Annotated in this window: 61 protein-coding genes and 5 pseudogenes; 53 read left to right on the top strand and 13 right to left on the bottom strand. The window is 69.2% G+C overall.

Annotation, left to right across the window (positions count from 1 at the left end; genetic code table 11):
• The first annotated feature begins 675 nt into the window (after positions 1-675).
• The 13 genes and pseudogenes from ACLJWH_RS38365 (at position 676) to ACLJWH_RS38305 (ending at position 12877) form a co-directional block, all read left to right on the top strand.
• Positions 676-1533 carry an RNA polymerase sigma factor gene (locus tag ACLJWH_RS38365; RefSeq protein ID WP_411146439.1) on the top strand — a complete coding sequence of 286 codons (858 nt, stop codon included), beginning with the start codon at positions 676-678 and terminating at the stop codon, positions 1531-1533.
• A 108-nt stretch (positions 1534-1641) separates the two neighbouring features.
• Positions 1642-1923, top strand: coding sequence for a hypothetical protein (locus ACLJWH_RS38360; RefSeq protein ID WP_411146438.1), 282 nt, complete (start codon positions 1642-1644; stop codon positions 1921-1923).
• A gap of 142 nt (positions 1924-2065) precedes the next feature.
• Entirely contained in the window at positions 2066-3103 is a 1038-nt protein-coding gene (locus ACLJWH_RS38355; RefSeq protein WP_411146437.1) for a conjugal transfer protein, read from the top strand.
• Positions 3100-3420 (top strand): hypothetical protein, encoded by a 321-nt coding sequence (locus tag ACLJWH_RS38350; protein ID WP_411146436.1) that lies wholly within the window; start codon positions 3100-3102, stop codon positions 3418-3420. The genes ACLJWH_RS38355 and ACLJWH_RS38350 overlap by 4 nt, the downstream gene beginning before the upstream one ends.
• Positions 3417-4037: a hypothetical protein gene (locus ACLJWH_RS38345; protein WP_411146435.1), complete on the top strand. Its 621-nt coding sequence runs from the start codon at positions 3417-3419 to the stop codon at positions 4035-4037. Before ACLJWH_RS38350 ends, ACLJWH_RS38345 begins: the two co-directional genes overlap by 4 nt.
• Positions 4037-6562, top strand: a complete 2526-nt coding sequence (locus ACLJWH_RS38340; protein ID WP_411146434.1) for an ATP-binding protein — start codon at positions 4037-4039, stop codon at positions 6560-6562. The genes ACLJWH_RS38345 and ACLJWH_RS38340 overlap by 1 nt, the downstream gene beginning before the upstream one ends.
• Before the next feature lie 59 nt (positions 6563-6621).
• Entirely contained in the window at positions 6622-9039 is a 2418-nt protein-coding gene (locus tag ACLJWH_RS38335; protein WP_411146433.1) for a hypothetical protein, read from the top strand.
• Entirely contained in the window at positions 9036-10007 is a 972-nt protein-coding gene (locus ACLJWH_RS38330; protein ID WP_411146432.1) for an NlpC/P60 family protein, read from the top strand. Before ACLJWH_RS38335 ends, ACLJWH_RS38330 begins: the two co-directional genes overlap by 4 nt.
• 279 nt (positions 10008-10286) lie before the next feature.
• Positions 10287-10772, top strand: a complete 486-nt coding sequence (locus ACLJWH_RS38325; protein ID WP_411146431.1) for a TnsA-like heteromeric transposase endonuclease subunit — start codon at positions 10287-10289, stop codon at positions 10770-10772.
• Between the two features lie 284 nt (positions 10773-11056).
• Positions 11057-11332, top strand: a complete 276-nt coding sequence (locus ACLJWH_RS38320; RefSeq protein WP_411146430.1) for a hypothetical protein — start codon at positions 11057-11059, stop codon at positions 11330-11332.
• 435 nt (positions 11333-11767) lie between these two features.
• Positions 11768-12337 (top strand): annotated as a pseudogene (locus ACLJWH_RS38315) (peptidoglycan-binding protein); the annotation flags it as partial.
• A gap of 47 nt (positions 12338-12384) precedes the next feature.
• Positions 12385-12630 (top strand): hypothetical protein, encoded by a 246-nt coding sequence (locus ACLJWH_RS38310; protein WP_411146429.1) that lies wholly within the window; start codon positions 12385-12387, stop codon positions 12628-12630.
• Positions 12627-12877 (top strand): annotated as a pseudogene (locus ACLJWH_RS38305) (hypothetical protein). Before ACLJWH_RS38310 ends, ACLJWH_RS38305 begins: the two are co-directional and overlap by 4 nt.
• A 63-nt stretch (positions 12878-12940) precedes the next feature.
• Here the strand turns inward: ACLJWH_RS38305 and ACLJWH_RS38300 are convergent.
• Genes ACLJWH_RS38300 through ACLJWH_RS38290 form a run of 3 tightly spaced genes read right to left on the bottom strand, consistent with a single transcriptional unit; the run spans position 12941 to position 14287 of the window.
• The gene (locus tag ACLJWH_RS38300) at positions 12941-13183 is read right to left on the bottom strand and encodes a DUF397 domain-containing protein (protein WP_411146428.1); all 243 of its coding nucleotides are present in this window, start codon (positions 13181-13183) and stop codon (positions 12941-12943) included.
• Entirely contained in the window at positions 13183-13410 is a 228-nt protein-coding gene (locus ACLJWH_RS38295) for a DUF397 domain-containing protein (RefSeq protein ID WP_411146427.1), read from the bottom strand. The genes ACLJWH_RS38300 and ACLJWH_RS38295 overlap by 1 nt, the downstream gene beginning before the upstream one ends.
• Before the next feature lies 1 nt (position 13411).
• Positions 13412-14287, bottom strand: coding sequence for a helix-turn-helix domain-containing protein (locus ACLJWH_RS38290; protein ID WP_411146426.1), 876 nt, complete (start codon positions 14285-14287; stop codon positions 13412-13414).
• A gap of 142 nt (positions 14288-14429) precedes the next feature.
• Between ACLJWH_RS38290 and ACLJWH_RS38285 the strand changes: the two genes are divergently transcribed.
• The 5 genes from ACLJWH_RS38285 (at position 14430) to ACLJWH_RS38265 (ending at position 17221) form a co-directional block, all read left to right on the top strand.
• Positions 14430-14900: a DUF6415 family natural product biosynthesis protein gene (locus ACLJWH_RS38285; RefSeq protein ID WP_411146425.1), complete on the top strand. Its 471-nt coding sequence runs from the start codon at positions 14430-14432 to the stop codon at positions 14898-14900.
• A 4-nt stretch (positions 14901-14904) separates the two neighbouring features.
• Positions 14905-15177 carry a hypothetical protein gene (locus tag ACLJWH_RS38280; protein WP_411146424.1) on the top strand — a complete coding sequence of 91 codons (273 nt, stop codon included), beginning with the start codon at positions 14905-14907 and terminating at the stop codon, positions 15175-15177.
• Positions 15171-15665 (top strand): hypothetical protein, encoded by a 495-nt coding sequence (locus ACLJWH_RS38275; protein WP_411146423.1) that lies wholly within the window; start codon positions 15171-15173, stop codon positions 15663-15665. Before ACLJWH_RS38280 ends, ACLJWH_RS38275 begins: the two co-directional genes overlap by 7 nt.
• 90 nt (positions 15666-15755) lie before the next feature.
• Complete coding sequence (locus ACLJWH_RS38270) at positions 15756-16868, top strand: hypothetical protein (protein WP_411146422.1); 1113 nt, start codon at positions 15756-15758, stop codon at positions 16866-16868.
• Positions 16865-17221, top strand: coding sequence for an ASCH domain-containing protein (locus ACLJWH_RS38265; protein WP_411146421.1), 357 nt, complete (start codon positions 16865-16867; stop codon positions 17219-17221). Before ACLJWH_RS38270 ends, ACLJWH_RS38265 begins: the two co-directional genes overlap by 4 nt.
• Positions 17222-17464: 243 nt before the next feature.
• Here the strand turns inward: ACLJWH_RS38265 and ACLJWH_RS38260 are convergent, their stop codons facing one another.
• Both ACLJWH_RS38260 and ACLJWH_RS38255 read right to left on the bottom strand, forming a co-directional pair.
• Complete coding sequence (locus ACLJWH_RS38260) at positions 17465-17968, bottom strand: transposase (RefSeq protein WP_411146420.1); 504 nt, start codon at positions 17966-17968, stop codon at positions 17465-17467.
• A complete protein-coding gene (locus ACLJWH_RS38255; protein ID WP_411146445.1) occupies positions 17893-18375 on the bottom strand; it encodes a winged helix-turn-helix domain-containing protein in 483 nt (160 codons plus the stop codon). The genes ACLJWH_RS38260 and ACLJWH_RS38255 overlap by 76 nt, the downstream gene beginning before the upstream one ends.
• 258 nt (positions 18376-18633) lie before the next feature.
• Between ACLJWH_RS38255 and ACLJWH_RS38250 the strand changes: the two are divergent.
• A pseudogene (locus ACLJWH_RS38250) lies at positions 18634-19835 on the top strand (IS110 family transposase).
• A gap of 17 nt (positions 19836-19852) precedes the next feature.
• On the opposite strand, the gene ACLJWH_RS38245 reads toward ACLJWH_RS38250, so the two are convergent.
• Positions 19853-20089, bottom strand: a complete 237-nt coding sequence (locus ACLJWH_RS38245) for a hypothetical protein (RefSeq protein ID WP_073945300.1) — start codon at positions 20087-20089, stop codon at positions 19853-19855.
• A 178-nt stretch (positions 20090-20267) separates the two neighbouring features.
• Here ACLJWH_RS38245 and ACLJWH_RS38240 point away from each other — a divergent pair, with 178 nt between their 5' ends.
• From ACLJWH_RS38240 to ACLJWH_RS38230, 3 genes and pseudogenes are all read left to right on the top strand, one after another.
• Positions 20268-21092: a hypothetical protein gene (locus tag ACLJWH_RS38240; protein ID WP_411146419.1), complete on the top strand. Its 825-nt coding sequence runs from the start codon at positions 20268-20270 to the stop codon at positions 21090-21092.
• Positions 21011-21415 carry a hypothetical protein gene (locus ACLJWH_RS38235; RefSeq protein WP_411146418.1) on the top strand — a complete coding sequence of 135 codons (405 nt, stop codon included), beginning with the start codon at positions 21011-21013 and terminating at the stop codon, positions 21413-21415. Before ACLJWH_RS38240 ends, ACLJWH_RS38235 begins: the two co-directional genes overlap by 82 nt.
• A 54-nt stretch (positions 21416-21469) precedes the next feature.
• Positions 21470-21811 (top strand): annotated as a pseudogene (locus ACLJWH_RS38230) (N-acetylmuramoyl-L-alanine amidase); the annotation flags it as partial.
• A 147-nt stretch (positions 21812-21958) separates the two neighbouring features.
• Here ACLJWH_RS38230 and ACLJWH_RS38225 read toward each other — a convergent pair.
• Both ACLJWH_RS38225 and ACLJWH_RS38220 read right to left on the bottom strand, forming a co-directional pair.
• Positions 21959-22600 carry a DUF6461 domain-containing protein gene (locus ACLJWH_RS38225; RefSeq protein ID WP_411146417.1) on the bottom strand — a complete coding sequence of 214 codons (642 nt, stop codon included), beginning with the start codon at positions 22598-22600 and terminating at the stop codon, positions 21959-21961.
• 118 nt (positions 22601-22718) lie between these two features.
• Positions 22719-24344, bottom strand: coding sequence for an ISL3 family transposase (locus tag ACLJWH_RS38220; RefSeq protein WP_411146416.1), 1626 nt, complete (start codon positions 24342-24344; stop codon positions 22719-22721).
• Positions 24345-24459: 115 nt separating this feature from the next.
• Here ACLJWH_RS38220 and ACLJWH_RS38215 point away from each other — a divergent pair.
• The 4 genes and pseudogenes from ACLJWH_RS38215 to ACLJWH_RS38200 form a co-directional block, all read left to right on the top strand.
• Positions 24460-24753 (top strand): annotated as a pseudogene (locus tag ACLJWH_RS38215) (N-acetylmuramoyl-L-alanine amidase); the annotation flags it as partial.
• Positions 24754-24774: 21 nt separating this feature from the next.
• Complete coding sequence (locus tag ACLJWH_RS38210) at positions 24775-25092, top strand: peptidoglycan-binding protein (protein ID WP_411146415.1); 318 nt, start codon at positions 24775-24777, stop codon at positions 25090-25092.
• Between the two features lie 74 nt (positions 25093-25166).
• Positions 25167-25430, top strand: a complete 264-nt coding sequence (locus ACLJWH_RS38205; RefSeq protein ID WP_411146414.1) for a hypothetical protein — start codon at positions 25167-25169, stop codon at positions 25428-25430.
• Positions 25427-25768 carry a hypothetical protein gene (locus ACLJWH_RS38200; protein WP_411146413.1) on the top strand — a complete coding sequence of 114 codons (342 nt, stop codon included), beginning with the start codon at positions 25427-25429 and terminating at the stop codon, positions 25766-25768. The genes ACLJWH_RS38205 and ACLJWH_RS38200 overlap by 4 nt, the downstream gene beginning before the upstream one ends.
• A gap of 129 nt (positions 25769-25897) precedes the next feature.
• Here the strand turns inward: ACLJWH_RS38200 and ACLJWH_RS38195 are convergent, their stop codons facing one another.
• From ACLJWH_RS38195 to ACLJWH_RS38185, 3 genes are read right to left on the bottom strand one after another with little or no spacing between them, the layout of a single operon-like run.
• Positions 25898-26233 carry a hypothetical protein gene (locus tag ACLJWH_RS38195; protein ID WP_411146412.1) on the bottom strand — a complete coding sequence of 112 codons (336 nt, stop codon included), beginning with the start codon at positions 26231-26233 and terminating at the stop codon, positions 25898-25900.
• Complete coding sequence (locus ACLJWH_RS38190; RefSeq protein WP_411146411.1) at positions 26230-26430, bottom strand: hypothetical protein; 201 nt, start codon at positions 26428-26430, stop codon at positions 26230-26232. The genes ACLJWH_RS38195 and ACLJWH_RS38190 overlap by 4 nt, the downstream gene beginning before the upstream one ends.
• Complete coding sequence (locus ACLJWH_RS38185) at positions 26427-26876, bottom strand: ATP-binding protein (protein WP_411146410.1); 450 nt, start codon at positions 26874-26876, stop codon at positions 26427-26429. Before ACLJWH_RS38185 ends, ACLJWH_RS38190 begins: the two co-directional genes overlap by 4 nt.
• 246 nt (positions 26877-27122) lie before the next feature.
• Between ACLJWH_RS38185 and ACLJWH_RS38180 the strand changes: the two genes are divergently transcribed.
• The 26 genes from ACLJWH_RS38180 to ACLJWH_RS38055 all read left to right on the top strand — a co-directional run bounded on the left by ACLJWH_RS38180 (position 27123) and on the right by ACLJWH_RS38055 (position 52039).
• On the top strand, positions 27123-27977 hold the full coding sequence (locus tag ACLJWH_RS38180; RefSeq protein WP_411146409.1) for a helix-turn-helix domain-containing protein: 855 nt from the start codon (positions 27123-27125) through the stop codon (positions 27975-27977).
• On the top strand, positions 27974-28192 hold the full coding sequence (locus ACLJWH_RS38175) for a DUF397 domain-containing protein (RefSeq protein ID WP_411146408.1): 219 nt from the start codon (positions 27974-27976) through the stop codon (positions 28190-28192). The genes ACLJWH_RS38180 and ACLJWH_RS38175 overlap by 4 nt, the downstream gene beginning before the upstream one ends.
• A gap of 829 nt (positions 28193-29021) precedes the next feature.
• Positions 29022-29288 (top strand): putative ATP-grasp-modified RiPP, encoded by a 267-nt coding sequence (gene tgmA / locus ACLJWH_RS38170; protein WP_411146407.1) that lies wholly within the window; start codon positions 29022-29024, stop codon positions 29286-29288.
• Between the two features lies 1 nt (position 29289).
• Entirely contained in the window at positions 29290-30255 is a 966-nt protein-coding gene (gene tgmB, locus ACLJWH_RS38165; protein WP_411146406.1) for an ATP-grasp ribosomal peptide maturase, read from the top strand.
• Entirely contained in the window at positions 30252-31412 is a 1161-nt protein-coding gene (gene tgmC / locus ACLJWH_RS38160; RefSeq protein WP_411146405.1) for an ATP-grasp peptide maturase system methyltransferase, read from the top strand. The genes tgmB and tgmC overlap by 4 nt, the downstream gene beginning before the upstream one ends.
• Positions 31413-31890: 478 nt before the next feature.
• Complete coding sequence (locus tag ACLJWH_RS38155; protein ID WP_411146404.1) at positions 31891-32550, top strand: hypothetical protein; 660 nt, start codon at positions 31891-31893, stop codon at positions 32548-32550.
• Complete coding sequence (locus ACLJWH_RS38150) at positions 32547-33170, top strand: hypothetical protein (protein ID WP_411146403.1); 624 nt, start codon at positions 32547-32549, stop codon at positions 33168-33170. Before ACLJWH_RS38155 ends, ACLJWH_RS38150 begins: the two co-directional genes overlap by 4 nt.
• 97 nt (positions 33171-33267) lie before the next feature.
• Positions 33268-33489, top strand: a complete 222-nt coding sequence (locus ACLJWH_RS38145) for a hypothetical protein (protein WP_411146402.1) — start codon at positions 33268-33270, stop codon at positions 33487-33489.
• A gap of 454 nt (positions 33490-33943) precedes the next feature.
• A protein-coding gene (locus ACLJWH_RS38140) for an IS5 family transposase (RefSeq protein ID WP_411146401.1) occupies positions 33944-34752 on the top strand; the annotation gives its coding sequence in 2 pieces (ribosomal slippage) (positions 33944-34283 and positions 34283-34752; 810 coding nt in all).
• Positions 34753-35034: 282 nt separating this feature from the next.
• A complete protein-coding gene (locus tag ACLJWH_RS38135) occupies positions 35035-35526 on the top strand; it encodes a hypothetical protein (RefSeq protein ID WP_411146400.1) in 492 nt (163 codons plus the stop codon).
• A complete protein-coding gene (locus ACLJWH_RS38130) occupies positions 35523-37748 on the top strand; it encodes an ATP/GTP-binding protein (RefSeq protein WP_411146399.1) in 2226 nt (741 codons plus the stop codon). Before ACLJWH_RS38135 ends, ACLJWH_RS38130 begins: the two co-directional genes overlap by 4 nt.
• Before the next feature lie 23 nt (positions 37749-37771).
• The gene (locus ACLJWH_RS38125; RefSeq protein ID WP_411146398.1) at positions 37772-38749 is read left to right on the top strand and encodes a replication-relaxation family protein; all 978 of its coding nucleotides are present in this window, start codon (positions 37772-37774) and stop codon (positions 38747-38749) included.
• Between the two features lie 17 nt (positions 38750-38766).
• Entirely contained in the window at positions 38767-39384 is a 618-nt protein-coding gene (locus ACLJWH_RS38120) for a hypothetical protein (protein ID WP_411146397.1), read from the top strand.
• Positions 39385-39493: 109 nt separating this feature from the next.
• Positions 39494-40375: a hypothetical protein gene (locus tag ACLJWH_RS38115; RefSeq protein ID WP_411146396.1), complete on the top strand. Its 882-nt coding sequence runs from the start codon at positions 39494-39496 to the stop codon at positions 40373-40375.
• Positions 40376-40633: 258 nt separating this feature from the next.
• On the top strand, positions 40634-41224 hold the full coding sequence (locus ACLJWH_RS38110; protein ID WP_411146395.1) for a hypothetical protein: 591 nt from the start codon (positions 40634-40636) through the stop codon (positions 41222-41224).
• Entirely contained in the window at positions 41218-42090 is an 873-nt protein-coding gene (locus tag ACLJWH_RS38105) for an ATP/GTP-binding protein (RefSeq protein ID WP_411146394.1), read from the top strand. The genes ACLJWH_RS38110 and ACLJWH_RS38105 overlap by 7 nt, the downstream gene beginning before the upstream one ends.
• A 36-nt stretch (positions 42091-42126) precedes the next feature.
• On the top strand, positions 42127-42819 hold the full coding sequence (locus ACLJWH_RS38100) for an SAF domain-containing protein (RefSeq protein ID WP_411146393.1): 693 nt from the start codon (positions 42127-42129) through the stop codon (positions 42817-42819).
• 3 nt (positions 42820-42822) lie between these two features.
• Positions 42823-43698, top strand: a complete 876-nt coding sequence (locus ACLJWH_RS38095; RefSeq protein WP_411146392.1) for a hypothetical protein — start codon at positions 42823-42825, stop codon at positions 43696-43698.
• A 205-nt stretch (positions 43699-43903) separates the two neighbouring features.
• The gene (locus tag ACLJWH_RS38090) at positions 43904-45241 is read left to right on the top strand and encodes a CpaF family protein (RefSeq protein ID WP_411146391.1); all 1338 of its coding nucleotides are present in this window, start codon (positions 43904-43906) and stop codon (positions 45239-45241) included.
• Positions 45238-46161 carry a type II secretion system F family protein gene (locus ACLJWH_RS38085; protein ID WP_411146390.1) on the top strand — a complete coding sequence of 308 codons (924 nt, stop codon included), beginning with the start codon at positions 45238-45240 and terminating at the stop codon, positions 46159-46161. Before ACLJWH_RS38090 ends, ACLJWH_RS38085 begins: the two co-directional genes overlap by 4 nt.
• A gap of 5 nt (positions 46162-46166) precedes the next feature.
• Complete coding sequence (locus ACLJWH_RS38080; protein WP_411146389.1) at positions 46167-47057, top strand: hypothetical protein; 891 nt, start codon at positions 46167-46169, stop codon at positions 47055-47057.
• Positions 47058-47109: 52 nt separating this feature from the next.
• Positions 47110-47322: a hypothetical protein gene (locus ACLJWH_RS38075; protein ID WP_411146388.1), complete on the top strand. Its 213-nt coding sequence runs from the start codon at positions 47110-47112 to the stop codon at positions 47320-47322.
• 46 nt (positions 47323-47368) lie between these two features.
• A complete protein-coding gene (locus ACLJWH_RS38070; protein WP_411146387.1) occupies positions 47369-47740 on the top strand; it encodes a TadE family protein in 372 nt (123 codons plus the stop codon).
• Positions 47740-48189 carry a hypothetical protein gene (locus ACLJWH_RS38065; protein ID WP_411146444.1) on the top strand — a complete coding sequence of 150 codons (450 nt, stop codon included), beginning with the start codon at positions 47740-47742 and terminating at the stop codon, positions 48187-48189. The genes ACLJWH_RS38070 and ACLJWH_RS38065 overlap by 1 nt, the downstream gene beginning before the upstream one ends.
• A gap of 2 nt (positions 48190-48191) precedes the next feature.
• Positions 48192-48650: a pilus assembly protein TadG-related protein gene (locus ACLJWH_RS38060; protein ID WP_411146386.1), complete on the top strand. Its 459-nt coding sequence runs from the start codon at positions 48192-48194 to the stop codon at positions 48648-48650.
• 5 nt (positions 48651-48655) lie between these two features.
• Entirely contained in the window at positions 48656-52039 is a 3384-nt protein-coding gene (locus ACLJWH_RS38055; RefSeq protein ID WP_411146385.1) for a BTAD domain-containing putative transcriptional regulator, read from the top strand.
• Between the two features lie 45 nt (positions 52040-52084).
• Here the strand turns inward: ACLJWH_RS38055 and ACLJWH_RS38050 are convergent, their stop codons facing one another.
• Positions 52085-53338, bottom strand: coding sequence for an IS110 family transposase (locus ACLJWH_RS38050; protein ID WP_411146384.1), 1254 nt, complete (start codon positions 53336-53338; stop codon positions 52085-52087).
• A gap of 406 nt (positions 53339-53744) precedes the next feature.
• Between ACLJWH_RS38050 and ACLJWH_RS38045 the strand changes: the two genes are divergently transcribed.
• Positions 53745-54473, top strand: coding sequence for a prepilin peptidase (locus ACLJWH_RS38045; protein WP_411146383.1), 729 nt, complete (start codon positions 53745-53747; stop codon positions 54471-54473).
• A gap of 2 nt (positions 54474-54475) precedes the next feature.
• Here the strand turns inward: ACLJWH_RS38045 and ACLJWH_RS38040 are convergent.
• Positions 54476-54854: hypothetical protein (locus ACLJWH_RS38040; RefSeq protein ID WP_411146382.1), on the bottom strand; the 379-nt coding region annotated here is incomplete at its 5' end.

Raw genomic sequence — 54854 nt, 5'->3', positions numbered from 1 at the left:
GCCGTCGGCCACCGGCCTCGGGTCACCGGCCATGAGTCTCCCTGGCAGAACAGCCCGCTGCCGCGATGGCCGAGAGGACCTCCGGCCATCAGGGCATACCGGCGATGGCGTCGACCTGCTCACCTTCACAAGCAACCACACGGCGCACACCGCACCCGGCACCGGTGTGGACAGCACCACTGCTGCTGGGGCGTCACAGTGGCCGATCGGTCGGCTTCGGTCATGGGATCGGACCGGCCATGGCTGACGACACACGCTGGAACATCGGCCACGGCGCCGAGAACAAGGTGCACGGGCGTACCGACGGTGGGGTAGACAACGCCTGACAAGGCTGGCCGGACCGAGCTCTGGCCGAGCGCAGCGGACGCCACGCAGCCCGGGCCTCCGCGTCGACGGCAGCGCGGTCTGCAGTCCGAACGGCACCGGCCAATTCGGCGGGCCGGCCAGAAGCCGCAACCGCCCGGGAAACGTTCCCCGTCCAACTGTGCAGCCACGGATCGCCCTGGTTTCACCAACCGCCCTCCAAAAAGCCCCGCAGGCGGATACCCGTGCCCGGCGGTGCGGATACCCCGCTGGATACCCCAATTGACCTGCTCTTTCCCCCCCTTTGGGGCAAGCAGTTTGGTAAGAGGTGCTGAGCAGAGTTCACGGCAGTCGATCCGAAAGGAGCCTGCCGTGGATGCCACACAGCCGACGTTGGTCACACGTCTGAATACCGAGTGGGAGTGGCTGTGCACCGACCGCGGCAGCGCAGACCGCGTGCGTTCTTGGATGCTCGGTGCCGGTGTGCTGGACGAGGACCAGGCCCCCGCTGATCTGGGTGAGCTGTGCACTCTTCTGAGGAAGGGCGCCAAGCACGACGAACCGGGATTCATCGACGCCTGGATGGGTGTCCTGCTGTGCCGGGTGAGTGCCGGCGACGGGCGGGATGCAGAACTGGCCGCCCGCGTGCTGGTCCAGGCGATGCTCCCGCTCGCCTGTCGCATGCTGCGCGGCTGTGTGCGCAGCGGCGAGGACATCGAGGACGTGGCGCAGGTGGTGATCGCCTCCCTGTGGGAGGTGGTGCGCACCTACCCGATTGCGCGGCGGCCCCGGAGGGTCGCGGCGGGCCTGCGGCTGGAGTTGTGGCACCGGGTTTCGCGTGAGCTCAAGCGGGAGCTGGCGCTCTCTGAGCATCTGGATGAGACGTGGGCGGCGGCGCTTCCGGGGGGCGTCGAGCCTGAGGACGCTGTCGAGTCGGTGCTGCTCGCGCAGGCCGCCGAGGATTCCGGCCTTCAGGCAGCAGCGAGTGCGGTGGAGGAGCTGGAGGGGGCCCGCGGCGAAATGGTCGCGCTCCTGGTGTGGGCGCTGAAGTGCGAGGTCCTCACGACGGAGGCGGCGTCCGGAATCTGCGACCACTACCGCGAGGGCGCGCCGCAGGATGCCGCGGCGGCGTCGGCGTGGGGGGTGAGCCCGGTGGCGCTGCGTCGGCGGCGGAGCCGTGCTGTGGCGCGACTGCGGCAGGCCGCGCCGCAGTGGGTCGAGGCGGCGTGAAGGCAGTCAGAGGTTTTCGGTCGCTGTGTCACATCAGGGCCGACCCCGCTCCCTTCTCTGTGTGTGCGGGGGGGGATTCCGCGCACCGACACAGCGGAGGGAGCCGACGTGAGCGAGGGGCTGGGACATGAAGGAGACGCGGTGGAGCTAAAGGCGGAGGAGTTGCGGCTGGTGGCGATTCGCCGACGGGCGACGCAGCTGGCGGTCGCGTTGGTGACGGAGCCGTTCTCGGCCGACACCCACGAGCAGCTGCGATCGTACGTGGAGCAGGACGCCGATGAAGCGCAGGTGCTCGTGCGGGAGGTGCTGGCGCTTCCGCCGGCGCGGCTGCGCGAGCGGATCGCCGAGCCGATCCGGTCCAAGACCGTGCACGGCGAGGTGACGGTGTGAAGGCGGCCTTCGTCCCTGCCGGCTACGGCAAGAGCCAGGCCCTGAAGGCGGCACTCAGGAAGCAGCTGGCGGACGGTCGGCGCATCTGGGTTCTGGACCCGACGGGTACCTGGGGACATCTGCTGCGGAAGGGGCCGCGGTCGTGAAGTGGCGCCGTAAGGATGAGCAGAACCCGCCAGTGGAGGAGTCCGCCCAGCCGGACACCGGGTGGGCCACCACGGCAATGTCGACGGGCGCGATGGCAAACTGGACGGCCGTGGTGCGGTGGAGCGCCTGGGGCCTGCTGCTGGCCGGTCCGCTGCTGGGCGGCTGGGCACTGGCCTCGGCTACGACGCCGGTGGCCGTGCCCACGCGGGCCGAGGCGCCGCAGGCGCAGCCGGCGTCGTCGGATGCGGTGGCACCGGCCGGTTTTGCCGAGGTGTACGTCGCCGCCTACGTGAAGGCCGGCGACAGTGACGCGGACGCGGAGGAGCTCGCGGCGTTCTACCCGGCGGCCCGTTCGATGTCGTGGTCGGCGCAGGGCGGGGCGGAGCGTGCGGAGTCGGCGTCGGCGGTGCAGGTGCGGCAGATCTCGTCCGGCTACTGGTCGGTGACGGTGGCCGCGCGGATCACCGACTCGGCGAAGGACTCCGACAGCGGCCGCGTCCGGTACTTCCAGGTCCCGGTCCGGGCCGCCGGCAGCCACGGAGCCTCGGATTGGACGGCCGCGGCGCTGCCTGCGGAAGTCGCGGCCCCGACCGGCTCGAAGGGTGCAGCACCTGAGCTGTCGTACGGCGCGTCGCACGCGCCGCTGGCTTCGGATCCGGCGGTGCAGACGGTCCGCGGCTTCTTGGCGGCGTACCTGACGGGCCGGGGCGAGCTGGACCGCTACCTCTCCCCCGGCACGACGCTGCACGCGGTGCGGCCTGCTCCGTACACGACGGTGATCGTCACGCAGATCGCCGACCACGGCCAGGGTCCTGCCGAAGGCGCTGAAGCCCAGACGCCGCCCGACGGTGTCCAGCGTCGGCTCCTGGCCGACGTCGAGGGCGAAGGCAAGCACACGAGCAGCCGGCCGATGACGTACGCGATCGAACTGCGCGCCCGCGACGGCCGGTGGGAAGTCGCCTCGCTCGAAGCCGCGCCCGCCCTCGCGACGCCCGGCACGAACTCGAACTCTCAGGAAGGACAGGGCTCATGAACGAGCTCATGCAGATGGCAGGAGCTATCTCCGACGCCAACAGCCTCGTCAGCCAGCTCAAGAACTTCTTCCTCGTGGGCGTGCTGGGGCTGATGTATGTCGTCTCGATCGCGCTTGTGTGGGGGCAGACCAAGAGCGTGCTGAAGGCCGGCGTCGCGGCCATCGGTGGTGCGGTGGTCCTGGCCGTCGTCGTCAACATGACCGTGCTGCGGGACAAGATCGGCGAGGATATCAAGAACCCCTCCGGCGGCACAGCGGCCCCGGCCGCGGTACGCGTCGTCGACCACATCGATCCGCTGGATGGCGGCCGGCGATGAGCACCACCGCTCAGCCCGAGCCGCTGATCGGCCGGTGCTTCACCAAGGCACGCCGGCACACCCTCGTGGTGGGGCGCTGGCCCGGCGGCGGCCGTATCTGGGGCGGCCCCTACACGGTCCCGCAGATCATCGTCGCCGCGGCGACCTTCGCAGCGGCCTTCCTCACCCGCGGATTGTGGGCGCACCACGGTCTGGTCGACGTCCTGCCGCTGATCGGCGTGCCTTACGCGCTGGCGCTGATCGTGGGGCGGATCCGTGTCGATGGCCGCAACCCCCTGTCTGTTGCCGCCAGCGTGCTCGGCCTGGCAGCGAGCGGCGGCTCGGGCCGGATGGACGGCCGTCCCGTGCGCCAGCGCCGAAGCGGCGCGCTGGTGGGCGTCTGCACCCTCACTTGGCAGCCGCCGAACGAATTCGGCCGCGCGGCCGCACCACTGGCAGAGGCCCTTTCCCTCGCCAAGCCGGGGCGCCCGACTCCCGCACCGACCGTCCCGGGGAACAAGCCGGCCGCCGACCGGCCCGCGGCCGACGCCCCGGCGGAGCGGGTGGTGTCCGGCATCGGCGCGCTGCTCGCGGCACGGGCCGCGAGCACAACGAACACGAACGAGCAGGGGCAGTAATGCGGATTCCCGTACGGCACGTCGCCGGAAACGTCATCTGGACCCGCCACGGAACCTGCTGGGCACTCTGGCGGATAGAGGGCAGCGGTCACGCGCAGTCCTCCCGCACCGTCAAGGAGCGCCGACTGCGCGCTCTGGAATCTCTGGTCAAGCAGCTGCACGGCGAGGCGATGCTGCTGTCACTGTGCCCGCAGGTCGACCCGGCCGAGGTCGTGCGCAAGATGACCGACGGCGTCGATCTGGCCGCGAGCGAGCGCTACGAGCAGCTGGCGACACGAGTGTGGGACCAGCTGGAGCGCCTGGAGCTGACCAGCCGCGCGGACTGGCTGGCCGTCCCACTCTCCGCCGGCACCAAGCGGCAGGCAGCTGGCATGGCGATCGATGCGGCCCGGGCGGAGATGGCCCTGCAGCTCGGCCTGTTGCCCGCGCCGGTCAGCGCCCGCGAGGAAGTGCGTCGGCTGCGACAAGCGCAGGATCTCGCAGCGACCTGGCCGGCGACCGTGGCGCTTCGGCCCGCGACCGAGGCCGAGATCCTGTGGATCTACGGACATAGCGCACGGCGCGGAGTGCTGGAGCCCCTGCTTGACCCGGAGCAGCCCACAGGGCGCGGCCGCGGCGCAGCGGCCCTGGGCCAGGTGGTCCTGGCCGAAGGTGCCCTTCCCACCGCCGAGGACGGCGACGATGCCGACGCGCATCGGGGCCGGTTCGGGCGGCGCTGGCTGCAGGTGAGCACCGAGTGGGGCGAGTCCTACCAGACGGTCCTGGCACTGTCGGAAATGCCCGAGCGGTTCGTCTTCCCGGGCAGTGAGTACCTCGCCGCCTTGGATGAGTTCGCCTTTCCCGTGGACTGGGCGATGCGGATCAAGGTCACGCCCGGTGATGTCGCCGAGGCCAAAGCCCTCCGGCAGGCACGCGAGTTGGCGGGCCAGGGCGGGGAGTACGAGGGTGAGACGGCCGGTGTTCCGTCGCGGGTGCTGGACGCCGCGGACGGGATGGACGAGTACCGCACCGCCATCACCAGCTCGAAGACCGAAGTTGAGGTCCAGGCGATGGGTGCACTGTGCGTCTGGGGCGCCACCCCGGCCGAGGTCGAGGCCCGCGCAGCCGACCTGCAAACGCACTTCGCGGGCGCCGACTACACCTTCACCCGCCCGCTCGGTGAACAGGAGAACCTCTGGTACGGGATGCTTCCGGGCGCCCGTGCCCCGAAGGTCATGACCTCCTACGCGCAGGTGCTCCTCGCGCGGGACTTCGCGATGGCCGGTGCATTCGCCGGCAGCGCGCTCGGCGACGCCAAGGGGCCGCTGTACGGGCTGCAGCTGGCCGGTGGCGGCACCCGGCCCGTGCTCACGGACTGGTCCCTGGGCCCGCGTAAGTCGGCGTCCGCGTCCGCGGCGTTCATCGGTGAGCTCGGCGGCGGCAAGAGCGTCGCGATGAAGTCCGCCGTTTACGACATCCTCGCCGCCGGCCGCAAGATGGGTCAGCCGGGCAGCCGCGGCCGAGCGGTCATCGTCGACCGCACCCCTCAGCAGGAATGGGTCCGCTACGCCAAGGCGTGCCCCGGCACCACCCAGGTCATCACCATCGACGACCAGGCCCAGGTCTCCCTCGATCCACTGCGTACCATCCGCGACCGCTCACAAGCACAGCGCCGCACGGAGTCATTCCTGACGCTGCTGCTGGGCATCGGCCCCATGAGCGACCAGGGCATCGCGCTGTCGGAGGCGATCGAGGCAACGCTGACCGGACCGGCGCCGTCCATGGCCGGGCTGGTCAGCGAACTGCAGGCACGCGGCAAGCGCGATGCGACCTCGAACGCGGTAGCGCGCAAGCTGGCGGCGGTGGCCCGCAAGGACCTGGCCCGCACCATCTTCGACCCCACGCTGCCGGTGGTGGACACCTCGGCCGCCGACGCGATTGTCTTCGCCACCGCCAACCTTGCCCTGCCCAAGGAGCACGAGTTGGCGGCCGACCGGCTCCCGACGCTGGAGTTCGAAAAGGTCTTCGGCCGGGCGGCGCTGTACCTCATCGCGGCGCTGTGCAGGGAAGTCTGCTTCGCCAATCCCCACGAGTTCTGCGTGGCAGTGTGGGACGAGTGCTGGTGGCTGACCTCCTCCCCCGAGGGCATGGCCCTGCTCCTGGAGCTGGTCCGCGACGGCCGCAAGCACAACGCCGGCTGCCTGGTCGGGTCCCACGACGGCGAGGACATCGGCCCGGAGGCGTCAGCCACCGGGCAGGTCATCCGCGGGCTCTTTCCCAGGAAGTTCTTGTTCCGCCAGACTGACGTCGCCCTCGCCAAGCGCGGACTCGCCTTCCTCGACCTCGACCCGACCGACGAGGACCTGGTCGAGCTGGTCACCACTGGTCTGTCCCCCATGGACGTAGCCGACGAAGTCCGGGCGCAGCGGGCCGGTGAGTGCCTGCACCGCGACCTCTACGGGCGGATCGGTGGGATGCAGGTCGTCATCCCGGCCGACCCCGAAGCGGCTGCCGCCATTCATTCCGACCCGGCGCTCGCGGCATGAGGTGGCTGCGCCTGGCCGGGCGGACGGCGTGCATAGGGCAGCGGGGTGCGTGGCGGCTGGTGCTGGTGCTGTGCGCCGCGGTGGTTCTCACCACGGGGCTGGCAGCGCATGCGGCCGCGGCCCTCGAGCCCAGGCCTTCCGTATCGACCAGCGCGCAGCCTTCCCCCTCCGGCTCCAAGACGCCCGGATCGGCGGATCAGAAGCTGGCGCCGGACGGGCGTACGGGCGTGGCCTACGAAGACACCGCGCAGGGCAAGGCGGCCGCGAAGAAGGCGCAGCGGGAGGCCAAGGAGTCGCTGCGCAAGAAGCTGCACCGGATGGGCGTCGGCAAGGACGACCTGCTGGACAGCTTCCACGTCACCGATGAGCACGGCATCCCCGTCAGCGCGTTCAAGGTGGACTCCGAGAGTGGTGAGTGGTCCGACTGGGACCTGAAGGTCGAGGAGTGGCTGACCAGCCTGCTGTTCATGTGCACCAAGTGGCTGGTGGCCTTCGCCTGCTGGCTGCTGACCTGGGCCCTCGGTTTCAAGCTGGCCTCGCTGCTCCTCAAGCCGGCCCTCGCGGTATCGGACTCCCTCTACAACAGCGTTCTGCTCCAGCTTGGCCTGCCTGGCCTGTTCCTCGCCTTCAGTGGCACCGTCGCGGCGTGGCACTTCTTCTTCGGTGACCGCTCCCGCGGCTGGGGCGAACTCACCGCGTCCCTGCTGGTCTCCGCGCTCGCGGTCACCAGCCTCGCCTCACCGCCCCAGAGCCTTCTCGGCCCCGACGGCGCGGTGGGCAAGGCACGTGACCTGGGAGTCGCCGTGGCCGCCATCGTCATGGGCGACGAAGACCCCACCGGACGTTCGGCTGACGCCGTTACCGGCATCACGACACCGATCACTGACGAACTCGTCAACGCGTTCGTGGTGCAGCCCTCACAGGTGCTCACCTACGGCCAGACGTTCACCGACGACACCAAGGACAAGTGCGCGTCGCAGTTCACGTCCTCCCGCATCGCGACAGCGTTCGTCAACCAGCAGATCGCCAAGCAGGCCAAAGCCATCAAGGACATGCCGGGCGCCGGGGACATCCTCTTGCCCGGGATCGGCGGCAAAATCGAGGACGTCGTCAAGGACAAAGCAACTCAGTGGGGCATGGACACCTTCGGGACCAAGCCCGATGCCAAGTTCGAGAAGGCCTGCGTCAGCGGCAACGCCAAGGAGGCGAAGAGGGCCTCCGTGGACAAGCTCGCCGGGGCCTTCTTCATGCTCCTGGCGGCGCTGTTGGTCTGCGTGCTGATCATCGGGCTCGCCGGCGGCTACCTGGCTGCCCAGGTGTGGCTCGCCGTCGAGGCAATGCTGCTGCGCTGCGCGCTGATAGCCGGCACCCTGCCGGGCCCCGGCCGGGCCTGGCTGTGGTCGCGCGGCGCCGCGATCGCCCGCGGCCTGGCCCTGCTTGTCGGCCTCGTGGTGGGGCTCGGCGTTTTCGTCGTCGCGGTCACCGCCGTCGTCAGTGCCGCACCGAAGGACATTCCGGGTGGCATCGTCGTCCGCTTCGTCACCGTCGACATCCTGTGCGTGGGCGCGCTCATCTTCCGCAAGCGCCTGATCCGTAAGTCGCACCAGATGGCCGCCCGGCTCAAGACCCGCGTCGGCGCCTCCAAACTCGGCGGCGCGGCCGCCCCGTCCGACCTCGGCTCCGGTGGCGGTGGCGGGCGGCGCGGCACCTTAGGCAAGATCGGCGGGGCCGCGCTGATGCTCGGCATGATGGCTGCTACTGGCGGCACCGCTGGTGCGGTCGGCAGTGGCCTGGGCCGGGCGGGCAGTGCCCGTGCGCTTACCGGGCGTCTGGCCAAGGGCGCGGAGAGACTCGCGCGGGGCGCCGAGCGGACGGTGCATGCTGGAGCCCGAACCGGCATGCGGGCAGGTCGCGTCGGGTTGAAAAGCACAGTGGGGCTGCCTGTTTACGGGCCGCGGGCTGCACGTCGCACGGCGGCCGCCATGCAGGCCGTACCCGGCCAGGTCACCACTGCGGCTACCCAGCTCAAAGACCGCCTCGATGCCGCGCGGAGTGCGTATGAGCCGCAGGTGCGGGACTTCGCCGACGAGTACTGGCGCGGCATCGGCGGCCGCTGGATCAGCAACCGCGTCCGTGCCCGCCGCGGCCTGCCGCCGCTGCCCTCCCGCCCCGCGGGCCGATCGGCTCGCCGGACCACCGGTCCCCTCTCCCCTGCGGCACGTCGTGCGCCGGGCCGGCCGCCCAACCCGTCGCCCAACCCGTCGCCCGCGGCGTCGCCGCGGCGTAGCCGTCGGCCGCAGATGGTGCCGCAGCGGCCGTTGGCCCCGCCGGTGTCCAGTCAGCAGGCGAGTCTGCAGCAGCGTCTCCACCGCATCCGCACGCGCGCCGCCGCTGCCCATCAGCCCGTCACTTCACCCGCACCGCCGCGCCGCCCGTCCCTGCCGTCTCGGCCCACACGGCCCGGGAGGCGTTCGTGAAGAAGCCCGCCATTGCTACCGGCGTCGGCCTCGGCACAGCAGCGTTCGCGCTGATCGGCGTGTTGGTGCTGTTCATCGCCGCTGTCGCCAACGGCGCCGCCGGCCACCAGGAGGAGCAGGGCGCAGCTGGGTCGCAGATCTCGGTGCAGGGCGGCCAGGTCGGCGACATCCCCTCGAAGATGCTGGCGCTCTACCGGCAGGCGGCGCCGGCGGCCTGCCGCGGGCTGGACTGGTCGGTGCTCGCCGCCATCGGCAAGGTCGAGACCGACCACGCCCGCCACCCCACCATGCGCTCGTACGCGGGGGCGGTCGGGCCGATGCAGTTCCTGCCGTCCACGTTCGAGGGGTACGCGTACCCGGTCCCGCCCGGCGGTGCCAACCCGCCGACGCCCTGGGACGCGACCGACGCGGTGTATGCCGCGGCGCGGATGCTGTGTGCCAACGGCGCCAAGGCCGGCACAAGCAAGGGGGTGTACAAGGCGATCTACTCCTATAACCACGCCGACTGGTACGTGGAAAAGGTCCTCGCCCAGGCCAAGTCCTACGCGGCCGCGCAGCCCAGTGGGCCCGACTCGAACGCTCCCGTTGGCTCCAACGCGATCGTGCAGGCCGCGTACTCCCAGTTCGGTGTCCCCTATGTATGGGGCGGCGGCACCATCAACGGGAAGTCCGGCGGAGGCTTCGACTGCTCCGGGCTGACGTCGTACGCCGTCTATCAAGGCACCGGCCACAAGGTGAAGTTGCCGCGCACCTCACAGGAGCAGCGCCACGTCGGGGTGTCCGTCCCGCGCGACGAAATGCAGCCGGGCGACCTCATCGTCTTCAACAAGCACAATTGGGGCCACGTGGGGATCTACGCCGGCGGAAACCGCATGATCGACGCACCCAAACCCGGCAAATCAGTCGAGGTCATCAGTCTGGCCGGGTACTGGGAGAACTACGCGTGGGACATCCGACGCGTCGGATGAGAACCTTTTAGGGTCTCATCTTTCTTTTCGCTTTCTCATAGATTCTTCGCCTACTCTGCGCGGGCCGAAAAATCGGTGAGATAGCTGCGTTGAGAACCGCAGTCAGGGCGGAGCCGGTTTCGGGGGGCTTCCCGTCGGTACGCGATTCGGCGTCACGGCTCGGGCAGCCTGTCCCACCAATGTCCCACAGGTGCCGGTGTTTGGCGTCCCTCCACTGTTGGGGGCGGTTTGCAGGTTTTTCCGTCGTTTCGTACCGGCCGGGGAGGAGATGGTCGCGGCATGGGTAAGTCGTCGAATGTTGCGGTCGCTGACCGGCTTTCTTCGGTACGGCCGGGTGAGGTGGTGGTGCAGTACCGCGGTGGCGACGGTCGGTTCGTCGACACGTCGTTAGACCGGTTGCCGGTCGATGACGTGCTGGCGGGGATGACGGTACGCGAGGTGCGCTGGTTCGCGGGGCGGGCAAGTTACTCGGGCTGGTACTGCTCGTCGACGGCGGGTGGGCATGTGGTCTACGAGAGCCGTCTGGAGCTGGCCCGGATTCTGCTGGCCGATCAGGATCCGGACGTGGTCGCGATCGCGGCACAGCCGATGCTGCTGGAGTGGTACGACGGCAAGCGGATGCGGTGGCATGTGCCTGATCTGCTGCTGGGTGGCGCGGACGGCTCGGTGACGGTCGTGGATGTGAAGGCCGCATCTCGGCTCGAAAATCCTGCGGTGGGCGCACAGTTCGGTTGGACGCGCTGGTTGTGCGAGGTGCGGGGCTAGGGGTTCGAGGTCTGGTCGGGGACAGATGCGGTGCTGCTGGAGAACGTGCGGTTCCTGGCCGGCTACCGACGGCCAGGAACTGATCTCGCCGGAACTGGTGCCGCTGGTGATGGAGGCTGCGATCGCGCCGGTCAGCATGCTGGATCTGGAGCGGACGCTGTCGCCGGCCCATCATGGTGAGCTGGTGCGGGCGGCGGTGTTGCATCTGCTGTGATGCGCGCGGCTGGCGGCGGACCTGTCGCGTCCGCTGGACGGCGGCACCCTGGTGCGGGCGGGGCGTCCGGGTGACGCCGCGCACGCTCACGGTTCGTGTCGGGGCCTCGTTGCTGCTGGACGGGGATGCGGTCCGGGTGGTCGAGTTCGACGGCCGCTCGGTGGTGGTGCATGTCCTGGCGGACGGTTCCTACCGCAGCGTCGCGCTGGCCGAGTTCGCCGTCCGGGCCCGCGCTCTGGGCGAGGCCGAGTCGGATGATGGTGATCCGGCCTTGGTGCTGGCGGGGTTGTCGGCGCCGAGCGCAAGCAGGTGGCGGCCCGCGCGGGGCATGTCCGGGAGGTGCTGACCGGGTTCACCAGCGGGTACGCGGGGGCCGCGGAGCCGGGTGAGCCGCGTCCGGAGTTGGCTGACGGGCTGTCCTTGAAGGACAAGTACGCCGCGAAAGCCTCGGAGTTGTCGGTGACGGCCCGGTCGGTGGAGGGCCGGGTGGCGGCCTACTGCGAAGGCGGCGAGGCCGCGTTGGTGGACAACCGGCGGCGCCGGGGCCGCGGAAGGCTGGTGGATCCGCGCTGGGACGCCGCGGTGCTCGCGGAGCTGAGCCGGGGGACGAACGCGGTGTCGGGGTCGGCGAAGGGACGCCGGTCGATCGCGGACCGTCCGGCGGGGACCTACGGGCGACTGCGGGCGGTGCGACCGGGTGAGTATCTGATCCTGGACACCCAGGACCTGGACGTCTTCGCCATGGAGCCGGTGACCTGCCGGTGGGTGAAGGCCCAGCTGTTGGGAGGACCCAAGCGTGAGCTGCGCGCAGAAGGACGCGTTCCTCACCGAGGTCAAGCGCCTGCGCGGCGCTACGCACCGCGTCGTCCTGTACTGCAACCAGTCCTATTGGCTCACCCGGGACACCACCAGCAACGTCGGCGACGCCCTGTGGATCGCGGACTACGTCACCGCGGGCGCCCCGCGGATCAAGGCCGCGTGGACCTTCCACCAGTACACCGACCGGCCCCTCGACACGAACCTCGGCCAGTTCGCCGACCGGGCTGCGCTGCGCAAGTGGGCGGGATCGTCCGCCCCGGCCAGCAAGCCCAAGCCGAAGCCGGCGTACGCGCCGTTCCCGGGCGTGAGCCTCTTCAAGACCGGCCGGCACTCCGCGCTGATCACCGCCATGGGCCGCCGCCTGATCGCCGAGGGGTGCTCGGCCTACAAGGTCGGGCCGGGCCCGGGCTGGAGCGACGCGGACCGCGCGAGCTACGCGAAGTGGCAGAAGAAGCTCGGCTACACGGGCCGCGACGCCGACGGCATCCCCGGCGCGAAGTCCTGGGCCGCGCTGAAGGTCCCGCGCGCCTGATGCCCCCTCCGCTGTCGTCCCCACCTTCATGAAATGAGGAACTGACCATGACCAACGCCGCCAAGCACACCGCCCGCACGATCGTGCAGACCGCCCTCGGTATCACCGTGATGCTGGCCGCCATCGTCGACGCCTCCGGCATTCCGGCCTCGCTGCCGTGGGTCGCCGGACCGCTCGCCGTCGCCGGCGGCCTCGCCCGCGTGATGGCCCTGCCCGGCGTCCAGGCCCTCATGCCCGGATGGCTGCGCACCATGCCGCCAGCCCGGCCCGAGGACGGGGCCGGTAGCGCGTGACCGATCCCGACGCGTCCGCTGTCGCCCTCGAACTGGAACGGCTTCGCGGGACCGTCGAGGCTGCGTTCACCCTCGTCGACGGCGCCCTCGCCCTACTCGTACAGCGATCCGACCAGACCGACAGACAACTCGCTGACCTCGACACCCGCCTCGACGCAGTCGAGCGCGGACGATGCCCCTGCCTAGTCTCGCCGCCCTGGTCAGCCTCGCCGCGCTCGCCCTCTGGCAGGCCACCGCCGCCCACTGAACACCACGCCCCCGCCCCGGCTCTACGCCGAGGCGGGGCGCATTCTGCTATTTCCCCAGTGCTTCAGACGTCCGACGACAGGTCGAACTCGCCGTCGCGCACACCTAGGGTGAAGGCTTGCCACTCAGCAGCGGTGTACCTCAGGACCGTTCCGCGTGGATCCGCGGGATTGCGCATCGCGACGGCACCGCCGGGTAGCTTGGCAACCTCCAGGCGATCGGCCATGTCACTCCCCGGCGCGCTAAGCCACGTCACCCCGGTTAGATCCAGCGCGTACAGCTCCGCTTTCTCATGGGCGTATGTCATCAGGAGGTCAGGGTGTCCTTGTCGACGGCTCCCAGGAAGGCGGACCACGCTTGACGGGAGACACGTGCAGCGGGGATGTCCACGTTCTTAGAGTCACGCACGGCGATGCCAGCGTCACCAGGGATGCCAGCGACCTCGACGCAGTTGCCGTTGCCGGCCGTGTAGGAGCTCTTGCGCCACACGGCGCCGACAAGGTCGACCGCGTACAGGCCGGCCAGCTCGTTCATCTCAAACCAACTCTTTCTCGATACGTTCGACCAGCTCGGCGCTATCTTCCTCCGACAGCGCAGCGGCTGACAAGCTTTGGAACAGGCGGCTCATGCGTCGTAGTGCGAGCGGATCGTCACGGAAGTTCGTCGTGTTGTCGGCGGACTCGGTGAAAGCCACGTCGGTAGCACTATCTTGCCCGATACCGAAGAGCGTGAACGCTCCCGTGCTGGCCGCTTTCTCCCCTGCTTCGAAGGGGAGGACACGGAACGTCACGTTGTCGTTGTCGGTGGCGACCTGTCGCAGATGCCGAAGCTGTCCGCGCATGACCTCGGTGCCGCCGACGCGCAGGTGTAGGGCTGCTTCGGTTACCACAGCCTCAAGAACTATGGGGTCACCCTCGCGTAGCCGCTCCTGCCGCCGCATCCGGACCTCAACGAGGCTTTCAACCTGGTCGGGGCCGAGTGCTGTGAAGCTGACGCCAGTAACGGCGTGCGCGTAGTCGGCTGTCTGCAACAGGCCAGGAATCAGAAGCGGCTGGTACTCACAGCAGCGCGACGCCTCGGCCTCGTATGCCAGGAACTCAGCGTAGTTGGCTGAGATCACGTCGGCGTATGCCTGCCACCACGGCGGGATGCGTTGCATGGCCCGCGTCATCAGGTCCGTGAGTTCCGCGCGCTTCTCGTCGTCAACCTCGTACAGCTCCATCAATCCTGCGAAGTCCTTGCGGGTGCACATGCGTTTGGCGAGTTCGATGCGGCTCACCTTGGAGTTGTGACAGTTGAGGTGTGCACCGACCTCCTCAGTCGTGAGCCCTGCTCGGTCACGCAGTATTCGCAGCTCAGCTCCGAGTTTCCGTCTTGCGGTGAGCGGACTCCCGCTGCTGACAACAGCCATGCGCCCTCCCTCTCCTCCGTCATCTTGTTCCGTCGAGCGTAGCGCGGCATCCCCACCAAGCCACGCGCCTGTTTGGCAATCTGCCAAACAGGCGCTTGACGGAGTGATGTAGCGGCCCGCAACATGGCACGAGCTGTTGAGCGTGTCCGCCAACTACGCGTCGACGCAGGGTCGTTGCAGCCGCACGCTCGCGATGCTGGAGGTGCAAGCGATGAGCGATACGACATCCCCCCCGGTAACCCCGATCGATAGGCGCAGCGTCAACGAGGCCCCAAACAGCCGCCTCCCCACGGACCTCGCCAGCATTCAGCGCACGATCGACGAGGCGCGGGGGCTGCGTACCGTGCCCCTGACCATGGCCGCGCTCGCCAACCTCGAAAGGCAGCTCTGCGGGCACATCGCTCTGCTCCTTCCGTGCCTCCGTGCCGCGGCCGAGCGCCTGCGCCCCCACAGCACCGCCGGGTACCTGCTCCGCAGCCGCATCGAGGCGATTGAGCAACAGGCCAAACAAGGTCTCGGTGAAGGCACGTTGGCCGCGCACGTCCAGGTCACGCAACTCGCCCGCGACTGCCAATGGCTGCTGGAGCAGCACCGCGCCGCGGAACCCCGGTGAGACCATGACGACCACGACCGCCCGCGTGCTCACCATCCTCGGCAGCGAAGTCCGCATCGGCGACATCATCGACGTTGGCGGTAACCCGCACCGCGTCGTCGACGTGCGCGCGATCCTCGTCGGAGGCCGCCGCCGGTTCCAGTTCGCCGATGGCAACGCGTACGTCCTCGGCGGCGGGGCGCGGGTCAAGATCACGCGCACGCTCGCCCCCGCGCGCGGCCGGCTGAATGCGCCGCAGCGCCGCCCCCGGCCCCACGCGGGTGACCGCGCATGCTGAGTCTCGCCACACCAGCCACTAGGCGCACCACAACGAAGCCTGCTCTCGCCTTCCGCTGCGAGACGACCGCCACAGCCCTCGGCAGAGGCGCCCGCTCGGTCATCCTCGCCACCTACCGGGCCGGCACACCACGCCTCGCCGCGCGCTGGCTGTGGAGCCAGGCCGAGCACCTCGCCGACCTACTCGACCCCACCCCGGCCGCCCCTCAGATTCAAGATGCGCCCCTGCTCCTGGTCGCGGCCGCCGCCCCGCACCCTGCCGGCGACCTCCGCGCATGGGCCCGCGACGCCACCGAGTACGAGCGATCACTACGCGCCCTCGCCGCCGGCGACGCCTTCCTGCTCAGCGTCATCGACTACGACGCGCGGTACTCCATCACGGCATACCCCCTGCCGGCAGACCGCCGCTCACCACAGACCCCTGCCCCCGCCGGGTGCCAATCTCCCTCCCCGGCGGGGGCAGGGCGCCACCGGCGCGCCGCCCCGTGACCCCCGCCCCCGCCGTACGACCGCAGCCCACTGGCAAAACCGCATCACCTCGGCATGTCGCAGTCCTGCCCGCCAACGAGGGGAAGACAGATGACCTACCCGGTATCACCGAACACCGTGCTCGCCAACGCGTTATCGCACGCTGAAGACGTACTCACACCCCAAATCCTCACCACCGTGCCCGATCGAATCGTGTTCGTGGTGGGTACGCAGATCAACGGAACACCCCACGTCGGTACGTCTCTGGTGCAGTCCCTCACGTTCGCCACCGCAGCCCGACTCCGTGACCGCTTCGGGCTGCCCGTCGAGGTGCTGTTCAGCGCCCTCGACAACGCGCCGTACGCCGTCGTCACCGACCACAAGACGGGCCACCACTACCAGCGCACTTACGCGCACGCCCTCGGCGAGCAGGGCATCGCTGACCAGATCGACAACCTGTACCGCCCCCTGTTCACCGCGCTGTCTGAGCGGCTGCACGTGCCGTACACCGTCGAGACCTACAGCCAGCAGCAGGCCGCCGAGCGCTTCCGCCGTACGTGGCTACGCGTCCTACCGCGCATGGACGCCGCCCGTTGGTGGCTCGCGCCCTCATCGGGCGTGGCGCACCTCCGCGTTCCCTGCCCGCAGTCCGGCTGCGGATGGGCGGAGAAGTACGCCGAACGCACCGTAGTTCAAAGCCACAGCGCGGACCGCGCGACCGTTACGGCCGTCTGCCTCCATCACGGCGAGTACGAGGTCACCATCGAGCCGACCAACGGCGGATACTTGGACCTCGCCACGCTCTACCGGAATCTCGTCAAAGAACTCGCCGCAGCCGGCACGCACGGCACTCTGTACGTAATGGTCAAAGGCGGCGACTGGGTATTCGGCTCTCAGCTGGTCGACAACGCACTACAGGCCGTCGGCCTTGCCGCGAGGCAGTTGCCGGCCCGCCTGTTCTGCCCTCAGATCGTCACGGACACGGGAGCGAAACTGTCCAAGTCCCTCATTCGAGAGGGGCGCACACCCTTGCCGGACGGCGCCACCCCTTGGATGCTCGACACCCGAGACTGGCCCAGTTCGCTGCCCGAGTACATCGACGGCCTGCTCGGCATGGTTGAGGTCGTGCTGTCCGACCCCCGCCACTTCTTCCGCTCGTACTCGGCTGCCGAGATCGGCCGCATGATGACCGCACCACACGCTAGGAGCGTTCCCGCCCCATGACGGAAACCGCCGCTCGCCTCTACGAGCTGAACCTCTACCGCCGATACTTCGACCTCGTCGCCGCCGGCGAGAAGTCCATCGAGGTCCGGGTCAAGTACCCGCAACTCGCCGGCCTCGCCGCGGGCGACGTGATCCGCTTCCGGATCAAGGACACCAACGAGACGTGCGATGTCCGCGTGAAGCGGGTGGCGGAGTACCCGACCTTCGAGGCCCTGCTCGACGGTGAGGGGCCGAGCAGCATCAACCCAACATCGAGCCGCGAGCAGCAGCTCGCCAACATCCGGAATATCTACGGGCCCGAGAAAGAAGCGCTCGGCGCCCTCGCGATCAAGATCGAACTACTCGCCCCCTGACGGCCACGCCGCCCCGCTCCCCCGAGAGGCGGCGCGGTTCGCAACACACGCGACCCCGGCACCATGACCACAGATGCCGGGGTACCAGGTCGAGCCGGAAAGCCGGGTACTGCTTCACATCGATGTGCACCCGATCCGCGCCAACCCTGACAAGGGCGAAGACGCACACCAGCACTTCGACTTCCGGTACCTGTTCCGCACAGCGGCCGACCTGGTCGAGCTTCAAGAGGAGGAAGCCATCGCCTACTCATGGCAGTTCGCAGCGGCGAGGTTGCCGATCGTCCGTTTCACCAGGGACCAGACGCCTTCCTGCGGGTTGAGGTCAGGTGCGTAGGCAGGGAAGTGGAAGACCGTCAGCCAGTCCTTGCTCGCCGCGATGAACTCCTTCATCTGCGGCATCAGGTGAGTACGCAGGTTGTCCCAGACGAGGACGATGGGGCCACCGAGTTGGATGTGTGCCCGCACGATCAGGTCGCGGTAGTCCTGCCAGGTGAAGCCCTTGGGCTCCCCCTTGCGACCCCGATGGACGCGGAATCTGTAGATCAGCCGTGAACGCTCGCCGGCCCTGAAGCAGGTCATCCCGGCCATGGAGACGCGTCCGGAGCCCCGACCGCGCACTGTGATCACCGGTGCCCGGCCGATCCGGCCCCAGGTCCTGGCCCGTGGCGGCTTCAGCGACTGACTGGCCTCGTCCTCGCAGACGATCCAGGCCCCGCGGGCCGCCTCGGTGCTTTTACCCGCGGCCACACCTCCTTCTTCCACAGCTCGACCGCCTCGTCGTCACGCTCGATCGCCCGGCGCGCCGGCTGCTGCCACGACCAGCCATGGCGTTTGAGCAGCCGCCACGTGCCCTCGACCGTGTAGCTGACGTGGAACAACCTGCCGATCAACGCCTTCACCCGAGCCAGCGTCCACCGCTGATCCTCCCAGCCACGGACCAGCGGCCCACGCTCCAACTCCCGCTCAAGCCGAACCATTTGAGCCTCACTCAGCCTCGGGCGCCCTGGTGACCCCTGAGACCGGACGCCGTCTGGTCCACGCTCCTTCCACTGGCGGCGCCAGCGTTCCACCGACCGCTCGCTCACCCGAAGCGCGGCAGCAATCTCCCTGCCCTTCTCCCCGCCCTCGAAGCGACCGACCGCCTCCAGCCGAATCCGCTCCCGCACGGCCCCCCCCGTTACCTTTTTCGCGGCTCCGCAATGGGGCCTCCGGCCTTCGGGTCCGGCATGACTTGCCCCCCTTGTTGTTGATGATCCGGGGGGTGGTGTCACCGGGCCCGGAGGCATCGACGGACCGCTGATGAGGGGCTTGAGCACCGGCTTCACCCGAGCCGGAAGAGCTCTCCGTAACGTGGATGTGGCAGCTCGGTGCCCTGGCAAGGCCGGACGAAAGCGTGATGGAGGGGCCTGCACGTGATCGACACCGGCGACATCGACGTCTTCCTCGGCCTGGACGTCGGCAAGGGCGAACACCACGCCACCGCCGTCACCCCGGCCGGGAAGAAGGCGTTCGACAAGCAGCTGCCCAACACCGAACCCAAGCTCCGCGAGCTGTTCGCGAAACTGAAGGCCAAGCACGGAACGGTGCTGGTCGTGGTCGACCAGCCGGCCTCGATCGGCGCCCTGCCGCTGGCGGTCGCCAGGGACATGGGCTGCCCGGTCGCCTATCTGCCGGGCCTGACGATGCGGCGGATCGCCGACCTCTACCCCGGTGAGGCCAAAACGGACGCGAAGGACGCGTTCATCATCGCGGACGCGGCCCGCGCGATGCCCCACACGCTGCGGGCGATCGACGGCGAGGACGAGACGATCGCCGAGCTGGAGATGATCGTCGGGTTCGACGACGACCTGGCCGGGGAGGCGACCCGGGTCGCCAACCGGCTGCACGGCCTGTTGACGCAGATCCATCCGTCGCTGGAACGGGTGCTGGGGCCGCGGTTGCAGCACCCGGCCGTCCTCACGCTGCTGGAACGGTTCGGGTCACCGGCTCAGATCCGCAAGGCGGGACGTCGGCGGCTGGTCACCCTGCTGCGGCCGAAGGCGCCGAGGATGGCCGAGCGGCTGGTCGAGGAGATATTCGCCGCGCTGGACGAGCAGACCTGACGGTCCCGGGTACGGAGGCGGCCGCGCTGATCGTCCCCAGTCTGGCCGCTTCGCTGACGGCCGTGCTCGACCAGCGGAAACTGCTGGCCGGGCGGATCGAGGAACTGCTGGAGGGCCACCCTCTTTCGAAGGTTCTGACCTCGATGCCGGGAGTCGGCGTCAGGACCGGAGCCCGGATCCTGATCGAGGTCGGCGACGGCAGCACCTTCCCGACCGCCGGCCACCTCGCCGCCTACGCAGGACTCGCACCCGCGACCCGGAGCTCGGGCTCATCGATCCGCGGCGAACAGCCCTCCCGGAGAGGAAACAAGCAGCTCAAACGGGCTTTCTTCCTCTCCGCGTTCGCCGCACTGGGCGACCCGGCCTCGCGGGCCTACTACGACAAGAAGATCGCCCAAGGCAAGCACCACACCCAGGCCCTGCTCTGTCTCGCCCGGCGCCGGGCCGACGTCCTCTTCGCGATGCTCCGCGACGGAACCTTCTACGAACCCCAACCCGCAGGGGCCAGGTGACGGTTCGGACTCACCGGTCAGTCCTCCTCCGGCCGAAGCCGTCGGCGAGCGGCCTCAAGCCGCTGGTCATAGTCAGGCGCGAACAGCCCAGCAAGTGACTTGTCCAGCGTCCCGGCGATGCGATGGATCGGCGCCCAGACCGCCGGATCGTCGACAACCCGGCTCAGGTCCGTCATCTGCAACTTCTCCAGCCAGTCCGACAAAACCAGCGCCTCGTCACTCGTGAGCTTGATCGTGACCTGGCTATCACCCATGCACACCCCTACGGCTCGACCCCGTCCTCGACCACACGAACCTACTGGCCCTCGACCTTGACCAAACACATAGGGGCACGTTACCGTCACCGGCCGCTACCTCTCCCCCGACGGCCGGCCCCTGTCCGGGTCCGTCACCTTCCGCGCGCCGGCCCAACTGACCTTCCCGGCAGCCGACGTGATCCTCGGCGGCCCGGTCGTCGCACCGCTCGACGCACAGGGCCAGATCAGCGCGACCCTGCCCGCCACCGACGCGCCCGAGATGATCCCCGACGGCTGGTCATACACCGTGACCGAGGCCCTGTCAGGCATCCCCGCAGGCCGCTCGTATCAGATCCTGCTGCCGGCCGAGGCGCCCGCGGTGGATCTCGCCGACATCGCGCCGACGGATCCGAGCAAGCCCAACTACGTTGCTGTACGCGGTGACTCCGCGTACGAGGTGGCCCTCGCCGCCGGGTTCGAGGGCACCGTCGCCGACTGGCTCGACTCCCTGATCGGCCCGCCGGGACCGCGCGGCGAGCAGGGACTGCGGGGCGAACACGGCGAGACCGGACCGCCCGGCGCCGACGGCGCGCCGGGTACCGACGGCCTGGTCCAGTCCGTCAACGGCCACTCCGCTGCCGAGGTCCGCCTCGACGCCGCGGACGTCGGCGCGATCCCGGCCTCCGCCGCGGGCGCCGCGGGTGGCGTCGCCCAGCTCGACGCCACCGGCCACGTACCCGCCGCGCAGCTCCCGGCCGCCGGCGCGCCCGCGCTGCCCGGCTCGTGGATGCCCGACGACTACGGTCTCGCCGCGTGGGCGTACGACCTCGGCGCCACATCCCGCACCCCGGCGACATGCCCTCGGAGGCGGGCCGCCTGTACCTCGTCGGCGTCCCCCTCCGAACCGCGGCAACAATCACCAAAGCGGCCATTCACGTCATGGGCTACGACAAGCCCAACGCGACCGTTACGGCCGCCTACCTCGGCATCTACGACAAGAACCTCGCCCGCGTCGCCTTGACTGCGAACATCACGGCGGCGCTGCCCGAGACGCACAATGCCGGCGGACAGATGGCTGTGTTCGACCTCTCCACCTCCGTCAGCCTCGCCGCCGGCAGCTATTACGTGGCCATCCTGATCAAGGGCACCGGGACGACCGTGCCGTACATCGCCGCAACCAACTGGGGCCCCAGCTCGACAACGAGCGGCGCCAAGGCCGCGGACGTCAACGGCGTTCACCGCTGGCTACAGACCACCTCGACGACCCTCACCACCCTGCCGACCACGCTCACGCTCGCCGGCATGGCCGATAGCCAGACCTGCTACTGGGCCCCCCTCGGCTGACCAACTCCCGCCCCCTTCCCGTACGCCCCGCGGACCGCGCCGGGGCGCTTTTTCATGTCTGGAGACATCCCCTATGGCAACCCCCTCACCCCCGATCGCCTGCTCGCCACACTCCGCGCCGAGGGCGCGACGGTCGTCGAGTACGGATCTTGGCGCACCCACAGCCGCGCCAGCCATGGCGCATGGGGCCCGATCAACGGCGCGATGATCCACCACACCGCGAGCAGCGGCACCGATGGTTCGGTGCGCATGTGCCACGACGGATACGCCAGCCTCCCCGGGCCCCTGTGCCACGGCGTGATCGCCAAGGACGGAACCGTCTATCTGATCTCTGCCGGCCGCGCCAACCACGCCGGCGGCGGCGATCCGTCGGTACTGCGCGCCGTGATCGGCGAGCGCGGTCACTGCCCTTGGCTTCGTTGATGTCTAGGGGGTTCTGGCACAGATCTTGGGGAGCGCACGCGCAGGGTGACCACTGGCCGCTTGGGTTTTAGGATCGTCGATCCTAAAACCCAAGCGTCGTGATCGGACCGCTGCGGGGTCTTACAAGATCTCGACGGTCCCGGGCGGAACCGGTCCCTCGCCCGCATAGGTGGCGCCCAGTGGCTCGGACGGCGCGTCGTCCCCGGCGAGCGTCAAGCTGGGCCAGGGCCTGGCGAGGGTGGCATCGTCCAGGGCGATGCCGAGGTGGTCCAGTACGAGGGCCACCGCAGGCGCCATCCCGGCATCCTCGCCTTCGTGTGCGGCGAGCGCCGCTCCCACCCGATCCCACCAGGGGCCGAACGGTTCGGACCGAGTGTGCTCCATGCCAGGCTCGAAGTACTCGACACACTCGCCATCACGCCAGTACTGGAAGACGTCGATTCCCTCGGTCGTCGCCAGGCTGTACGTCTCAGTGCCCCGAGACAACTCCGCGAGCGATTCCTCCCCAAAGCCGATGCCACCCTCCTCCTCGAGGCAGAAGGCCCATCCACCGATCCTTCCGGACCGCAGCAGGGAGACCATCCCATCGCCGGAGTCGCCCGAGACCAGCTCCGAGGCCGCGTCCCAGTCGAGCAGGCGGGCCTGGTCCGGGTCGGCACCGTACCGGGTGAAGACTTCCTCTGGGCTCAGGCCGCGGGTAAAGGTGACGCACATCCAGGCCACCGCCCAGCGGAGCGAACCGATGTCCGCGTCTGTCTTCATGTCTTGCCTCCGTCGTTCACTTCGGTACCGCTCGCCGGCCCTGCCGGGCCGCCGTGTTCCCAGCCCCGCACGTGGCGCGACGAGGAGCCGGGCTCATGCTGCCTGATTGCCGCGGAGGCTATTGCAGCAGGATCATCTTGCGGAGTAGTTCGAATCCGGCTCGACCGTAGAGCTGTCTCTTGATCTTCTTAATACGGTTCACGGCGCCCTCGGTGCCGCCGGAGCTCCATTCCAGGGTGAGTCCGGCTGCCACGGCGTCGAGGTCTCGGCGCGGGTGGCATGCGAAGCCGGTGAGGCCGGGCAGTTGGCTGGCTTCGGCAGTGTCGATCCAGCTGGGGAGCGTGACGCCGAGGCGGTCGGTGAGTATCTCGCCGAAGCCGCGGATGTGCTCGGCGGCCGTGTCCAACTCGGGGCAGTGGGCCAGGACGGCCTTCAAGGCTGTGCGGTCGTCCTCGCTCAACGACGTGGGATGACGGGTGAGCCAGCCAGTCACCTGCCGCACTGTCGGTGGTGGAGGCGGTGCTTGGGGCGGAGAGGGCCGCAGGGTGGCGATATGAGCGCGGACCATGCCGTAGGTGACGGGAGCATTCTCGGCGAGCAGTTCACGGTGCAGCCGGGTGACGCTCGTGCACCCTTCGGCGAATCGTCGCTCCAGGTAGGACTTGTACGGATCGAGCCGGCTGGGCCGGGGCTGGCCTTCGTGGATGGTGTCCTGCCAACGGGTCGCGCTCGCATAGCGCAGCACGGTGTTGAGGCCCCAGCCCAGGTGTCGGGCGATCGCCCGGCGCGAGTGGCCCTGTGCGAGCAGCTCGTGGACCTGAGCATGCGCGGCCTTCTTCCGCTGGGCCCGCGGCCCGGAAGGGTCCGGGACACCGCGGTCCGAGTCGTTCTGCAGCAGGGCGGTGCCCGAGCGCGCCGGTTTCCACAGTGTGTCGGCGGGCGACTGCTTGGGTTCTGGTGGCTGGGCTCGCAGGCAGTCGCGGTGGGCGGCGACGCAGGTTTCCACCGCCCGGCCGAGGCCCTGCCACAGGTGGAACCGGTCGGCGACCTGGAGAGCGTCAGGGGCACCGAGTCGGGCCCCTTCAGCGTAGGCGCCTGCCCGGTCCCGGCAGATGATCTCGACGCCGGGGTGCGCGGTGAGCCACGCGGCGAGCGGTGCCGCTGCACGTCCGGGCAGGACGTCGATCGGGTGGTGGCGTTCGCCGTCCGTGATCACAGTGGCATACGACTGTCCGCGCCGGGTGGCGAAATCGTCGATGCCCAGCACCCGCGGCGTGCTGGACTGCGGATCAGGCAGCGCCATGACCCGGCGCAGCAAGGTCATCCGCCCTGCGTCCAAGCCCAGTTGGGCAGCCAGCCGGGAGCCAGCCCGTCCGGCCAGTGCCAGCCCGATGCGCTCCAAGGCGCGGTTGAGTCGGCTGGTGAAGCGCGCGTACGGGGTGGTCAACTGTGCAAACGGCTCGGAGAACGTCCGGCGTGGGCAGTCCTCTGAGCCACAGATGAAACGCCGGACCGTCAGCAGGATCACGACGCGGAACTCACCGAGCGGGAGATCTCTGAGTCTGCGCTGGTAGGAGTCATGAACCCGGTCCGAGAAGCGACTGCAGTCCGGGCAGGCCGCCCCAGCTGCCCGGCCTCTTGCCACCACGTCGACCGTGCCGAAAACGGCCGTCACCGCCTCGACGACCAAGTCGTCGATCCCGTCGAACACCAGCGAGTCCCAGAACGATGCGTCGGCCTGCATGACCAACACCGTCACCGGCCACGGCCCCGAACGACTGACACCTACAGGCACCTGACGGAGCGTCACTACTTGCTGTTCGGCACCACAGCGTACGCGGTCTCACGCCGATTGGTGTATCGCAATCGAACACTGCGGCCACCCTCCGCGACCGCTCCCCAAGATCTGCGCCAGAACCCACTACTGCTCGATAAAGCCACTGCCCTCGACCACCGCCCACGAGGGGGCGTCCGGCGCGGTCGACGGCAATTCCCGCTTCTACGGCTTCGAGTGCGTCAACCTCGGCAACGGCGCCGACCCGTGTCCGGCCGAGCAGCTCGACGCCATCGAGCGCGTCGCCGCGGCGATCTGCCGCGCGCACGGATGGAACGCCGCGAGCGTCATCGGCCACAAGGAGTGGACGAACACCAAGGTCGACCCGCGCGGTTTCTCCATGACCACCATGCGCGAGCGCGTCGACCGCCGGCTCGGCACCAAGCCGGGCAAGCCCGTACCGGCCCCGAAGTTCGAGCCGTTCCCGGGCGTCGACTTCTTCAAGAGCTATCCGCACTCGCCCATCGTGACCGCCATGGGCCGGCGCCTCGTCGCCGAGGAGTGCTCGGCCTACGTGTCCGGCCCGGGCCCGCAGTGGACCACGGCCGACCGTGACAGCTTCCGGAAGTGGCAGAAGAAGCTCGGCGATGACGTGAAGTTCTGCGACGGATGGCCCGGGCGCCGGCAGTGGGATGCGCTCAAGGTCCCCAAGGCCTGACCCCGTCCGCCGCGCCCGCCCGCGCCCGCGGGCGGGCGCCCCTGTCCCCATCCTGTGGAAAGAGGTACCGCCCCATGACCGACGCCGCCCGCCGGACCGTCCGCACTATCGTGCAGACCGTGCTCGGCCTCGCCGCCGGACTCCCCCTGATCATCGACGCCGCCGGCATCCCGCAGACCGCGGCCGGCGTAGGTGTCGCCCTCGCCGTCGCCGGTGGACTCACTCGCGTGATGGCACTGCCCGTCGTCGAGCACCTGCTGCCCGCGTGGCTGCGAGCCGAGCCGAACAGCGACGACAAGCTGCGCGCCCTGTACCGGAAGGATGACAGCACCAAGTGACCACAGCGACGACCGGCGTTGACCCGATCGACGCCCTTGTGCTCTGGTCCGGCGCCGTCGTCGCAATCTCCGGCGCCCTCGCCCTCGCGTGGCGCGCGACCCGGTCGTTCCGCCGTATCGGCGGAAAGGTCGAGGACTTCGTCGACGACTGGCAGGGCACTCACCCGCGCCCCGGCGTGCCCGGCCGCCCAGGCGTCATGAGCCGACTCGGCGCCATCGAGAACCGCCTCGCCCGCGTCGAGCACGAGCTGCACCCCAACAGCGGCAGCAGCCTGCGCGACGCCGTCGATCGAGTCGACGAGCGCACCCGGCAGATCATCAACAGCGACGACTCGTAGAACGCACTGCGCCCCCGGCTCCCCGGCCTTGTGCCGGGGAGCAGGGGGCGCTCTTTGCGTTGCAACGCGAGGGGGCCCTCGACGAGGACAGTCGTCGAGGGCCCCTCTGGGGTTCACCGGACCGGGCGCCTAAGCGGCCACCGACCCGGGAGTTCCCCCCGGTCCGCACTCCGCCCCCACGTTGGGAGACGACAAGAGGCGGATGCGGTGGCGTAAGGGCGCGCGTCGTTCCTCGCGCGCGTGTCGGCGCCGTGCCTGCGAGCCCTGCTCGGTGCGGATCGTCACTGTCACCGGGTCGCGCCAGCAGTGACAGCGGTAGCTGAACCCCTCCTCATCGGAGGGAAGAGCAGTTTCGGCGCGGTGCGGCCCCGGGATCATCGCCCAGACGACGAACAGGGCGAGCAGGACCACGCAGGCGCAGATGATCACGAATCCGAGGGCGGCGCGTTCCATACCTTCCATCATTCAGCCACCTCCCCGCGCAGCGCGCGATCGATTGAATTCAGGCCGAGGACTTCGGCGAGGTCGAACACAAGGCGTCGGGCGCGTTCCTCGGACAGTTCCTCGAACCCGCCCGCCTTGCGGAAGTGCAGCCGCACCACCGGCCCGTACGCGCGCCCGACATAGACGGGTTCCTCATCGGGTTTGGTCTCGTTCGTCATGCGGCGACCGCCTCGACCGCCGGTTCGTCGAGGACGAACCAGACCCGTTTACGGGACGGGTCACCGTCCGCCGGCCACGTAACGCCCCAGCCGGCAGACAGCGTCTGCACGAGTAGGAGGCCGCGCCCCCGCTCCTCGTCGCTGTGGAAGTCGTACACAGCGGTTTCCGACGGTCGTTTGTCCCACTCGTCGTCCCAGACGGCGACCGCGACCCGTCCCGGGCACAGAGTGATGTCGAGGTACACCAGTGTCGTGCGGGTATGAAGGCGCACGTTCGTGATTACCTCGCTGACGCAGACTCGCGCGGTGTCAACGAGCGTCGGGCGCCCGGTCACGACAAGCAGCGTCGCGACGAGGTCCCGCGTGATCTTGGGGGCGAGGGCCGAGTTCGGCACGACGAACCGGATCGCCGAGTTCCTGAGTGGTGGTGGTGCTGACCTGCTCATGTCGATGTCTCCCAACGTGACGTGAGCTCCGGCTGCACTGCCATCCGTGGCTGTGGCCATCCCCCGGGGCACCCTCAACGGGCGCGCAGATGACTGCACTTCGGGTCTTCCTGGCGTGCTGCGCGGCGCTGCCAGGACCATAGGGTAAAAGGCTGTACCGGTACAACCCTGTACCGGTGATCGGCCTAGCGGGTGGACCCGTGACGCCGTTACCGGCAAACTCATGGGTGACGAGGGAAGGGACACATGCCGCCGAGGGGTAATCCGACCGCCCGACAGATCCGCATGGGCGCTGAGCTGCGAAAGCTGCGCGAACGCGCCGGCAAGACTGCACGCGACGCCGGCGGCCTGCTCTCGACCGATGCGGCCAGGATCAGCAACATCGAGGCCGGTCGCCTCGGGATCAGCGAAGAGCGCATCCGAAGGTTGGCCACGTTCTACCAATGTGACGACGAACCTCTGATCGATGCCCTGTGCGCCATAGCCGCAGAGCGCAGGGGAACGCACTGGTTCGACGACTACCGAGGAATCCTCGCTCCCGGATGGCTGGACATCGCCGAACTGGAGATGCACGCAACCGCCCTCCGGTCGATGCAGTCCACGACAATGCCCGGGCCGTTCCAGACCGAGAACTACTCGCGCGCCCTCTTCGAAGGGGTGATTCCGACCCTTCCGCCGGACGAGATCGAGGCCCGCGTCGAGCACCGGCTCAAGCGCCGGGGCATCTTCGACCGCCCGTCGCCGCCGTCGTACGAGGCGATCCTGCACGAGGCCGCCCTGCGGATGCGGTTCGGCGGGAGGAAAGTCGCCCGCGAACAGCTCGAATACCTCATCGAGGTGTCACACATGCCATCCGTGATCGTCCGCGTGATCCCCTTCACGAACGAGAAGTTCATCGAGGTAACCCAGCCCGTCATGTACGCATCCGGGATCGTGCCGCAGCTCGACACGGTACAAATCGACGCCGCGTTCGGCGGAAGGTTCCTCGATGCAGAGGCAGAGCTGAAGAAGTACAGCGCCCTTATCGACATCGCCGAACGCGCCTCTCTGGACGAAACAGAGTCGCGGCAGCTTATCCACCACATCGCACGAGAAATGTGAGAAACAAGGTCATGAGCACCGACCCGATCAACTGGCAGAAGTCTTCTTTCTCGGGGGGCGGAGGAGAGAACTGCGTCGAGGTCGCACTACACGAGGGCGAGGTCATAATGCGCGAGAGTGACGAGCCCGGCAGCACGATCAAGACCAGCCGCGAGAAGATGGCCGCCTTCATCGCCGGCGTGAAGAACGGCGAGTTCGACCACTTCGTCAACTAGCCACCCCACCAAGCGCCCGCGTGCGCTGCAAGTGTCCCCCCCCCGCCTGACCTGGGCGGGGGTTTTTGCATATGCCAGTCTGCATCCTTGTACCGGTACACACTTGCAGGCCCGCGATGCGTGGCGCTACGGTCGCACTCCGTTGTCGCAGCGGGTCGACTCCTCGACAGGGCCATTCCCGCTACGGCACAGCTCTCCCTGTCTCTGGTCCTGTTGGGGAGAGAGTCCCGAGGGCGCCCTCTGCCTGCCGCTCATCGCACGGCAGGAGGGACGGGCACCTACGACGCGTCGAGCAGGAGCCAGGTATGGGCACCGAGCAAGGGACGCCGAGGCAGACAGACCTCGAAGCCAGCGTGCGGCGTGGCTATTGGCTCGGATACCTGAGATACGGCGCTTGCTCCCCCGCCAGACCAAAACCGCTCGCTCTCGAAATGTGCAAGTCACCTCAGGCGGTAATTCGCAGACTGCGCATTCAAGTGCGGGCCGCCCACGCTGCCGCCGCGAGCCCTCGCGAGATGAATCACGCCTTCGAATGGCTTCAAACTGGATGCATTCAGGCGATAGCCGCGCTTCATCGTGACGGGCCGTGCGGATTCACTCTGATTCTTCACACGAGTGTACGGCTCGAATGGATTGTGCGACCGACGAGATACCTCCTGCTCGACAATTCATGTCGAGCCAATACGTCGCCTCACCCTGCAATCCGGAGTTGAGTTCAAGGCCGTAAGCGGACCGGCAACAAGGCCGGCCGCCTCCCTCAGACTTCCGGCCACGCACAGCGCGAGGACGGACCGCACCACCCGAAGAACACCTATCGCGAAGGAGAAACGTGCCCACTCCCACAGCGGCGCCCTGGGGCATACAGCGATTGGCGCTGTACCCCAATGCCACCCAAGTTCCCTACGTCGAGACGGAGATAGACCCGGAGACGCAGACAACCCTCTACCTCGACACGAACGGCGACCGCGTCGAGATGGGCGGGCACGGCACGGGAACGTCCACCGCCAACCAGACCGCGACATCATCCGACGGTGGTGGTCCCAACCCGCCCCCGCCCGCGGACGAAGACCTGACCGAAGACAGCGACTCGGACTGACATGATCGATACACCGGTTCTCGTCGTCACCACCCTTGGTGACGTCACGGCGGATCTGGTGTTGGAAGAGCTGTACGGCCGGGGTGTCCCGGCCGTACGGCTCGACCCCTCCGCCGACTTCCCCCACACCGCCAATATGAGCGCCCGGATCGAACAAGGCGCCTTCACTGGTGACGTCATCACATCGACCCGGCGTCTCGACCTATCGGGCGTCCGCTCTGTCTACTGGCGCCGCCCAACGCCTTTCAGTAGCACGCAGGAGGCGGAGACTCCCGAGCAGCGGTTCGCGATCGAGCAGTCTCGGCGCGGCTATATGGGAGTGCTGCACGCACTCCCAGGGGCCCTGTACGTCAACCACCCAACGCGAAACCGCGACGCCGAGAACAAGGCGCTCCAGCTCGCCACTGCGGCACGCTTGGGGTTCACTCTCCCCGACACCTTGATCACCAACGTGCCGGCGGACGCCGCCAAGTTCACGGCCGAGCACGGGACAGTGATCTACAAGCCTGTGCACCGAGTGCACCTTGCGTGCCTGGACGGCCGGAACCGAACTGTCTGGGTGCGCACCGTCCAGGCGGACGAACTCGACGACTCGATCGCGCTGTGCCCTCACCTCTTCCAAGCCTGCGTGCCAAAGGTTGCCGACGTCCGCCTCGCTATGGTCGGAGACGAAGCGTTCGCGAGCCGCATCGACACCGGCGGCGATCACCTCGACTGGCGCCAGGACCAAAGCCTGATCACCTGCTCCCCCTTCCCTGTGCCCGGCCCTGTTCGCGACGCCGCGCGCGCCTTCCTTCATACCTTCGGGCTCCGCTTCGGCGCTTTCGACTTCGCCCTCGATGCGGACGGCCGATGGTGGTTCCTGGAGTGCAACCCCAACGGGCAATGGGCGTTCGTCGACGAAGCCACAACCCGCGCCATCGCGAGCGCACTCGCCGACACCCTTCAGAAGGGCGACACCGCATGACCGAGGAAACTGCCGCCGAGCTACGACGTCGGCTCGCCGAGCAGCTCGTCGCCGACGACGTGCTGCACGACCCCGAGGTGCGCCGCGCGGCTGAAACCGTCCCCCGCGAGGTGTTCCTCGGCAGCGCGATCTACAAGCCGAGCAAGCCTCCGGGCGTCACGGTCTGGACACCCACCCGCCGCGACGACACGCCCGCCGGCGAGTGGCTGCGCCTCACGTATCAGAATCAGACATGGGTGACTCAGGTCGACGGCGTACTCGCCGAGGACGCCGTCGGCCCCATCGCCGGGGGCAACCCGACCTCGTCCTCGACTCTGCCCGGCGTCGTCCTCTGGATGATCGAGCAGGCCGGCGTCGCCCGCGGTAAACGCGTGCTCATCATCGGCACTGGAACGGGCCTCTCGACTGCCTACGTCTCCGAGGTCGCGGGCGAGAAGAACGTGACCTCGGTCGAGACCGATGCGGATGCGGCCGAACGCGCCCGTAAGGCCCTCGGTGAAGCGGGCTACGCTCCGACGCTTGTCACGGCCGACGGCCTGCGCGGCTACCCCGACCGGGCCCCCTACGACATCGTGATCGCGTTCTGCTCGATGCGGCACGTTCCGTACGGCTTGCTTCAGCAGATCGCCCCCGGGGGCACGCTGCTCGTCACCCTTTCCGGCTGGGGCGCCGCGTACGGGCTCGTCCGTCTCACGGCCGAGGGCGGTGGAACCGCAGAGGGCCGTTTTCTGCCCGGTTACACCTCGTTCATGATGGCCCGGCCTCATGACCACCCACCACATGGGCCATTCGAACTTCTCCCGGGGGATGAGCGGCCAAGCCGGATCGACCCCGCCCTGCTCGACGACTGGACCGGCCGATTCGTCGCGCAGCTCGCCGCGCCTTCAGCGGAACGGCTCGGCGCGGGTGCCGAGCAGGTGCTGCTCGATGTCGCCACAGGGTCACAGGCGCGAGTCCGTACGGCCGACAACGGCGAGGGCTGGACCGTGGTCCAGCGCGGACCGCTCAACCTCTGGAACAGCGTCGAGGACTCGGTCACCGCGTGGCAGAGCCACAACTCGCCGTTCCTGTCCGAGTTCGGCCTGACCATCACTCCGAACGCCCAAAAGGTGTGGCTCCGGGCGCCTCACGGACCCAGCTGGCCCCTACCTATCTGACCTGTCACGCCAAACGGCTTTCCGCCCGCCGCCCCATGAGGACGGCGGGCGGAGTCATACACGCTCGACCCGCGCCCATTACTCTGCCGCGGCTGAGACCGTCGTCAGGTCGACTGCATCCGAGGTAACGCCGAGGTACCGGTGCAGGTGGTAGCGCGACACCACATAGCCGCGCCCCCCGGGGGAGGAGTGGAACGGGGTACTGCCCGCGCTTCGCGAGGCTGTAGCCCGTCGTCCTGCCGAGCATCAACGCTCGGTTGGCCGTCTCCAGGGAAATCGTCACCGGGAGGGCCATCAACTCGCCGTGCGTCATCTCTCTTTCGTTGCTCACGTTCAACCCCTCTGTTCGAGATCAGCAACGTAACGGAAGCAGTTGACATTGCGCAACACGCAAAGTTGACTGTGCCATATGCACAATCCTCGAACGGCGAGCGACACCATCGCCGCCCAAGTCCGCCGCCACCGCACCCGCCGCGGGATGACCCGTGAGCAGCTCGCCGCCGAGTGCGAGCGCCTCGGCGCGACCGGCCTCACGTACGCCGCGATCGTCAGCATCGAGTCGGGCCGCCGGAAACCGGACGGGAGCCGCCGCCGCGAGGTGACCGTCGACGAGCTGCTCGTGCTCGGCCTCGCCCTCGCCGTCCCCCCACTGCTGCTCGCGCTCCCGCTGGGGAGTGAGCAGCAGGTGCCCACCGTTCCGGGCCGCGACCCGCGCGACCCGCACACCGTGTGGAAGTGGTGGACCGGCGAGGACATGCCGACGCTCGGCGGACCCGTCGACGGGCGGCACTTCCCCGAGTCTCAACCGATCGGCGAGGATGGGCCGAAATGGTCCGCTGCATGGGCCGAGAACGCCTATCCGGCCTCCCTGTACCCCGAGTTCGAGCGACGCCGTCAGGCAGTCCACAAGGCGTATCTACGGGTCGAAGCCGCGGGCAAGCGCAAGGCAGACAAGAGAGGCCACACCGAAGCATGGACCGATTACACGCAACGCCTCGAAGAACTCGCCTACCACATCGAAGACATGGCGCGCGCGGGCCTTCACATCCCCGAGCTGCGACCTGACTTGATCGAGGACATGCAGGGGCTCGACATGCTCACCGACCCCAGCATCATTCAACCGAGAGGTACCGAGTGAACGGCACCACAACGAAACGCTGCTGCTGCCGCAGCGAGGAGACAGGCAAACCACTGGGCACCGCCTGCCCGAAGTTCAAGCAGCGCACCCACGGGGTGTGGTCCGTGCGGCAGGAACTTCCGCCGAACAAGGACGGCGAGCGCCGCCTCTTCCGCCGCTCCGGTTACGACACCAAGACCGACGCGCAGGGCGACCTCGACAAGGTCCGCGCCCTGCTCAACATCGCCGGCAAGGAAGACAAGGAGGGCCGGCGCCGACTCGGCGACATGCTCGAAACGGTCGAGGCGAGCAAGGACCCGCTTCCCGACTACGACGAGACGAAGCGCAAGTTCAGCACAGGCCAGTCGCTCACGCAGCACATGACAGTCGGCGAGTGGCTCGAACTGTGGCTCGACGGTAAGAAGAGACTTCGCACAAGCGGGAAGAACCGGTATGACACCGATCTCCGCATGCACCTCATACCGCGAGTCGGGCACATCCGCCTCGACCGACTCGCTGTGCAGCACCTCGACGAGATGTTCGCCGGCATCGCCGAGACGAACATCGAGATCAACGACGCGAACATTCTCCGCCGCACCACGCTGGACGAGCTCAAGCTCATTCCGTGGCGAGGCGGCTGAAGCGACGGCCGCCGTGGTGCCGCGGGGCGGGACTCGGCGCCCGGAACCGACACCGCCCGAGGCGACTGCCAAGCCGCGCGTCGAGCAGGTCGCGCAGTTGGCTCTCGATCACCTCGTCGCGCGGATCGCCGAGGCCGCCGAGCGGGACGGCCGCTCGGTCGAGGACCTCGCGCAGATGGCACTCGCCCAGCTTGCCGGGCCGACCGAAGCCGCTCCCGAACACGATGGGCACGCAACGGGCACGCAGGACAGTGCGAAGATCATCGCCTTCCGCCCCCGCCGCGTCCCGGCATATGAAAGAGCCCGGGTCGTGGGCTAGGTAACCTGGACTTTCCTTGGAGCCGCCTTCGGGATTCGAATGCGCTGGTCAGGGCTGCCGCGAGGTCGTGATCGGCCGGGTACGCCCGTGTCAGCGGCCGTAGTGCGATGGCCATCCGGACAGTGCCGTACCGCAGTTCGGCAATCGCCTGGCGACCGTCGCGCCGGCCGATCGTCTGCTCGGCTCCCTCGAAGTGCAGGCGCACCCGACCCGGGGCGTCGTACTCGGTGAGGCGGGCCGCCACCAACGTCCAGATCGGCCGCGCTCGGTCGTCCAGTCGCTTGGCAGCCTGCAGTTGCTGGCGACGCCGGCGTTCCCGACGGGAGGATCACCATCGCTTCGGCAGCGACCAGAGACAGGAGCACCGCGATTTTCACAGGGCTAACTGATCATTTCAGAATGAGATCGGTGTGTTGGCTTGGCAGTTGAGTGTTGTGTCGGCAGGATCTGCCGGGTGTCTGCTGATCTTGTGCCTGATGACCTGTGGGAACGCATAGCTCCGTTGCTGCCTCCTCGTCCGCCTCGGCGGCATCGGTATCCCGGGCGGTTGCCGGTGGATGACCGTGCTGCTTTGCGGGGCATCGTCTACGTGCTGCGCAAGGGCGTGAGCTGGGCGGATGTGCCTGCGGAGAGGATCGGCTGCAGCGGGGTGACCGCTTGGCGGCGGTTGAGGGACTGGATCGAGGCCGGTGTCTGGCCTCGTCTGCACGAGGTCCTTCTGGCGGAGTTGCGGGCGGCCGGTCTGCTGGACATGGATGACGCGGCAGTGGACGGCTCGCATGTCAGGGCTCTCAAAGGGGGGCTCACACCGGACCTTCGCCGGTCGACCGGGCCCGTCCCGGCAGCAAGCACCACCTGATCGTCGACCGGCACGGCACCCCGCTCGCTGTCTCTCTGACCGGCGGGAACCGCCACGACGTCACCCAGCTCATGCCACTGCTGGACGCCATTCCGCACATCCGCGGCCTGCGAGGACGACCCCGTCACCGGCCCCGGCGGCTTTTCGCCGACCGCGGCTACGACTTCGACAAGTACCGCCGCCTCGTCCGAGCTCGTGGGATCACACCGAAGATCGCCCGTCGCGGCACCCCGCACGGCTCCGGCCTGGGCAAGACCCGCTGGGTCGTCGAGCGGACCTTCGCCTGGCTGCACCAGTTCAAACGTCTTCGGATCCGCTACGAGATACGCGCCGACCTCCATCTCGGTCTGCTCCAACTCGCCTGCAGCATCATCTGCTTGAGACGACTCCGAACCGCATTCTGAAATGATCAGTAAGGGGCGACCCGCCAAGAGGCAGCAGCTGAGCCACAGTGCGTGGCTCAGCTCGGTCGGCGCGTCCTGCCCGCCCCTCGTCCGGCCCTCATCGGTGCAGTCGCTGACCGTGCCGAGGCCGCTCTCCCAGCGGAGGGAGAGAAAAGACGAGCCCGGGTGTCACATCGGGTCGGATTCGGCTCCCTTCTCTGTATTGAGGCGGCAAGGTGTCCTGCCCAGCGAGGAGGCGCAGATGAATTCGTACGGGGTCACGACGAGCCAGCGGGACCTGCGGTGACCGGCATCCTGCCGCGTACGTCGGAGGTGGGGGACTGGCTGTGGGCGCTGGTAGGGGCCGGTCTGGCGAGCCTGTGGTGGATCGCCCTTGTTGCCCTTGCCGCTGTGGGTGTGTGGGTTGCGGCCGCGGTGTGGTGGCGCCGTCGCGCGGTGCGCGAGTTTGTCGGTCGTACTCGGGTGGAGCTGGTGCCGGCGGCCACGTTCGACCCAGAGCTGCTGGAGGTGGGGCGCGTCGCGGGCCGGCTGGCCAGCGTGCGCTCGGCCGGCGGGGCGCTTCCCCGGCGCGCGGCCGCGGTGCGCATACGGGTCGCGGCGGGTGAGGAGGGGCGCCTGCACTACTGGTGGGAGGGGCCGGAGCGCTCAGCTGGAGTACTGCGGCGATCCGGGTACCGGCGGGTCGAAGTTGTCGCTCCTCGCGCTCCCTCCGAGCGACGCTGGCGCATCCGGTTCGCCGGCGCTGCGCCGCTGAAGCGAGGTGGCTCGTGGTGAGCACCGTCAACCTCACCAAGCCCGCCGCCAAGAACAGCAGCGTGGAAGGGCCTCGCTACGTGGCGCGGGCTGAGCTGGTGCTAGCCGGACCGGATCACCGCCCGCTGGGCAAGGCCGGGCTGGACCCCGACCCTCTGGAGCACCTGGCTGCGGTGTGCGCCCAGGTGCGCACCGAGGCCGGTGAAGAGGCCGAGCTGGTTGTCGACCTGGTCCCGGTGCCCGGCCGGAAGGTAGCCCGGCGGCGCCGTGCCCTGATGCGGCGCGCCACCCGGCGCGGGCCTTCCGCGTACGGCGAGCAACTCGGCGGGGCTGGCCGCGCGGGCGGAGCGATGGAGATCCTGCGCGACGGCCTGGGCGTCTCGGCAGGTGGAGGTGTCAAGCGGACGGTGCGGGTGCCGCGGCAGAGTGACCTGTCGGAGGGGGTAGGGAAGTTCACTCCCGGTGCGGATGCGCAGGTGTTCGCCGTCCAGGTGCTGATGCGGTGTGTGGCCCGGCATCCGCAGCAGGCGCAGGCGCGCCTGCATCAGATGCTGGCGGCGATGGAGGCGTTCAGCGGTGAGAACCGCTTTGTGCCGGTCGGCCCGAAGTGGGGCCCGTGGCGTCGGTATTCGAATATGTGGTGGCTGCGAAGCAGTTTCGACCGGCGTGTGGAGCGGGGGGACTTCGCGCCTGCCCGTCGGCAGTGGGTGACGTGGCAGGAGATCGCCGGTCTGCTCAAGCCGCCCACCGCCCGTTGCGACGCGCCCAATGTGGCCCGCTGCGGCGGTGTCGTTCCGCCAGCTCCGGCCGCACTGCCGACGTGGACGGGGCAGCGCGATGTCTTTCCGCTGGGTCGGGTGACGGGCCCCGACGGCACTGAGCGGCTGGCAGGTGCCTACGCGAAGGACGTGCTTTTCGGGGCCTCCTACGGGAAGTCGGGGTTCGGGAAGACGGAGAAGGCGCTCGTGGAGTGCCTGGCCCGTGCCTACGCGGGCGACGGTGCCTGGTTCCTCGACCCGCACGGTGCGGCGTGGCAGCGGGCCCGCCCCTACCTTGCACATCCCGCGGTCGCCGGCCGGGTGTGGGAGATCAACCTGGCCCGCCCGTCCATGGATGACCGGATGGCGTGCTGGAATCCGCTGTCCATGGAGGGCCGGCCCATCGAGGAGGTGCAGGACGTCGTCGGCTCGGTGGTGGGTGCGATCGCCTCCGCTCATGCGTGGGGAGAAGGCGCGACCCGGGCCAGAACTCTTCTGTCCAGCACGGCGCGCACCCTCGCCCACCTCTCACACCACCTTGTGGCCAGCGGGCATCCGCAGCTGCAGCCGACCATCTTTCAGGTCAAGACGCTGCTGGAGGATGAGGAATGGCGTGAGGCGGTGCTGGCGGCCCTGGATCCGGCTGAAGCCGTGTTCTGGCGCAAGTCCTTCCCCCATATGGAAGCCGGCGCGCTCAATCCGGTGACCAACGCTCTCTACCGGCTCGACAACTCCCTTTCTCTCAGGGCCTTTCTGGGCTCGCCGCGGTCGGCGTATGACGTGCGGCGGGCGATGGATGAGCGGCAGGTCGTCTTCGTGTGCCCGTCCGGGACCGGAGAGAGCGACGAGCTGGTCACCGCGCTGCTGCTGTTCGACCTGTTCCGAGCGGGGGCCTCCCGCATCGACACCCCCGTCGAGGACCTGGCGACGTACTGGGCGTGGGCGGACGAGCTGACCGCGGTCGACGGGGCCTCCCACGGCCACATCGCCAAGATCCTGGAGCAGCTGCGGAAATTCGAGGTCCGCTTCATGGGGATGACGCAGATGGCAATGCGGCTGTCCAACGAGACCCGGGCCGCCCTCATGCAGAACCAGAGCCTGTTGTCGGCGACGGCCGCGGACTTCGACGAGGCCGCCTTCGTGGCCAAGCGCCTGCCGGGGATCGACGCGGAGACGGTACTGGGCCTGGACAAGTACGAATACATCCAGTCGGTCATGCTCCGCGGCAAACGCACCACGCCCTTCAGGATCCGCGGCGTCCCGGTGGATGAGGTCTACGCCGACTACCGCAACGAAGCGGGACTGCCAGCCCTGGACGCGGCGATCGACAAGAACCTGGACCGCCTCACGATCGGCGAAATCCTCGCCACCCAGCGCGGCCTGGATGACGCGATCCTCACCCACCTCACCACAGGCCGAACACAACCACCGCGCCCGTCCGGCCACAGCTCCGGCGACGTTGTCCGCACGCTCCGCCCCGTCTGACCCCTCTCCCAGAAAGGCTCCCGATGCCACGCCCGCGCTTCCTGAACCCCACGGACCGGGGCCTGTCCCAGCTCGGACAGGAGATCCTGCCCGTGCTCTACCGCCACCGGCTGCTGACCGCAGGCCAGCTCACCCAGCTCCTGCGCCCGGCTGCCACCTCCACCCGCTACATCCGCCGGCAGCTGGAGGTGCTCCACGGCCGCGGCCTGGTCGATGCGTCGGTCCGGCGTACCAGCCGCGCCGGCGAACTCCTTTGGTACACGACCGCGCTGGGTTGCGAGGTCGTCGAGAGCGGCGGCGAGCTCGCGCCGCGGGCCTACCGCATGACGGAGGACGCGGCTGCCAGCCAGCTGCAGGAGCACACCCTGGCAGTGAACGACATGGGGCTGGCGTTCGTGCAGCACGCCCGGCGCCTCGGTGACGAGTGCGGTCCGCTGGACTGGGACCCCGAGGTCGCCCACCGCGTTCGCGAGGGCGACAGCCGCCTGGGCGACGAGGCGTTCCTGGTGCCGGACTCGGTGCTCCGCTACATCCACACCACCCCCACCGCCGACGGCGGGCAGCAGCAGCGGATGCTGCTGACGTTCTTCTGCGAGATCGACCGCGCCACGATGAGCATCGCCCGCCTGGCCGCGAAGCTGCACGCCTACGCCCGCTACGCCCGCTACATCCCCCAGCCTGCCCTGGGCCGCGGCCGGCCGAAGGCAGGCGGGTACCGGCGGGAGGCATGGCGCGCCCGCTACCCGTCCTTCCCTCGGATCCTGCTTGTACTGGACGGCGCCTCACCGAGCCAGCTGGCGAAGCGCACCGACGATCTACGGGCCCTGGCGGCCGCGGACGCCCGTCTGCAACCGGCCGCAGACCTGCAGGCCGGAGTGACCACCCTCGAACAGCTCCGCACCCACGGTCCGTTCGCGCCGATCGTCACGCCGGTCCTCGGTGATCCCGAGCCGACCGATGTCCTGCTGCGCCCGTCTGCCACTGCCACGTCCATGGTCTGAGCCGAGGAGAGACAAACATGTTCAACTTCCTTCGCCGTGCGCGCCGCAGCGTGCCGACCGAGCCCATGGGCGTTGCCGTTGTCGACATCACCGCCTTCCCGGACCGGCATACCGAGCGGTGCGCGGACTTCGCCGTGGTAGCGCAGCCGCTGGGGCCATTGGTGACCGAGATGATCGCCCTGCACACGCACACACGGCATCTGTCATGGCTGTCCGAGCGGGAGCAGTGCTCGGACTCGTACCGACTGCTGGCCCGCTCCATCGTCCGTGAAGTGCTGGCCGGCTGGCACCACCAGACCGGCGGCCTCGGCACGATCGGCGATCTCCTGACTGACAACGCCCACCGCGCGCGCCGTGGTCGTGTGCCGGAGCAGCAGGATGCGCGGGCATCGGGGCCGGCCGCCTCTCGCGGCGGTGCGGATCCTGAAGAGGCGGTGCCGGCGCAACCGGCACCCGAGCAGTGGTGGTCGCAAAGGACGTTCGAAGGAGAGGTCGAAGCCAAGGCGCCGGCACCGCCAATGTCGGATTCCAGCCCCATCTCTCGTGAGGCTGATCTTGGAGCCTCTGGGCTGGCACAATCAGCGCCCCGGCAGGGTGCGACGCCCTGGTGGTCGCACGCGAGGGGGCAGCAGTGAGGAAGGCCGGATGGGTCGTTCTCGGGCGGGGCTGGTGACGGGGTGCGCTGGCGGCCCTCCCGCGAAGCAGCGTCCCGCCGGCGACAGCAAACCGAAGGCGTCGCAGCCGGTGAAGCGTGAGCTGCCCGAGGGCATGTACAAGCTCGGCGACGGCGTGACCACGGAAGAGGGGACCTGGAAGCTGACTCCCTCTGCGTTAACGCAGGTGACGCCGACCGCCAGGGCCAAGGGCGTGCCGCGTGGGTGGCGTGCGGCGAAGATGACCTGGACGATCAGCAACAAGACCAGCGAGGTCCAGCAGCTGCTGGACCTCTCCCCCACTGTCCGGTACGGGGCAATGGGACGGCCCGCCGCCGAGTTCACCGACGCCGGCATCGAGGGGATTCCCGACACGATCAGCGACGATCCGCCGCGGGTCAAGCCCGGCGGGGCCTATACGCTGACCGTGGGTGTCGCGGTACCGGCCGACGCGGCCGGAGAGCCGGTCACCATCACCACGCGCCCGTCGACGATGTTCGGGGACACCGGTAACGTCGACTTTTTCGAGGGCCCGTTTCCTGGGGCAGCTGCCCGCAAGGACTCCATCCTTCGTCCGCGGTCGGCACCGGACACCGACAAGGCTCTGGCGTTCGGTCAGTGGAAGGCGGATCCGCAGATGACCGTCGATCACGTCCGGCCGGAGGGCACCGCTGACGGTCGGGCGACGTACTCCGGGGAACTGACCGTGCGCAATGCCGCGGCGGTGGCGGATCTGCCCTACACGCCGATGAAGAAGAGCCTGCGCGTCTACTACGGAGACGAGCTGAAGGAGGCGGAACTGATCCCGGGTGGGGCCGACGCCGCCGACACCGGTTTCATCGCTCCGCAGCGGGGCGCTACCCACACGTTCTATTTCTCGTTGCCCAAGGGGGCTAAGGCGGAGTCGGTGACGGTCGAAGTGACCGACCTGGGGAACGCTGAGGCCACCTTCGAGGGCAAGATCGCTGACTAGGTGTGATATCGGGATCCTCGTCACATCTCGCGGAGCCCGCGCTGGGAAGTCGGCTACCGCTCCGCACCGAATTGCCGGAGATGCGTTGACCGTCCCACAAAAACAGACTTCGCGGTCTGCAAATTCGCAGGTATCGTGCAGGTCCGGCCACCTGCATGGCTCATTCCCGCCCCTGCGGTGAGTGATCAAGAAAACCGTTCCACAGCAACATACTTACGAAAAGTGCTTGTAGATCGCGCCCTAGGGGAGGGAGCACTGATGCGAACCGCACAGAGCCGGGACCGGTACCGCATGCCGCTCAAGAACAGCATGATCGCGCTGTTTACCGCGGGTTGCGCATTGGCGGTCACCTCGTGCAGCGGCGCCTCTGACGATCCGAAGGCTTCTCCTACACCGTTGGCGGCCCAGCCGACCAAGCCGGCGGACCCCACCGAGACCGCCAAGAAGGACGCCATCGCCACCTACCAGTCCTACTGGAAGGAGGTGGAGAAGCTCTACGCCGACCGCAGCGGCAAGAGCGCGAACCTCAAGCACTACGCCGCATCCGCCGCGTTGAAGAACGCCGAGCAGGACGCGAAGCGCGCCCACGACCGTGGCCTCTTGCTCACGGGCCAAGTCACCGTCAAGGACCCGACGGTCACCAAGGTCGTCACGCACGGCAAGCTGGACTACGCGGTCATCTCCAGTTGCCTGGACATCTCAAAGTGGAAAACGGTCAAGGCCGACACCAAGAAACCGGTCACGCTGCCGGCGAACCGCCTGACCAAGTACGTCATCCAGTCCACGGTCGAGCGCTGGCCCGAAGGCTGGCGCGTCACCCGTGACGAGCCCCAGGACCGGCGATGCTGAGGCGGCGCAGCGCCGCCATTACCGCCGCCCTCCTGATCGCTGCCCCCGTCTCCGGGAACGCCTATGCCGCGGACAATTCGAAGCCCGGTACCGGCAGCGCAGACTGCACCATGTTCTCCTGCCGGGTGGAAGCCAAGGAGCCGGGCAGTTCCGGCCGCGGCCAGCAGACGAACACGGGCGGAAGCAACAGCAGTGACGGCAAAGGCCGCACCTCACCGGTGACCTGCACCTACAAGACGGCGGCCCCCCAGCCTCCGGTGGGAAGCCCGGACTGGGAAAGCCACAAGCCTGGTGACGGCGCCGTGTACGAACAGACCTGCCGCTACAAGAACAGCGACGACTTCTCAACTGTGAGGATGGTGTGGGCGGCCGACCCGCCCAAGGGCGGCGTCGACCCCGCCGTCCTCGCCAAGCGAGCAGTGGACAAGATGCGGCTGCGCGGCCCGGACATCGGCATCGTGCCGAAGCCGGGCGGTAACGGCCTGGTGAGGCTGCCGGTGTGGATGTGGACCGCCAACACCGCGGAGACGTACGGGCCCAACACGGCCACGGCGTCCACGGGCGCGGTCACGGTCACCGCCACGGCGAAGGTCGACCAGATCGTGTGGGACATGGGCGATGGCCACCAGGTCACCTGCACCACGGCCGGCACGCCCTATAAGTCGTCCTACGGGAAGCAGAGTTCGCCGGACTGCGGATATCGCTACCACCGCTCCTCGAAGGACGAGCCGGGCAAGAAGTATCCGATCACCGCCACCGCTACCTGGAGCATCAACTGGCGTGGCGGTGGCCAGACCGGTCAGCTCACCCAGACCCGCCAGTCGCAGACCCAGGTCAGCATCGGCCAGCTCAAGGTCCTCAACTAGTTCCGCGGACCAGCACGTAACGGAAAGTCGGGCGCGATGAATCACTCCAGCACCCCCCAGATTCCTTCCCCCACCACCGCGCCCCCGATGCGGCCCGAGACGCCAATCGGGGCCAGCCCCGCGCCCCGGCGCCGCAAACGCTCCACACTGGTGCTCGGCGTGCTGATCACGCTCGTCGGCGTGCTGGGCACGTCCATGCTGGTACGCAGTGCCGGGGACCGGGTCGACGTGCTGGCCGTGGCCCGGGACGTCCCGGCCGGAGCGGAAATCACCGCTGAGGACCTGACCACCGCGGCGCTGCCCGAAGACCCTGCCCTGCAGCCGGTGAAGGCCAGCGAGAAGAACAGCGTGGTCGGCCGGCGTGCCACAGCTCCGCTGCACCGCGGTGAGCTGCTGGCCAACTCTCAGATCCACGGCGGCAAGACCCTGCCTGACGGCCAGGAGCTCGTGGCCGTCGAGGTCCAGCGCGGCGCTGCCCCTTCGGACGCGCTCGCCCCCGGCGACCAGATCAAGGTCATCTCCACGCCCGGCAAGGACGAGGCAGCCCCGGCCTCGGGCTCGAAGTCGGCCAACCCGGAGGAGATCGAGGCGAAGGTCGTCAAGGTCGGCTCCCCCAACGCCGCCGGGGCCGTCGTCGTCCAGGTCGCTGTGGCCTCCACCGACAGCGCGCAGCTCGCCGCCCGTGCCGCCACCGGCCGGGTCGCCATCGTGCTCTCGGCGAAGGACTGACCGATGTCCGTGATCGCGCTGACCTCAGCACACGCGAGCGGCGTGACCGTCTCCTCCCTGGCCATGGCGCTGGCCGGGCCTCGGCCGTCGCTGCTGGCGGAGGCGGACGCCAAGGGCGGCTCCATCCGTACCGGCTACCGCATGGGCGAGTGGGGCGGCGAAGTCGGCCTGTGGCACCTGGCCCAGGCCGACCGCGAAGGCACGCTGGCGGAAGGCTTCGAGGCGCACCTGCGGCAACTGGATGCGTCCGGCAGCCGCCTGTGGCTGCCGGGCCTGACCGATCCCCTGCAGGCCGCTGCCCTCGCCCAGACCTGGGAGCCGCTGAGCCTGCTGCTGCAGGCCATGGACCAGCACGCCGGGTACGACGTCGTCATCGACGCCGGCCGCGTCGTGCTCGAACCGGGAGGGGTGCACCCCTCTCTCTGCCCCCGGCCGCTGCTGCACCGCGCCGACCTGGTCGTGCTGGTCATGCGCAACACCATGACCAGCGTGGCGCAGACACTGCCCGTCGCCCGTTCCCTCCAGCAGGAGTTGGCGGAGCGCGGGACGGGCGCCGATGCCCTGCGGCTGCTCCTGGTGCAGGAGGGCGACGTCTCGGCGCATGACATCGCCCACCGGCTGCAGGTCCCGGTGATCGGCACGCTGCCGTGGGAGGAGAAGACCGCCCGCATCCTCACGCACGGCACGACCCGGCAGGTGAAGCCTTCGGCGATGCGGCTGCTCAAGCACGCTCGCGAAGCGGCCCGCGCCGCCGAAGTAGATGCCAGCACGCGGCGCCTGCGCATGCAGCTGCCCCCGTCGCCCGTGACCTCGCCGGTGGTTGCCGGTGTGGTGCAGCGGCTGACCGCCCCGCGCCAGGAGGTGCCGGCCCATGGCTAACCGCAACGGCACCCCGGTGAACGGGGGCACCCCTTTGTCCGGGCTGCTGAGAAATGTGCTTGCACAGCAGGGCCCGCACGGCGGGAGTGCCGCACCGGCCCCAGGGCCGCAGCCTGCTGCCCCACCGGTGCAGCTCGGCAAAGACGATGCTGCCGCTCCCGGCCGCCTGGCCGAGCTTCCCGGGGTGCTGCCTGTCTCGCGGGCCGTGATCCGGGAACTGCAGGACGCGGTGTCGCAGGACCTGGTCGAAGCGGAGCGGAGCAGTGAGAGCCGGCTCAGTGCCGAGGACCAGCTGGAGCTTGCCCGTTCCCTGGTCTCCAAGCGCGTCTCGGCCTGGGCGGTCGAGGAGGCCCGCACCGCGCGGCCGCTGTCCGGCGCCCAGCTGGAGACCGTCCGGCAGGCCATCATCAACGCGCTGTTCAAGGCGGGCCCGCTCCAGCAGTACCTGGAGGACGAACGCGTCGAGAACATCGTCGTGGACGGTGACCGGGTGGAGATCGACTACTTCGACCGGCCCACCCAGCGTGTCGACCCCGTGGCCGACGACGACGAGAGCCTGGTGGCGCTCATCAACCGGCTCGCCGCGCGCTCCGGGCACGGCGACCGCGTCCTGAACCCGGCCACCCCCATGACCAACTTCCGGCTGCCGGACCGCTCCCGCGTCGCGGCGACGCTGCTGACCACCCGGCCCACCATGGCGATCCGCCGCCACCGCGTCATGAGCGCCTCCCTGGAAGACCTCGTCGAATGGGGCACGCTCAGCCCCTCGCTCAGCGCGTTCCTCCAGGGCCTGGTCGCGGCGAAGCAGACGATGCTGATCGCCGGGGACATGGGCGTGGGCAAGACGTCGCTGCTGCGGGCGCTGGTGCGCAAGGTCGGTCCGGGCGAACGCATCGTCACGCTGGAGACCGACCGCGAACTCTTCCTTGACGAAGATCCGAACGTCGCCGCGCACGTGATGGCGATGGAGGAACGCGCCTCCAACGGTGAGGTCGGCAAGGATGGTCGGGAGACCGGGCGGATCACGATCGCCGACATGTACCCGCACACGCTGCGGATGCTGTCCACGCGCGTGGTCGTCGGCGAGGTCCGCAGCACCGAAGTGGCGCCGATGCTCGATGCGATGAGCTCCGGCGGCCGCGGCTCGATGTGCACCTTGCACGCCGCCTACCCGCGCCTGGTCCTGCCCCGTCTGGTGCAGCTGTGCCAGAGCGCCGGCAAGGACGTCGACTCCACCTACCAGCTGGTTGCCAACGCGGTGAATTTCGTGGTCTTCATCCGGCAGACCGACCAGACGCAGATAGGCGGCCGCCGCCACCGCTACGTCTCCGACGTCCTCCAGGTCACCCCCGGCGAAGGCGGTCAGCCCGCCTTCAGCCGCATCTTCACGCCGGCCGGTGACGGAGACCCGCGCGGCGTCCCGAGGGACCTGCCGACCGGCGAAGTGATGCAGGAGCTGGAAGACAGCGGCTTCGACAAGCGCTGGCTGACCGAGGCGCAATACGGGCGCTGGCCCCGACCGATGGAGTTGGTGCGGCGATGAGTCTGGGACAGCTCGGGATGCTCGGTGCGCTGTGCGGCCTGCTCATGGTGACCGGCATCGCCCTGGCCGTACGGTCGTTCAACCCGCCGGCCGAAGCGGAGCGGGTCCGGCCGCAGCGGGCGTCGCTGTGGCAGCGGGTGTGCGAGTCTCTGCCCGGTGCGTGGGCGGAGCGCTACCGGTGGATCGTGGTCGCTTCCGGCGCGGTGGCGGTCGGGGTGTGGGTCTGGTCGGCCCGTCCCGTGCAGGGTCTGCTGGCCGCCGCGGTGGTGGCCGGATTCCCCTGGATCTGGCATCCGTCGGTCACCTCTACCCGCCGCATCGTGCGTCTGGAAGCGTTGTCGCGCTGGCTTCAGCACCTGGCCGGCGCGCACGTCGTCGGGCACACCCTGGAGGCCGCGATCAGCGGCGCGATGCGCCAGGTCCCCGCCGACATCCATGACCCTGTCCGCACGCTGGAGGCCCGTCTGCGGATGGGCGTCGATCCGGAAGCCGCCTACCGTGCTTTCGCCGACGACTTCGAGGACGGCGCGGTCGACAACGTGGTGCTGGTGTTCATCACCCACATCCGCGACCGGGGCCGCGGCATGGTCGAGACGCTGCAGACCCTCTCCGACCTGACGGCCGAAGAGGCGGCGTCCCTGCGCACCGTGGACGCGGACCGCCAGAAGGTCCGCACGCAGACCCGCTGGGTGGCGATCATCGTGCTGGCCATGGGCTTCACCATGGGCAGTTCGTTCGGCCCGGCCTACAGCAGCGCGGGCGGGCAGATGTGGCTGCTGCTCATGGGCGCCGCCTTCGTGGGGGCCATGGTTTGGCTGCGGCGCCTGTGCGCGATGCGGTCCTCGCCGCGGCTGCTGCAGTCGCGTCCGGCCCAGGAAACGAAGCAGGCCGCGATGGCCGGGCAGGGGGGCGTTGGATGATGTCGATGGCAGGCGCCGTTTATGGTGCGATGATCGGCGGCGGTGCCTTCCTGGTGGTCCGGGAACTGCTGCCGTCCCGCCCGGACCTGGGCACGGTCCTCGACCGCCTGGAGAACACCACCACGGCCCCGACGGCTCAGCATGCGCCGGGGACTTCCCACAGCGCGATCTGGACCGAGCAGGTCGGCACGCGCGTCCTGGAGTCCGCCGGTGATCGGGTGGGCGTGCCGCGCAAGGATCTGGAGCTGCTGGGGATTTCGCCGGCCAAGCACGTCGGTGACAAGGTCATCGGCGCCATCGGTGGTTTCGCGATGCCGCAGATGGCTCTGGCGATGGCCGCGCTGCTCGGCCTGCCGCTGCCGTTCGTGGTGCCGCTGTTCGTCTCGGTGATGTTCGCGGCGATCATGTGGGTCTCCGCCGACACCAACGTGCGATCTAAGGCGACGAAGCTGCGGCTGGAGTACCGGTACGCGGTGGCCTCGCTGATGGAGCGGGCCCGGCTGCAGCGTGGTGCGCACTCCGGCGCTGAGCGGGCCCTGTACGAGACAGCGGCCGTCGGCGACGGGCGTGTCTACGTGCGGATCCGGGCCGCGCTGGATCAGGCCCGGCTCTCGGGCACCCCGCCGTGGGATGCCCTCAAGGCGCTCTCCGAGCAGTTGGACGTCCCCGAACTGGCTGGCCCTGCGGATACTTTCGCGCATGCCGGTGGTGAGGGTGCCTCGATCATCGCGGCGCTGGAGACGCAGGCCAAGGCGCTCCGCAACCGGCTGCAGACCGACGTCCAGGCCGAGGCCAACGCGGACTCCGAGAAATCGGTGGTGCCGGGCACGGTGCTGTTCGTCGTCCTGTTCGCCACCCTCGGCTATCCGCTCTTCCAGACCCTCATCAGCACTTGACCGCTCCGGCGGCCACCGACCCAGAACTGTTCACCACCAAAGGGGGAAACCTATGAAGCACACCGCCCGTACTCTGCGCTCCCGGCTGACCGACCACTGGCTGACCGTCGTTGCCCGCGTGACGAGCACCCGGAGCGACGCCGGCCTGGAGACCCTGGAGAAGCTCATCATCGGCGCCGTCCTCATCGTTGCCGCCACCGCCTTCGGCGTCGCGTTCAACGGGAAGTTCGACTCGCTGATGAACACCTTCAAGAGCTCGTTCTGACATGTGGCGGAGCTGGTGTCAGCGGTGGCGCGCACGGTGCGCAGGCATGCAGGGCGATGAGGGGATGGGGACGCTGGAGTTCACCATCATCGCCCCGGTCATCATGCTGATTCTGTGCGCCGGGCTGCAGCTGGGTATGTGGTACCTGGCCCAGGAGGCCGCGCTCACCGCTGCCCGCAAGGCCGCCACCGCCGGCGCCGCCTACCAGGCATCCCCCGCTGACGGCACCGCCCGTGCCCGCAGCTGGCTCGCCGGGGTCCACCTCATCAAGGGCACGAATGTCTCCTCGGCCGGTTCCACTGCCGACCGGGTCCGTGTGACGGTGACCGGCAGCAGCCTCTCGCTGGTGCCCGGCTGGACCCCGCAGGTCACCAAGTCCGCCGAGGTGCCGGTCGAGCGCTGGAACGTGGGGCCGTGATGACGATGCTGCGCCGCCTCCACTGGCGAGAAGACGACCGGGGCACCTACACCCTGGAAACCGTCATCTGTGTGACGTTCCTGCTGCCCTTCCTGGGGCTGCTCGCCGCGTACGGTCTGGCTGGGGTATTCGACAGCTCCGTCGACAACGCCGCCAACAGCGCGGCCCGCGCCGCATCCCAGGCCGCCGACGCGGACACCGCCCAGGCTCGCGACCACGCGGCAGCCAATGCCTCCCTGCGCCAGGACGACCGCAACTGCACCAGCCAGACCGTCAGCATCGACACCAGTTCCTTCAACGCGCCGCTCGGCCAGGCCGCGAGCGTGACCGCCACCGTCACCTGCACCATCCCGCTCTCCCAGCTGACGGTCCCGGGCCTGCCCGGCTCCAAGACGCTCACCGCCACTGCCACGAGCGCGCTGGACCAGTACGCCGACCGCGCGGAGTGAACATGCTGACCTTGCCCGCCACCACCCGCCGGCTTCTGCACCGCCGCTGTCACGGTCCGCGTGACCGGGGCTCGGCCACCCTGTTCTGGATGATCGTCGGCCTGGTCTTTCTCGCCCTGCTGGCCCTCGTCGTGGACGGCGGCGGACAGCTCAAGGCATCTGCGCACGCCGACGATGTCGCCAACGCCGCAGCACGGGCGGGCGGCCAGCAGATCGATGCCGGGCAAGCCATCCCGGGCGGGGACGTCGTTGTCGACCCGGAAGCCGCTGCCTCCGTCGCCCGGGACTTCTTGCGTAAGGCCGGAGTGGACGGCACCGTCACTGTCTCCGGCGGCGGCAAGCGCCTGGACGTGAGCGTGAGCGACACCTACCACTGCCTGATGCTCGTCGGCGTCGGCCAGCCCACACTGCCCGTCACCGGGCACGGCACCGCCCAGCTCGTCCACCAGGTCGGAGACTGACTGACATGCCCCACCCGCACTCCCCCGCGCGTCGCCCCTGGCCGCTCACCCTGGTACGCGCCGTCGGCAGCCTGCTGGCCCTGGCCGCGCTCGTCGTCGGCCTGCCAATCGGGCTGCTGCGCATCGGCACGCTGCCCGCCGGCGTGCCGTCCCTGGGCGACCTCGAGGACACGCTGATGGCACCGGACGACGGACAGGTCCTGTTCACCGCCATCACGCTCGTGTGCTGGGTGCTGTGGGCGTGGTTCGTCGCCTCGCTGGTCGTGGAGGCCGCGGCCCTGCTGCGGCACCGCGCCGCACCGCGCGTACGGGGCCTTGCCGCACCACAACGCCTTGCGGCCGTCCTGCTGGGCGGGTTGCTGGTCCTGCCGTCGGCCACCGCGATCGCCGCGACACCCGCTACCGCAGTCGCCCACAGCGCCACAGCAGCGCCCGGCCCCTCCGCTCCCCACACCTCGGCCCCTGGGCAGCAGGCCACACACACCGGCCCCCGGCACACCGTGGGGGCCACCGGCGAGACCCTCTGGGACCTGGCCGAGCACTACCTTGACGACGGGCGCCGCCACACCGAAATCCGTGTCCTCAACCCCGGCCTGCCGCAGACCGCGACGCTGCCCGCCGGCACCGTCGTCAACCTGCCGGCCGACGCGAGCGGCGTGCACACTCAGCTCGCCACGGCCGCCCCGGCCTCCACCGAGGCCGGCACGCGGCAGGAGCCGAAGGCCAAGACGTACACGGTGGTTACTGGAGATTCGCTCTCCGCCATCGCGGACAAGAAGCTGGGCAACGCCGACCGGTGGCCCGACATCTACGCCGAGAACAAGGACACGATCCACAACCCGGACCTGATCTATCCCGGCGAGCGCCTCGACCTGCCCCCCACCCCGAGTACTCCCGGCAAGCACAGCAAACACGACCAGGACGCGCCGCCCAAGCACGAACAACCCGCGCCCGAGCCGGACAACGGCAGCGCCGCCGCCCCCCATCACGAGCACCAGGAGCAAGGCCGGGACGCAAAGGACACCAAGCCCGCTCCCGCCGCGCCCCACGCCTTCGACGGGAAGACCTCAGGGCACGACGAGACGACAGCACCTTCGCGGACGCCTTCCGCTCCGCCCTCCCCCGCCGAAGCAACACCTGCCCCGCACGCACCCGCCCGCCCTGCGGCCTCGGAGCAGGTCAGCCCCGGCCAGGTCGCCGCGATCGGTGGCGGTGTCCTGGCCGCGGCCCTGCTGTCCACTGTCGCCACCCGCCGCATCCTGCAACAGCGTCGCCGGCACCGCGGCCGCCGCATCGCCCTCCCCGAAGAAGGGGCTGCAGCCACCGAGCAGAATCTGCGTACCGCCGAAGCTGCTCTGGACACCACCATGCTCGACGGGGCCCTGCGCACCGCAGCAGTCCACCTCACCGCCGCCGACCGGGAACTGCCCCCGCTGTCGGCAGCGGTGATCGGACCGCGCGAGATCGTGCTGCACCTGACCGAACCGGCCGCGCCCGTACCGCCCTTCAGCGCCACCCCCGACGCACTGCAACGGTGGACCTGCCCCACGCGAGGGGTCGAACTGCTGCCCCAGGAGCAGACCAACGACGTCGAATCCCCCTACCCGACACTGGCCTCCCTCGGGTGGGACGAGCAGGGCCACCTGATCCTGCTCGACCTGGAGAACGCCGGTCACCTGCACCTGACCGGGCCCGACCGGCACCGGGTGCTGCGCACCCTTGCACTGGAGCTGGCAGCCAGCGAATTCGCCGACCACCTCACCGTCTCCGCCATCGGCCAGTCGGCGCCCGGCCTGCGTGAGGAACTCCCCGAGCGGGTCATCGAGCACGCGGACATCGCCAGCGCGCGGGGCGCTATCCGGGCGTATCACGCCGAGCAGCAGCGCGCCCTGGCCGTCCTGGGCGCACCTGGTCTGCGGCGCGCACGGACCGGGGAGGAGACCGCCGCTGCGTGGAGCCCGCACCTCTTGTTCAGCGATGGAGATGACGGTGCGGGCACCGAGCTTGAGGAGCTGCGTCAGGTCGTTGCCGACTATCCGCGGTCGGCGACCGCGCTGGTGACCACCGGCAGCGGTGCGGCCGTCCCGTCCGGGGCCCAGGTGGTGGATGCCGACACAGCGGCCGGGCCCGTCACACTGCGGCTGCCGGGAACCGAGGTGAAGGTCTCGTGCAACGTGCAGGCGCTCAGCGATGAGGATTACGCCTACGCGCTGGAGGTGCTGGCGACGACCCGCGCGGACGACGTCCCCGGCGCCCAGCCCGTCGCCACCACTCCGAAAGCCGTCCCGGATCTGCCGCAGTACACGGCAGCGACGGATGAGTCTGAGGCCGTGCCCGTCGCTCCTCCGGCGGCGCCGTTCAGCTCCCCGGCCCAGGTGCCGAGCCTGATGGCCGAGTTCGCCCTCTATGAAGACGAACCGCCGGCCGAAGCAGCTGACGAGGCGGATGCCTCTGAGGACGACACCGAGGACCAGGGTGGCGAAAGGCTCCCCCTCCCCACTGGCGGGATGGATGAGCCCACACCGTCTGGCTCTTCCTCGGCTGCGGCACAGCACCGTGGTCCAGCCGTACACGCACATGTCTCGCTGATGAAGGAGACGCCGGAGCCGTCGCCGGAGTCCGAGGTCGTGGTGGAGGACACTGCGGGCGACGGCCCCGTGGTGCGGATGCTGGGCCTCGTGGACATCGAGGGCGCCCAGGGCACCATCGAGTCCAAGCGCAAGCGGACCTGCATCGAGCTGGCCGCCTGGCTGGTGCTGCACCCCAACCTCGACCACCACGCCGTGGACGAGGCGATGTGGCCCGGCCGGGACACCGCCCGCAAGTACCGCAACGCCACCGTGAGCCGGCTTCGTACGTGGCTGGGCACCGATGAGGACGGCACCCCGTTCTTTCCGCCCATCGCCACCACCAGCGACGCCCGCTACGCCCTGGCCCCGACGGTCGACTCCGACTGGCACCGCTTCCAGCGCCTGACCGCAACAGCCGCCCAAAGCCCCAGTGCTCAGGCCGCCGCCCAGCTGCGCGCCGCACTCGAACTCGTGCGGGGCCGGCCGTTCTCCGGCGTCAACAGCCGACGCTACGCCTGGGCCGAGCACCAGGCCCAGGGCATGATTTCCGCGATCGTGGACGCCGCCGCGGACCTGGCCGAGCACTGCCTGGCCCAGGGCGACCCGCGCGGCGCACTGTGGGCGGCAACCAAGGGGCTGGATGCGGCACCCGAGATGGAAAACCTCTACCGCATTCTGTTCCGCACCTACGCCGCCCTCGGCGACTGGGACGCGCTGGAGCGGGCCGCGGAGAAACTCGACACCCTGAACATGGAACTGGGCGTCGACATGGAAGAGTCCACCGCCGAAATCCTGGCCCAGCTCAGCAAGTCCGCCTGACCGACCCGCCCCGCCGCGCACCGGCGACGCAGCACGAGAGACATCTCACGTGCCTAAGAAGTCAAGCTGCGACGGCCAGATCTGCCATTGAGGAGGTGAAGCATGTTGTTCGTCGAAGAGCTGTCCGGTCTGCAAGCAGTGGTAGAGCTGGCCGATCACGCGGTTGAACAAGTGTCGCTGGGCCTGGGCGTGCCAGTCTCCGCGTTCTCGCCGTCGGCGGTAGTGCGCGTCGGCTCCGGGCGAGGCCCGCAGCGCGAAGAAGGCCCAGAGGAATCCGGCGGTGATCAGCCGGTCGTTCTTGATGAAGCGGCGTCCGACGTAGCGTTTCTTGCCCGAGGCGCGGGTGATGGGGGCCGATCCGGCGTATGCCTTGAGCGCGCGGGCGTCGGCGAAGCGTGTGCGGTCGTCTCCGATCTCGGCGAGCACCCGGGCGGCGAGCTGCACTCCCAGGCCGGGGAAGCTGAGGAGGATCTCAGCGTCCGGGTGCCGTCGAAAATGCTCCTCCACCGCCGTCGCGAGTTCCTCGGCGGCCAAGCAGGCGGCATCCAACTGGCGTATCAGGGCGAGCAGTTGATGCCCCATGGCATCCTCGACGGCCTGCGGGTGGTGGGCGTAGTCGCCGCGGAAGACGGTGCGCAGGCGGTCGGCCTCGGTGTCGATGCCTCGGGTGCGGCCGGCGCGTTTGAGTGCGGCCCGCAGCTGGGCCGGAGTCAGCCTGGCGGCTTTGGCCGGGGTCAGGGCCGAGGCCAGTACCGTGCGGGCTTCGGGGCGGGCCAGGCCAGGCTGTTTGCCGAGGAAGGCGTCCAGGGCTGCGGGGTAGTACTCGCGCAGCAGCGAGCGGACCTGGTTGACCAGCTGCTGGCGGCTCCAGACCGCGTCCTGCTGGGCGCGTGCGAGCACAGTGATCGCCTTGGCCAGATCGCTGTCGGCGTGCAGCCGGCGGTGGGCGTGGCGGTCGGTGCGCAGGATGTTCGCCAGGACGAGGGCGTCGCCGGGGTCGGACTTCTTGCGGGAGACGCTGTGCCGGTCGCGGTAGCGGGCCGCGGCGAGCGGGTTGATCGCGTAGATCGGTCGCGTTCCGTTGTTCAGGGCGGCGACGAGCAGGCCCCGGTTGGTCTCGATAGCTACGGGTATCGGTTCGGCGGCGGTGTCGCCGTGCTCGGCGAGCAGATCCAGCAGCAGCCGGTAGCCGGCCGCGTCATCGGTGATCCGGCGCTTGGCCAGCAGCTGCCCGGTCTCGTCGACCAGGGCCACGTCGTGATGCGACTCGGCCCAGTCGATCCCGCAGAACACGGTCATGCAGTTCCCCATTCTCTTGCCGTTCGCGCAGGTGGTGGGCCTGTGCGGGCCACGCGGCGACCTAATTCCAGGACTCTTCGGTCCGCCATCTCACTAGCCGTTCGCGGCACCAGCGCACCGCAGAGGCCTCCGTCTTGTGCAGAGCTCGACGGCTCGGGACGAAACAGAGAGGTCACCCTGCGGCGGGCTCACACCACAACGATCAACGTTCGGGACATGGGGCTGAGTTTCGCGGCGGCCCGAAGACACCGGGCGCCACCGGTCTCTCGTAAGGCCTCGGAGGGCCGGGACACCACAGGGGTCTGCCCGGTGCCCACGGGACCACCACGAACCCAACCCACATCACCAGTCCAGCAGCTCGCCCACGAACTGATCTGGAACCACTACTCACGAATTAGGACGCCGCATGCTCAGCCAACTGCTGGCCACACTTGTGGGCCTTGTGGCCGGAGCCGGTCTGCGCCCGGTCGTCGTCGCTCTCGCCGTCCCGGCCGGGCAGCCCGCCCACGTCACCTGCCCGGCCTGCTCACCGCGGCCGGTGCCGACATGGGGCACGCACGCCCTGCGGCTGCTGCCGCCCGGCGGCCGCTGCCCCAACTGCCGTGGACGGCTGTGTGCGCCCTGGCTGCCGGAGCTCACCACCGCCGCCGCGTTCGCTGTGGTCGCGGCCGGTGGCTCTGTCGGCTGGTACGCCGCCGCCCAGTACTGGATCGCTTTCCTCGGTGCCGGCCTTCTGCTGATCGACAGTGCGGTGCAGCGACTGCCGGACCTGCTGACGCTGGCTGCCGCCGTCGGCACGCTGGCGTTGCTCACCGCCGCAGCCGCTCACCACGAAGCCGGGAGCCTTCTGCGTGCCGCGGTTGTCGCGGCAGCGGCCGGTGGGCTGTTCACCGTGCTCGCCGTTGTGGGCACAACAGGTCTGGGCGACGCGAAGTTGGCGATCTCTCTCGGTGCGGTGCTCGGCTGGCACAGCTGGCAGGCCGCAGTCCTCGCGCTCGTCCTGACCTACCTCCTCGGCGCCACGGTGGCAGGTCTGCTCCTAGTCACCAGGCGCGCACACCGCAAGAGCACACGGGCCTTCGGGCCGTTCCTCATCATCGGCACGCTCGCCGCCGCCCTCACCACAAGCACCTGACCTCAGCAGAGGACAGGGCTCTTCTGAGAGTGGCTAGCCCGCTCGATGTACGGCCCGACGCGGACCGTGACGACCCATCCACTATGGGTGGCGGCGACCCTGGAGCGACATTCGAACGCTGCCCGGTAGTGATGTGTTGCTGCTGTTGCGAACTGCTGGGTGAGCTCGATGTCTTCGCCCGTGAGTGCCTCGGCCACGATGTCGGCCAGGCCCCTGCCCGCGTTGGGTGTGACAGCGTGGTGTGTCAACTTAACGGCTCTGTTCCGTAGTCGGTGGCTACGAAGGGTGACGTGTGTCGTTGACATCTCATGCGGGATGTCAACGAGCTTGTGGCTGTGGTGTTTTCGGGATTGTCGGCGCTGGTTATCGAGGATGTGGCGG

Origin of the sequence: Streptomyces sp. x-80, from assembly GCF_046549095.1 — a bacterium.
GTDB lineage: Bacteria > Actinomycetota > Actinomycetes > Streptomycetales > Streptomycetaceae > Streptomyces > Streptomyces celluloflavus.
The sequence above is the reverse complement of the archived record's forward strand: the minus strand, read 5'-3'. Positions and strand labels throughout refer to the sequence as shown.

Bases quoted from the DNA above. Each gene is read 5' to 3' on its own strand.
- ACLJWH_RS38350 (WP_411146436.1), top strand. From the start codon at position 3,100: ATGAACGAGCTCATGCAGATGGCAGGAGCTATCTCCGACGCCAACAGC.
- ACLJWH_RS38345 (WP_411146435.1), top strand. From the start codon at position 3,417: ATGAGCACCACCGCTCAGCCCGAGCCGCTGATCGGCCGGTGCTTCACC.
- ACLJWH_RS38340 (WP_411146434.1), top strand. From the start codon at position 4,037: ATGCGGATTCCCGTACGGCACGTCGCCGGAAACGTCATCTGGACCCGC.
- ACLJWH_RS38325 (WP_411146431.1), top strand. From the start codon at position 10,287: ATGGGTAAGTCGTCGAATGTTGCGGTCGCTGACCGGCTTTCTTCGGTA.
- ACLJWH_RS38310 (WP_411146429.1), top strand. From the start codon at position 12,385: ATGACCAACGCCGCCAAGCACACCGCCCGCACGATCGTGCAGACCGCC.
- ACLJWH_RS38300 (WP_411146428.1), bottom strand. From the start codon at position 13,183: ATGACATACGCCCATGAGAAAGCGGAGCTGTACGCGCTGGATCTAACC.
- ACLJWH_RS38295 (WP_411146427.1), bottom strand. From the start codon at position 13,410: ATGAACGAGCTGGCCGGCCTGTACGCGGTCGACCTTGTCGGCGCCGTG.
- ACLJWH_RS38290 (WP_411146426.1), bottom strand. From the start codon at position 14,287: ATGGCTGTTGTCAGCAGCGGGAGTCCGCTCACCGCAAGACGGAAACTC.
- ACLJWH_RS38280 (WP_411146424.1), top strand. From the start codon at position 14,905: ATGACGACCACGACCGCCCGCGTGCTCACCATCCTCGGCAGCGAAGTC.
- ACLJWH_RS38275 (WP_411146423.1), top strand. From the start codon at position 15,171: ATGCTGAGTCTCGCCACACCAGCCACTAGGCGCACCACAACGAAGCCT.
- ACLJWH_RS38270 (WP_411146422.1), top strand. From the start codon at position 15,756: ATGACCTACCCGGTATCACCGAACACCGTGCTCGCCAACGCGTTATCG.
- ACLJWH_RS38265 (WP_411146421.1), top strand. From the start codon at position 16,865: ATGACGGAAACCGCCGCTCGCCTCTACGAGCTGAACCTCTACCGCCGA.
- ACLJWH_RS38245 (WP_073945300.1), bottom strand. From the start codon at position 20,089: ATGGGTGATAGCCAGGTCACGATCAAGCTCACGAGTGACGAGGCGCTG.
- ACLJWH_RS38235 (WP_411146418.1), top strand. From the start codon at position 21,011: ATGGGCTACGACAAGCCCAACGCGACCGTTACGGCCGCCTACCTCGGC.
- ACLJWH_RS38225 (WP_411146417.1), bottom strand. From the start codon at position 22,600: ATGAAGACAGACGCGGACATCGGTTCGCTCCGCTGGGCGGTGGCCTGG.
- ACLJWH_RS38220 (WP_411146416.1), bottom strand. From the start codon at position 24,344: ATGCAGGCCGACGCATCGTTCTGGGACTCGCTGGTGTTCGACGGGATC.
- ACLJWH_RS38210 (WP_411146415.1), top strand. From the start codon at position 24,775: ATGACCACCATGCGCGAGCGCGTCGACCGCCGGCTCGGCACCAAGCCG.
- ACLJWH_RS38205 (WP_411146414.1), top strand. From the start codon at position 25,167: ATGACCGACGCCGCCCGCCGGACCGTCCGCACTATCGTGCAGACCGTG.
- ACLJWH_RS38195 (WP_411146412.1), bottom strand. From the start codon at position 26,233: ATGATGGAAGGTATGGAACGCGCCGCCCTCGGATTCGTGATCATCTGC.
- ACLJWH_RS38190 (WP_411146411.1), bottom strand. From the start codon at position 26,430: ATGACGAACGAGACCAAACCCGATGAGGAACCCGTCTATGTCGGGCGC.
- ACLJWH_RS38185 (WP_411146410.1), bottom strand. From the start codon at position 26,876: ATGAGCAGGTCAGCACCACCACCACTCAGGAACTCGGCGATCCGGTTC.
- ACLJWH_RS38180 (WP_411146409.1), top strand. From the start codon at position 27,123: ATGCCGCCGAGGGGTAATCCGACCGCCCGACAGATCCGCATGGGCGCT.
- tgmB (WP_411146406.1), top strand. From the start codon at position 29,290: ATGATCGATACACCGGTTCTCGTCGTCACCACCCTTGGTGACGTCACG.
- tgmC (WP_411146405.1), top strand. From the start codon at position 30,252: ATGACCGAGGAAACTGCCGCCGAGCTACGACGTCGGCTCGCCGAGCAG.
- ACLJWH_RS38155 (WP_411146404.1), top strand. From the start codon at position 31,891: ATGACCCGTGAGCAGCTCGCCGCCGAGTGCGAGCGCCTCGGCGCGACC.
- ACLJWH_RS38125 (WP_411146398.1), top strand. From the start codon at position 37,772: ATGCCACGCCCGCGCTTCCTGAACCCCACGGACCGGGGCCTGTCCCAG.
- ACLJWH_RS38120 (WP_411146397.1), top strand. From the start codon at position 38,767: ATGTTCAACTTCCTTCGCCGTGCGCGCCGCAGCGTGCCGACCGAGCCC.
- ACLJWH_RS38110 (WP_411146395.1), top strand. From the start codon at position 40,634: ATGCGAACCGCACAGAGCCGGGACCGGTACCGCATGCCGCTCAAGAAC.
- ACLJWH_RS38105 (WP_411146394.1), top strand. From the start codon at position 41,218: ATGCTGAGGCGGCGCAGCGCCGCCATTACCGCCGCCCTCCTGATCGCT.
- ACLJWH_RS38100 (WP_411146393.1), top strand. From the start codon at position 42,127: ATGAATCACTCCAGCACCCCCCAGATTCCTTCCCCCACCACCGCGCCC.
- ACLJWH_RS38095 (WP_411146392.1), top strand. From the start codon at position 42,823: ATGTCCGTGATCGCGCTGACCTCAGCACACGCGAGCGGCGTGACCGTC.
- ACLJWH_RS38085 (WP_411146390.1), top strand. From the start codon at position 45,238: ATGAGTCTGGGACAGCTCGGGATGCTCGGTGCGCTGTGCGGCCTGCTC.
- ACLJWH_RS38080 (WP_411146389.1), top strand. From the start codon at position 46,167: ATGGCAGGCGCCGTTTATGGTGCGATGATCGGCGGCGGTGCCTTCCTG.
- ACLJWH_RS38075 (WP_411146388.1), top strand. From the start codon at position 47,110: ATGAAGCACACCGCCCGTACTCTGCGCTCCCGGCTGACCGACCACTGG.
- ACLJWH_RS38070 (WP_411146387.1), top strand. From the start codon at position 47,369: ATGCAGGGCGATGAGGGGATGGGGACGCTGGAGTTCACCATCATCGCC.
- ACLJWH_RS38065 (WP_411146444.1), top strand. From the start codon at position 47,740: ATGACGATGCTGCGCCGCCTCCACTGGCGAGAAGACGACCGGGGCACC.
- ACLJWH_RS38060 (WP_411146386.1), top strand. From the start codon at position 48,192: ATGCTGACCTTGCCCGCCACCACCCGCCGGCTTCTGCACCGCCGCTGT.
- ACLJWH_RS38055 (WP_411146385.1), top strand. From the start codon at position 48,656: ATGCCCCACCCGCACTCCCCCGCGCGTCGCCCCTGGCCGCTCACCCTG.
- ACLJWH_RS38050 (WP_411146384.1), bottom strand. From the start codon at position 53,338: ATGACCGTGTTCTGCGGGATCGACTGGGCCGAGTCGCATCACGACGTG.
- ACLJWH_RS38045 (WP_411146383.1), top strand. From the start codon at position 53,745: ATGCTCAGCCAACTGCTGGCCACACTTGTGGGCCTTGTGGCCGGAGCC.